This window comes from Hymenobacter daeguensis (assembly GCF_054780555.1).
In genome coordinates, this window is sequence record NZ_BAAGWC010000002.1 from 56,840 (window position 1) to 114,510 (window position 57,671).

A 57,671-nucleotide genomic window follows, 5' to 3' on the forward strand; every position below is an offset into this window, starting at 1 on the left:
CATCCCCAATGCAGCCATCTAAACCGGTGTTGAAATTGAAAAGGGCTGACTGCCGCGAAGTTGTTGGGACGCTGCTTCTTCAGATGCAGCCAATGGAGGAGAAAATTGAACCAGATGAGGTTCACCGCCCACACCCACACGCTTCCGCCCAGAAAGCCCGTGTACTCGTACCACTGCACCCATTGCGGCGCGGCCGCGAAGCCGTTGCCCAGCGTGAGCCAGGGCCAGGTGATGTCCCAGTGCAGGTGCAGCTGCTCGAACGCAATCCAGTACACCGGCAGCGAGAGGTAGCCCCAGCGGTTGCCCAGCCGCTTCTTGGTTTGGCGGAAGGCCATGAGCGGCAGGCACATGAGCAGGGCATTGAGCACCACGGCAGCAATGCCGGCCGCCAAATCAGCATAGCTTACCCACCAGGTAGTGAGGGCGTTCCAGAGCACCAGCAGCAGGTAGGTGCTGGCGAATACCCGGCCCTTGCGGGCCCCCGTCAGCGTAAGCTGCCGCTCCATAACCAGATACGGCACCCAGCCGATGAACAGCAGCGGCACCAGCCACGCCGTGGGCCACGGCGCCCAGCCGCCGCTGAGCAGCAGCGCGCCCAGCACGGCCAGCAGCAACGGGCGCTGGTGCCAGCTAGTCGTCGCCGTCGAGGTCATCGTCGTCGGCAGGGCGGCGGTATCGGTCTTCGCGGCCGGGGCGGGGCTCGCGGGCGGGCGGGGCAAGGTTTCCTTCGACGACAACGACAATTTCTCCTTTAATAGCGGGCCGGGCGGCGAAGTCAGCCTCCAGGCTGGCCAGCGTGCCGGTCACGGTTTCTTCAAATAGCTTGGTGAGCTCGCGGCTGACGGAGGCCGGCCGCTGCGGGCCCAGCACCTCGGCCAGCTGGCCCAGGGTTTTCACAATGCGGTGCGGCGACTCGTAGAAAATCATGGTCCGGGTTTCCGCAGCCAGCTGCTGCAAACGGGTCTGCCGGCCTTTCTTCACCGGCAAAAACCCTTCGAACGTGAACCGCTCGGCCCCGAAGCCCGATTTCAGCAGCGCTGGCACAAACGCCGTAGCCCCTGGCAAACATTCTACGCCCAAGCCCCGCGCCAGGCACTCGCGCACCAACAGAAAGCCGGGGTCGGAGATTCCCGGCGTGCCGGCATCGGACACCAGCGCCATGGTTTCGCCGGTTGCAAGCCGGTCGAGCAGGCGGGGCACCTGCTGGTGCTCGTTGTGCAGGTGGTAGGAGAGCAGCGGCTTCTTGATGCCCAGGTGCTGCATCAGCCGGCCGCTGGTGCGGGTGTCTTCGCAGAGCACGGTGCTCACCTCGCCCAGCACGCGGATGGCCCGCAGGGTAATATCTTCCAGATTGCCGATGGGCGTGGGCACGAGGTACAGAACCGTGTTGGGCATAAGGCAAAGGTAGGTTTTCGGTGAACAGCAATCGGTGTACCGCTGCTAACCGCGTACCGATAACTATTCACTGCTTTTCATGCCGCGCCGCCACGGCATCAATGGCCACGGCCAGCCGGTGGTCGCGCACGGTCACGGTGTTGCCGGCGTCGTGGGTACGCAGGCGGAATTCCACCACGTTGTACTCGTTGCTGAACCAGGGGTGATGGTCGAGGCGCTCGGCTTCGGCGGCCACGTCGGTAAGGAAGGCAAAGGCCGTCTTGAAGTCGGCGAAGCGGAAGCTGCGGCAGAGGCTGTTGTCGGTTTCAATCCACATGGTTTTCACTATATTTAACAACGCTGACTGGCCGCGCTGGTAGCGCGCCGGTAAAACCCAAACGGGAAATCCAAAGTACACCTTTTCCCAACACTGCTTTCCCCCATCCAGACCCTTTACCCGTAGCAAAATGGCCATCGACCCCAACAACCGCCCCATTCGCGTCATCAACGACGACACCACCAACGAAGAAATGGAGGCCGGCCACCACATCCCGAACGCCGACCCGCCCAAGAACGATGCCGCCCGCGGCGGCTTCGGCAACCGCGATGGCAAGGAAGGCTTCGGCTCCGACACGTCGGGCGGCGAAACGGCCCTGGGCGTGAACGAAACCGCCGACAACATGAGCCCGCCCGCCGACAACATGCGCTCCAGCGACGAAGGCCGCGACGACCGCGCCAATCAGGACCTGCCGCCCCTCGACGAGTATACCGACACCATTATCCCCAGCGGCCGCCCCGTCGATGAGCTCGATGCCCACGACCTGCGCCCCGGCGTGGACGAGATGCTGAACCCCAACTCCCGCGTGGGCATGGGCCAGATGGAGCCCCGCCCCCTCCCGCCCATTACCGGCACCGATACCAACGCCGAGCTGACCGACCCCAACGCGTCCGATTCGGCCATCGACCAATAAGCTTTTGGCCGGCTACCACCGGCCTTTCTTTCCACGTTTTTAATCCCTTTCGCCATGTCCACGCACCACAATGCCCAGAAAACCGGAGAGCATCCCAACGAGCGCAGCCTCGAAGGCCAACCCAAAGCCGATGCCCTGCCGGTGAGCGAAACCACCGACCAAACCGAGGACCAGCTCGAACAGGATGCCCTTGATGCCGGCCTGCGCCACCCCAACCGCAGCTACGACAAGGCCGACCTGGACAAGCCGGCCTACGGGGGCGGCCACTAAAGCCGAGCGGGCTGCTTTACTCAAGCCACCAGAACGTCATGCCTAACGAAGCCGAAGCAGCTCTACTGCGCAAGTAATCCTTTTTACTTCTCCGGTAGAGCTGCTTCGGCTTCGCTCGGCATGACGTTCTGTTTACCGTCTCTTAATAGTCAATCCTCCTCGCTTCGTGAGCCGCTACGCCACCACCGACCTGCACGGCTGCCTGCACACTTTCCGTCGGCTGGTAGAGGAAACGCTTCAGCTCACCCGCCACGATGAGCTGTACCTGCTGGGCGACTACGTGAACAAAGGCCCGGACAGCCGTGGCGTACTCGACTACCTGATGCAGCTGCAAGCGGCTGGCTACCGGGTGCAGTGCCTGCGCGGCAACCACGACCAGGCCCTGCTCGATGCCGCCCGGCACCGCTGGCGCTGGGACTGGCTGGGGCCGCGCGGCCGGCTGCCCACCCTGCGCAGCTTCGGCGTGGCGCGCCTCTCCGATATTCCCGGCCATTACCTCGACTGGCTGGCCGCGCTGCCCTACGAGATTGAACTGCCCGATTTCATGCTGGTGCACGCCGGCTACAACTTCGCCCTGCCACCCGCCGAGATGCGCCAGGACTATTCCACCATGCTCAATACCAGGAAGTACGTGTATGACCCCTCGCGCCTGGGCGGGCGGCGCCTGCTGCACGGCCACGTGCCCACCCCCACCGCGCAGGTGCGCGCCAAAGCGGCCACGCACCCCGGCGCGCTGGGGCTTGATACCGGCTGCGTGTACCGCCACAACCCTGAGATGGCCCACCTCACCGCCCTCAACCTCGATACCTGGGAGCTGACACTGGTGCCCAACTGCGAGCCGCCCTACACCATCGGCAAGCGCTGATTGCCATCGGCCGTATTACTTAGCCAATGCCTGTCGCTTACACGAAGCGGCAGGCATTTTGCATTATTTGTGTGTTAATAATGTGTTTTGGTTTTCAACAGACAGCCACACGGTGCAATTTATCAAGACAATATTATTGAAATAATTATAAAACATTCCCATTCCGAATAGGAGGCAGTGTACGTTATAAGGTGACTGACCGGATTTAAGCTTAGGTAGCAATTTTTCATAAAAATTGAAAATATTATGGCACAATTGCTTGATTATCGTATGAATGTGAATAGAAAATGCAATGCAAATAGGACTATGACCGCGAGAAATTGATTGGCGCATTGCGAAACGACTTATACAGGCATAAGTTTGAACAACGCTATTAAATCCATTTTCACTATCCATCAGCTAGTACACTACCAGTTCGACATATACCGCGTGCGATTATAACTATCCGGGGCCAGCACTTGCCGGCCTCCCGTTAGAGCGGAGTCCTGACCAGCAGGACGACTTTCTGCCGGCTCCCACCGGGGGCCGGCAGAATCCTTCGGAATTCTTCTTACCCATCTTTTTTCCTACTATTATGAAACACTTCTCCTCTGTACAGTCCGACGGTTTCGATGCGGTACCCGTCCAATCGTGGCGGGTGCGTCGTAACCAACTAATGGGCTTGGTGCTGGGCCTGGTGCTGCTGGGCGGGCGGGCCGAAGCAGCCGTTATTCTCACGGTGGGCACCACGGGCGGGGCCACCTATCCCACTATTACGGCGGCGCTGGCGGCAGTGCCCTCGCCCCTCACGCAGCCCTACGAGCTGCGCTTGCTCGACGCGGCCTATGCGGAAGATGTGGTGCTGGCCAAAACCGGCTCGGCCATCAATACGCTCACCATCAAGCCGGCGGCGGGCGTGAGCCCGGTCATTACCGGCACGCTCACGTTCGGCACGGGCAGCGCCTACACCACCCTGGATGGCAACAACGGCACGCTGTCGCGGGCGCTCACGCTGCGGCAGGCCAGCGTTTCGGCTCCGACGCTGATATTCAGTGGTGACGCCTCGGACAACCAGGTGCGCGAGGCGGTGGTGCTGGGCTCCAACACGCTGCTCACCAGTGGCGTGGTGGTGGTGGGCGACGGCCTGACGACCGGCAACGACCGCAACGCCATCACCCGGAGCTTTGTGGGCAATGCCGACCCGGCCCTGCTGCCCGCCAACCTGGTGTACGCAGCCAATGCCGGCAGCGGCACCAATGATGGTTTCGCGCTGACCAACAGCGAGCTGTTCAACTTCAACCGCACGGGCGTGCTGGTGGCCGCCGGCAACGGCGACCAGTGGACCATCAGCGGCAATAGCTTTTATTATAACATCATTGCCGTGCCCACCACGGCCCAGACGGCCATCGATTTCCGCCCCGGCAGCGGGGCCAACGATGCCACCATCAGCGATAACGCCATTGGCGGGCGGGCGGCTGGTGCCACGGGCGGCATCTGGGAAAATGCCGGCACGCAGAACTTTCGGGGCATCGTGATGAGCTGCGGCAACAGCGCCACGCTCACCAATGATGTGATGAACAACACCGTGAGCCAGGTAAGCCTGACCGGGGTGAGCAGCGCCGCCCTCACGGCCCTGGGCGTGGCCGCCGGCCGCGCCGAGCTGACCGGCAACGCCGTAACCAACGTGACGAGTACCGGCACCAGCGGCGTGAACAGCCTCGTGAGCCAGGCCACCACCATCCTGAACTCCTTCACGGTGAGCAGCGGCCAGCTGATGGTGGTGGAAAGCGGCCTGACCGTGGTGCTGGGCGACCTCACCAACGCGGGCATCCTCAACCATACGGGCGGCGACATTCTCATCAACGGCAACTTCACTAACTCGGGCACCTTTGCCCAGACGTTGGGCGATGTCGAAATCAAGGGCGACATGATTAACAGCGGGCAGTTTACCTGCTCTACGGGCAAGGTGAAGCTCACCGGCCCTACTGACCAGACCGTGAGCGGCGGCCTCTACTTTAACCTGGAGGTGAACGGCGGCGGCACCAAAACCTTCACCGACGACGCCACGGTGTACAACGGCGTGCAGATGTTGAGCGGGGTGCTGGCCACCGGCCCTTTCCGCCTCAAGCTCGACAACCTGGCCAACCTGGTGGAAACCGAAACCAGCTACGTGCTGGGCCGCGTGGACGTGCGCCGCACCCCGGCCATCGGCGCCACCGAAACCTTCGGCGGCATTGGGCTGAGCATGCAGCCCGTGGCCGGCTCGCTGCTGCCGGGTGCCACCTCGGTGAGCCGCTATACGGGCGTGGCCGCTACCGGCGTGGCCGGCCGCCAGAGCATTCTGCGCTACTTCGACATTACCCCGACCATCAACAACAACAGCCTGAACATGGGCCTGAGCATCGATTACTTTGTGCACGAGCTAAACGGCATTGCGCCCGCCAACCTGCGCTTTTATAAATCGACGAACAGCGGCGCTACCTGGCAGAACAAGGGCATCACCACTTCTGGCACCAACACGGCTTTCCTGGCCAATGTGAACGGCTTCTCGCGCTGGACCTTGGGCGACCTCACCAACCCGCTGCCCGTGGGCCTCACCGCCTTCCAGGCCGAGCGCCAGGGCCAGAACGCCCTCCTGACCTGGACCACGGCTTCGGAGCACAACAACCGCGGCTTCGGCCTCGAAGTATCGCTCGATGGCAAGGCCTACCGCCAAATCGGTTTCGTGGGAGCCGAGGGCAGCGGCACCAGCAGCACTGCCCGCACCTACCGCTTCGTGGATGCTGCCGAGGGCAAAACCGGCGTGCGCTACTACCGCCTGCGCCAGGACGACCGCGACGGCGGCAGCCAGTACTTCGCGCCCCAGCAGCTGCGTTTCGATGGTGTTCCGGTCAGCTTCGCGGCCTACCCCACGCAGTTTGCCCAGGCCCTGACCGTGGCCCTGAGCCATCCCACTGCCACCTCGGCCACCCTGCGCCTGCTCGATGGCATGGGCCGCACGGTGTGGCAGCAGGAGCAGCCCCTCACGACTGGCACGCCCCTGCAGGTGCAGCCGGCCTGTGCTGCCGGCGTGTACACGCTCACGGCCACCGTGGGTGGCCAGGTACTGCGTCAGCGCGTGGTGCGCGAGTAAGGTTTTTTGCCAGGCTAGCGCATTCCTCATGGAGGCATGCATCTATGGCTATCCATTTCCCGGCTATAATTATCTAGGCTATTATTCGTGAACAATAGAATCCCCGGCCAGGCAACTGACCGGGGATTTTTATTGAACGCAAGACCTGAAAATCAAGTACGTGCCCCCCTGTCTGCCTGCCGCTACAGCTTCACGCACACGTTCTGGGCCTCGGTGAAGAAGCGCAGCGCCTCCAGCCCGCCCTCGCGGCCAACGCCGGAATTCTTCATGCCGCCGAAGGGCGTGCGCAGGTCGCGGTGCAGCCAGGTGTTTATCCACACGATGCCGCTGTGCAGCTGGTGCGCCACGCGGTGGGCGCGCTGCAGGTCGCGCGTCCAGATGGTGGCCGACAAGCCGTAGTCGGTGCTGTTGGCCATCATCAGGGCTTCTTCGTCGGTGTCGAAGGGTGTGAGGGTGACCACCGGGCCAAAGATTTCTTCCTGGTTGGTGCGGCAGTTGTAAGGCAGGTTTTCGAACACGGTGGGTTCGAGGAAGTAGCCGTTTGCGCAGCGGCCGGGCACGGTGGCGCGGTGGCCGCCGGCCAGCAGCACGCCCCCCTCTTCATGCGCCAGCTCGATGTAAGCCAGCACCTTATTCAGATGCGCCTCGCTCACCAACGCGCCTTGTTTGGTATCGGCTTCGAGCGGGTCACCAATTTTCTGGTCCTTGAGCTGCTTGAGAAACTCCGTTTTGAAAGCTTCGTAAATCGGGCGCTCGATGAGGAGGCGCGAGCCGCAGAGGCAAATCTGCCCCTGGTTGGCGAAGCTGCTGCGGATGCTGGTGGCCACGGCGGCGGCCAGGTCGCAGTCGGCAAAAACGAGGTTGGGGTTCTTGCCGCCCAGCTCCAGGCTCAGCTTTTTGAACATGGGGGCCGCCGTGCGCGCCAGGTGCCGCCCCGTAGCCGTGCCCCCCGTGAAGCTGATGGCCTTGATGCCCGGATGCTCCACAATGGCCTGCCCGCAGTTCGGCCCGTTGCCGTGGATGATGTTGAGCACCCCCGCCGGCAGCCCGGCTTCGATGCACAGCTCACTCAGCAAAAAAGCCGTGGCCGGCGTGATTTCCGACGGCTTGGCCACCACGCAGCAGCCCACGGCCAGGGCCGGCGCAATCTTCCAGGTGAAGAGGTAGAGCGGCAGGTTCCAGGGCGAGATGCAGCCCACCACGCCCACCGGATGGCGCACCGTGTAGTTCACGGCCACGCCTTCCTGCACGTGGGCCTCGGTGGCAAAATGCCCGGCGGCGGTGCCGAAAAAGTGGAAGTTGGAAGCCGCCCGTGGAATATCCATCACGCGGGCCAGGGCCAGGGGCTTGCCGTTGTCCTGGCTTTCGGCGCGGGCCAGGCGCTCCAGGCTGGCATCAATCAGGTCAGCAATTCGGACCAGCAGGCGGCCCCGGTCCTCGGCGGGCAGGGCGCGCCAGGCCGGCAGGGCGGCCTCGGCAGCGGCCACGGCGGCGGCTACGTCTTCGGGGCCGGAATCGGGAATCTGGCCGTACACCTGGCCGGTGGCGGGCTCCACGTTGTCGAGGTAGCGGCCGGCCTGGGGCGGCACGAGCTGGCCATTGAGGTAATTCTGAATGCGAAGCATGGGCGGGGGCGAGTGGGAGCAGGCAAAAATAACGGCCCCGGCCTTGCGCGCGCCATCCGGCGCGGCGCCGGCGGCGCTACGCTGGCTTTTGCACCACCGCCAGCACCGATTTGCCCAGCGCAAAGCCGGTGAGGCGGTCGGCCAGCCGCGAAACGGGCACGATGTTGTTGTCCCAGAACTTTATCTGGGCCAGCGTGGGGTAGCTCTGTTTCAGAAACAGCTTATTGGCGGCCGAAGCCAGCAGGCCCACGCTGTCGAGGTACACCAGCTGCTGAATGCGGCAGCCGGCGGGCAGGGCACGCCGCACCATGTCGCGGGTGTAGCGCCGGAAGTGGCCGATGGCCTTATCGAATGGGCTGAACAGCCACTGGTGCGCCGGCACAATAATCAGAATGCTGCCGCCCGGCACCAGGCGGGCGTAGGCACGGCGCAGCTCGGCGGCGTCGTCCTCAATGTGCTCAATGACATCGATGTACAGGATGGCATCGAACTGGCCTTCGCTGGCAGGCAGGTCCTCCAGCGTGCCCACGTGCAGGCGGCAAATGTCGGGCAGCTGGCCCTGGCTCTTCAGCTCGGTGATGTGGCTGGCAAGGGCCGCATCGGGCTCCACGCAAAGCCAGTCGGCCTGGCTGCCGTCGCACAGCGAGCGGGTGGTGCCCCCGATGCCCGCGCCCACTTCCAGCACCCGGCCGTGCAGAAAAGGCTTCAGGCGGCCCCCGTAGTAGGCCTTCCAGTGCGTAGCGTGTTCAAACAGCGCCAGCTCATTGCCAATGTAGTTGGTAACGTCGGGGGTGGGGGCGGCCATGGAAAGGAATCGGGTTGATGAGAAGAAAAGCCGCGTGCGAAAGCCGGGGCCGGGCCAACAAATATAATTGGCCGCGCCCCGGCCGGTGCCGAAGGGCATAAGTCTGGCAACCGATACCTTTGCTACCATGTCCGCTCCTCTCCTATCCGTTGTTATTCCGGTTTATAACGAAGAAGCGCTGGTTGACACGCTGGTCGGCCGGTGCGTAGCCGCGCTGGCCACCATCAGCCCCGACTTCGAGATTATCTGCGTGGACGATGGCAGCCGCGACCAGACCCTGCCCCGCCTGCTGGCCCTGCGCACCGCCGAGCCCCGCCTGAAGGTGCTGGCCCTGTCGCGCAACTTCGGCCACCAGTCGGCCTACACCGCCGGCCTGCACGCCGCCCGGGGCGAATACGTGGCCATGATGGACGGCGACCTGCAGGACCCGCCCGAGGTGCTGCCCCGCATGTACGAACTGCTGCGCCACGACGCCCACGACGTGGCCTACGGCCACCGCACCGACCGCGCCGAAGGCTTCTTCAAGCAATTGCTTATCAAGAGCTTTCACGGCATTTTTCGCAATTTCTCCAAGCTTCAGGAAGCCGATAATGTGGGCAATTTCTCCATGCTCAACCGCCGGGCGCTCACGTCGTTTCTGAGCTTGCAGGAGAAAAACCGCTACCTGCCCGGCCTGCGCTCCTTCATCGGCTACCGGCAGGTGAGCGTGCCCTACTCCCGCGATGCCCGCCCCGACGGCACCCTGCCCAAGATGTCGTACAAGCGGCTGTTTGCGCTGGCGCTCGATGCCCTGTTTTCCTTCTCCAACCTGCCCATCAAAATCTGCCTCTACACGGGGCTGTTTGGGATGCTGGTCTTCTTCGCGGCCGGCATCTACGTCCTCATCAGCAAGGCCGAAGGCGTGGCCGTGCTGGGCTGGACCTCGCTGGGGCTGAGCCTGTATTTTCTGGGGTCCATTCAGCTGCTCTTTCTGGGCATCATGGGCGAGTACGTGTTCCGCATCTACCGCGAAAACCAGAACCGGCCGCTCTATTTCGTGCAGCAATACTACCACGAGGATTAGGCCGGCCGCCGGTGGCGCAACTGCAAGGCACTTTTCGGCTTATCGGCCGCCGCAACCGGTCTAATTCGGAAAAGCCGTGCCTATTTTTGCAGGAATTTTACTTTTCGATTCGCAATTGGCCTTCCCTTTCTCCTTCTCCAAGGCGCCTGTTCGCGTGCTCCGGACGCACCCGTTCCACGTAGCGGCGGCCGTGCTCCTGGCCATTGCGGCGGCCGTTTTCTACCTGCCCTACCTCAGCGAGCTGCCTACCAGCATCCATACCTGGGCGCAGTCCGACCGGCTTTCGCTGGCCATCAATTTCTACGATTACGGCTTTCACCTGTTCACGCCGCGCACCTCGTCGCTGGTTTCCATCGGCGGTGTCACGGGGGTTGAGTTTCCCATTCAGGCCTACCTGGCGGCGCTGGGCGGCCTACTTTTCGGGCGGGGCAGCATTGTCACGCTCTACCGACTGCTGAACGTGGTGACGGTGACGGTGGGCTTCTACTACATGTTCCGGCTGATATACGAGCGCACCGGCAACTTTGCGGCCGGGCTGGTGCCGGGCGCCTTCCTGCTGGCCTCGCCGTTTTTTGCGTTCTACGCCGGCAGTTTCATGCCCGACCCGTTCAGCCTGAGCCTGAGCTTTATCGGCTACTACTACTGGCTGCGCTTCTTCGACGACCGCCGCTTTGCCGACCTGCGCCGGATGGTGCTGCTGCTCACGCTGGCGGGCCTGGTCAAAACCACCACCGCGCTGCACTTTGGCACGGTGGTGGGCTTCACGGTGCTGTGGTCGTTTTTGCAGCCCGAGTTGCTGCTGCCCAAGGAGCGCCGTCAGTTCCTGCTGTTGGCCGGCCTGGGCTTTGGGGCCATCATCGGCATGTTCCTGCGCAACCAGTACCTGAACGAAACCTATTCCTCCTGGCAGTTCATCTCCACGGCCAACCCCATTCAGGACGACGAGGGGCTGCACACGGTGCTGCAGGCAGCCTGGCGCAATCTGGTGCACGAATACGCTACGGTAGCTCAGTACCGTACGCTGGTGGTTTGCATGGTGTTGTTCGTGGTTTTTCTGCGGGCCAACCTGCGCCAGTACCGGCCGCTGGTGCTGCTGCTTGGCGCGTCCATGGTCATTGCCTACGTGTTTGTGAAAATAATGGGCGCCGGGCTGGGCGTACACGACTACCACATGATTTGTGCGTTTGTACCGCCCGCGCTGTTGTTGCTCATTCTGGCGCTGCTCAATCTGGGGCGCTTTGGCGGACCGGTTCGGTACGCCACGGGCCTGGGATTCAGCATAATGGTGTTCTTTCTGGTGGCCAACGGCTACAAACGGCTGCATAAACGCATGAGCGATGATTACCCACCTTTCACCCCCTGGAGCCACGTGTGGATGCGGGGTGGGGCCGAAGAAATGAAGCAAGCCAAGGTGCCTGATACGGCGACTATTCTCGTGGTTAATGAAATGGCCATAAACGTGGGGCAGGTGTATTTCGACCGGCGCGGCGTTGCCTGGCACCCCGAGAACCTGCAAGTGATAACAGCCGACGACCTGCTGAACCACATGGCCCCCGATAAGCTCGAATACGCCGTAATGTCGCAGGCAGACTACGCCACTCTGGCCCCGCAGCACGCTGCGCTGGAGGCCGCTTTCGAAACCGTGGCCCAGCAGCCCGCCGTGATACTTCGCCGCCGCGACTTGTCCCGCCCGTGGTAGCCCCTTTCCCCTCTGCCTGCATGCCTCCGACAATGACGTCTTTTATCCGGCCCCTATCCCTGCTGTCTTTGCTTGCTTTTCTGGGCTGCTCGCCCCGTGGTGGCCGACAAGAAGTTCAGGAACGGGTGGTGATGCACACCAGCTTCGAAGATATTGAGGCATGCTCCGGCATACCCCAGCCCAGCCTGACTACCCAAAAGGCTCACACCGGCGCGGTCAGTATGTTTGTGGATGGGGCGCATCCTTACTCAGCTACCTACCGCAAGGATTTGGGGGCCCTGTTCGACCACCGGCCCCGAAGGCTCACGCTGAGTGCGTGGGTGTGGGTGACTAGCCCCGACGATGATGCCGTGATTGTCGTGGCCATTACCAACCCCAGCGACCCCGACCATCCCACCTTTCGCAAGTCCCTCTACATGACCCCGCTCGGGGGGTCGGGCAAATGGAAGCAAATACGCCAGAGCTTCGAAATGCCTGCCGAAATTCACGCTAACAGCCAGCTCGTTTTATACCTTTGGTATGCTAATGCCCTGTCTCCGGTATATACCGATGACTGGCAGCTTACAGAGCTCTGGTAGCCGTGTCCTTCCCCGTCATAATCCGTCACCACCGCTTTGTTTAAATGAATACCCCCTCAATTATTTTATGAAAAAAATCTTCCTCTTTTCTGCATGTGCACTGGCCCTGGCCTCGTGTGGTGGCAGCGGCTCAGATGCCGAATCGGACCCCAACGTACTCATGCACACCGATTTCGAAAGTGTCGACGGTTGGCTACCCGCTGACCTCAACAGCACCCTGACCCACGAGAAGGCGCACTCGGGCAAAACGTCCATCAAAGTAGATGGCGCACACGAATACAGCCTGGCTTTCTCGAAACCATTTGGACAGCTACACGAGTCGCGTCCGAAAAAAATCAAGGTTTCGGCCTGGACTTTCGTGCCCGATGCACAAGCGGCAGCTTCGCTGGTGATTTCCATCAACGACCCGGCCACGCCCGACAAGCCCGTACTGTGGCAGGCCCTGGAGTTGGGCAAAGAAAGTAAGCCCTACGGCGAGTGGAAAGAAGTGAGCCAGACCATTACTGTACCTGCCAATGTAGGCCCGAACAACAAGCTCGGCTTTTACCTGTGGCGCACTAGTGGCAGCCGTCCGGTTTATGCCGACGACTTCAAGGTGACTTTGGTTGAATAGCTCATAGCCGCCCGGCGGCAAACAGCGGGGCCCCGCACGCTACTAAGCTTGGTAGCGTGCGGGGCCCCGCTGTCTGCCGCCGGGCGGCTAGGGCTGAAACGTGGACCGGGGCCGCGGCAGGCCGTCGTCGGTTTCGCGCACCAGGTAGGGCGGGCGCTGCTTCGACTGCACAAACAGGCGACCCAGGTACTCGCCCATGATGCCCAGCACCAGCAGCTGAATGCCGCCGATAAACAGTACGCTGACCAGCACCGACGACCAGCCCGCCACCGCCCGGTTGGTGAAAAAGGTCACGTATAAGGCGTAGAGGGCATACAAAAAGGCCAGCATCGACACTACCGCCCCGGCCAGCGTGGCGAAGTGCAGCGGCCGCACGCTGAAGGAGGTGATGCCGCTCAGGGCCAGCTTCACCATTTTGCGCACCGTGTACTTGGTGGTGCCCCGGAAGCGGGGCTCGGGTGTGTACTCCACCCGCTTCTGCCGGAAGCCGACCCAGTGAATGAAGCCCCGCAGAAACAGCTCCACGTCGGGGCTGGCCTTCACCACATCGGCCACGCGCCGGTCGATGAGGCGGTAGTCGGCCGTGCCGGGCTCGAAGTTGACACTCGACAGCTTGTTCATCAGCCCATAGAACGCGGCCGAGGTGCGGCGCTTGAGCCAGGGCAGCTTCTCGTCGTCGCGCCGCTGGGTGTACACGATGTCGTAGCCAGCCAGCCAATGGCCCAGCAGCTCCGGGATGAGCTTGGGCGGGTGCTGCAGGTCGGCATCGAGCGAGATGATGCAGTCGCCGGTGGCGTAGTCGATGCCGGCGCGCAGGGCGCTCTGGTGGCCAAAGTTGCGGGCCAGCAGCACGTAATGAATCTCGGGGTCACGCTCGCGCAGCTCGCGCAGCACACGCTGGGTATCGTCGCGCGAGCCATCGTCCACGAAGATGAGTTCGCGCTCGTAGCGGCCGGTCAGGTTTTCCTTTACCCGGGCCGCCACTTCGGGCAGGTTTTCCTCTTCGTTGTAGGCCGGGATGACGACGGAAATTTTCAAGCGAATTGCAGGGCTGTGGGCCAGAAAAGGAGTTCCGGCGGTGGTGGCGGAAGGTAATTCAAAGCTACTGCTTATCTGCTACAACGGGCAGCCCAATGCACCCGGCATAGCCGGTCAGGCCGGGTATTTTTCAAAAAACCTACCGCCCCCTCCTATCTTTGCTTACCCACGATGGCAAAGCAGAGGCCTTTTCATTTTATAACGGGAGCCCTCTTTGCCAGCGGTCTATGCTAGTTTCCCGTATGGTTGATTCGATAATTGCGGCCCCGACGGCCAGTAAGTGGCAGCGTCCTGCCGTATGGGGATTTTTCATTGGGTTATTGCTGCTGGGTGCATGGCTGGTGCGCGACTACGGCATCTCGGTGGACGAAAGCACCAGCCGGGAAAACGGCATGGTTTCGCTGAAATATGTGCTCCAGCGCTTTGCCCCCGCTCTGCTGGAGCAGCCCGGCAATGCCAAGGCCTTTGAGCCCTTCAAACACTCGCTGCACGAGTATAAGGACCGTGACTACGGGGTAGCTTTCGAATTGCCCGTGTCTGTTGCTGAGCGCGCATTAGGGCTTGAAAACCCGCGCGAAATTTATTGGCTGCGGCATTTCTGCACGTTTCTGGTATGCTGGGGCGGGGTGCTGGCAGTGTATCAGCTGAGCCGTCGGCGTTTTGCCGACTGGCGCTGGGGCCTGTTTGGGGCGCTGCTGCTCGTGCTCAGCCCTCGCTTATTTGCCGAGTCGTTTTACAACGATAAGGACGCGGTATTTATGGCCCTATGCGCCATCGCAACTAATACAGCTGTTCGGTTCCTGCAGCGCCCCACCTGGGGCCGGGGCCTTGTTCATGCCTTTGCGTGTGCCCTGGCCATCGATGTTCGCATCATGGCTGTGCTGTGGCCGCTGGCGACGGTTGCCATGCTGGTGCTGCGCAGCCTGCGCGGCGAATACCAGGGGCAGCGGCTGGTGGCCGCGCTGGGCCTGGGCTACCTCGTGCTGATGGGATGCTTTGTGGTGGCCATGTGGCCGTTTCTATGGGAAGCCCCAGTGGCCAACTTCCTGTTCGCGTTTCAGAACATGATGCACTTCCGCTGGGGCAACGTCCTGCTATTCAATGGCAACTACATCGATGGCACGGCCATTCCCTGGACCTACGCGCCGGTTTGGATAGGCATTACCACGCCGCTGCCGCACTTGGTGCTGCTGCTGCTGGGCCTGGGGGCTGTGCTATGGCAGGTAGGGCAGCGGCGCCTACGACTCTACGCCACCGAGGGCGAATGGCAGGACCTGTTTTTTGTGGGCCTGGGCGTGCTGCCAGTAGTAGCTGTCATTGCGCTGCATTCTGTGCTTTACGACGGCTGGCGGCAGCTCTACTTCGTGTACCCGGCGCTGGTGCTGCTGGCCGTGCGCGGAGCCGTGCTGCTGGCCGGCTGGCGGCCGACGCTGGCCAGCAGCCGGCGCTGGTGGCCACTGCTCTATGCGGGAGTCCTTGTCGTCAGCCTCGCCACAGTAGCCGTACGCATGGGGCGCATGCATCCTTACCAGAATACTTATTTTAATGCGCTGGCGGGCAAGGACATTGCCCACCGCTACGAAATGGACTACTGGGGCCTGAGCCAGCTAGGCGGACTGCAATGGATAGTGGCGCATTCCGATGGCGAGGCCCGGGTGTACATCCCCTCCGGTATGGACTGGAACGGCATCTGTTCCCGCGAAATGCTGCCGGATTTTTCGCAACCCCGCATCCGCATTGTTGAGAAGCTAGAAGACGCCGACTACTTCATGACCACCTACCGCTGGCACCCCGAGGACCAGCCATACGAAGAAGTGTACCGGATACAGCCCGATGGGCTGCGCATTCTTTCGGTTTTCCGACTACACTAATTTTCAGCGGAAGCGTTACAAGGGCGTAGGCCGTCAGTTGCGGCGTTGCTTTTTTCTTCCAAAAACGCTCAATAAAAATGCCATGATGAGTGCTTGCCCAAAGCGCTTAGGGTGGGTGCTTGTGCTGCTACTGGCCTACCTAAGCACCAGTGCCCAAGGCCGAATAAACTATGCCGACTGGCACCTGGAATGGGCAGAGGAGTTCAATACCCCACTCGACACCGTGGTTTTAGCGGCGCGGTGGGGCTTTGCATATCCGTGGGGGCGCGTTCGGAGTTCGTTCATCGAAACGAGCTTCTACACGGCCGAAGAACTGCAAACGGCCAACGGAACCCTGCAGATGACGGCACACCGCCTGGCCGAGCCCCGGAACTACGGTGGCCTGCCGGTACGCTACACCACCCCAATGCTCTTCAGCCACCATCCGAGCGATTCGTTGCAGTCGGCCAGTTGCAGCATGGATAATGGCTTCAGCTACGGATTGTTTGAAGTGCGGGCCCGGCTGCCTCATTCCTCCGATATAACGCCGGGGTTCTGGCTATGGGGTGGGGTGCCCGATGAGATTGACGTGTTTGAAGGCAATGCCACCACCATCACCAATAATTTCCACATAGCAGGGGGAGGGTTCTGGCGGCCTACCCGGCAACAGCAGCAGGAGTGTCAATGCTTGTTCTATAATGCCGACCCGGCCGGCGACCTTAGCCAGCAATACCACACGTACGGCATGAGCTGGCTGCCCAATGAAGTCGTCTTCTACTTCGATGGCTTGCCTATCCGGCGCGAAACCCGCCTCGTGCCCGCCGGTTGCCCCATGAATGTCATCGTGAACCTGACCGCCTACGCCTGGGCTAAGGTGGCGACCGATACGCTGGCAGTGGACTATGTGCGGGTGTATCGGCCCCGCAAGCTGCCCTACGTGTCCCCGGTGCTACGGCCGGGCGGCGACGGGCCTCATGTAGAACTAACGTGGCTGCCCGCCGAAGTGCAGCCCGGCCATCTCGACCAGGGCACCCATCAGACCTGGGCACTGAGTCCCCAACGCCGGGATTCAACACGCCTGCAGTTGTTGCTTACCGATAATTACAACCCGCCCTGCAACCAGCTCATTTGCCTGCCCCTGGCCGGCGCCTGGGCTCCTACCTGGACGCAAACTGCCGGCACGCCAGAGCTACGCGTAGAAATCGCCGCAACCGATTCACTGCACTGGGCCGTGTATTCGCCGGTACACCGCCAGCCGCTGGCCCGAGGTGCCACGGCGGGCGGCACCACTTGGCTCCCCCGCTGGCCGGCTCTACCGCCGGGCACCTACAGCCTGCACCTGCAACAAGGCTGCGCGGCCGTTACCCAGCCCCTCACCATCATTGGGCGGCCAGCGGGCTCGGGCCCAACAGCCGAATGGCTGTTGCCGCAGCCCGAAGCGCCGGACCCGGAGTAAGCTGGGGCAGGGCATCATACTGATTATTTCCCCTTCCACCCACCACCAGCAGGCGGCTCTGCGGTCAGGGTCTTACCTTTATTGCTTCATTTGTTATTGCTTCATCTAATGCGTTTTTCTGCTTTTCTGGTCGTTTTGGGTTGCCTTTCGGCCTGTCATTCTAACTCAGGCAGCCAAGCCACCAGCGACCCTGCCGTACTCACCTCTGCCGACTTTGAGCAGAGCATTGGCTGGGGCGATGCCGACCCGGCCTCGTTGACGACTGAAAAAGCCCATAGCGGCCGCTGGAGCGTGCGCGTGAAACCCGAAGTGCCGTTTGGCTACACGTACTCCCGTACACTCGGCGATTTGAGCCCCACTCCGCTCACCCGCCTGGTGCTCGAGGGCCAGGTACTGCGCGTGGCGGCCGGTAGCACGGCCAAGCTGGTAGTGCAGGTGAATACCAGTCCCACCGATGACACGAAAGTTTTCTACACGGCCTTCCCGGTGGAGCAGGCCGTGCCCAAATTTGGTGAGTGGACGGCCGTGAGCGTGCCCATTTCCCTGCCCACCAGCGCAACAGGCACTAATAAGATGAAGGTATATCTGTGGAACGACCAGGCCACCACCCCCACTTACCTGGACGACGTGACGCTCCGCAAAGCCCAATAGCCTTTTGGCAGCCGTCGCTGTTCGAAGCTGTTTACCGTTTCCTGCCCCGCCTTCCATGAAGCCCCGCTTTCCGCACCCGTACTCGCTGCTGGCCATCCTGCTGTTGTTTCTGCTGATGGTGCAGGCCCGCCTCTGGGCCCCGTATTGGGACACGCACAACGTGCAGGCCATCCTGACCTGGGATGCCATGGGCTACTACATCTACCTGCCGGCCCACTTCATCTACCACGACCTCGGGCACATGGCATTCGTGCCCGACATCATGCGCGAGTACAACCCCAGCAGCTCGTTCTACCAGGCCTTTCAGGTGCCCGACGGCCCGGCGGGAATGCTCGTGACCAAGTACACCTGCGGCCTGGCCCTGCTCTGGACTCCCTTCTTCTTTCTGGGCCATTGGGCAGCCGACTGGCTGGGCTACCCGCAGGATGGTTTCTCGCCCCCTTACCAGATTGCCATTGCCTTTGGCGGCCTGCTGTTTGCGCTGCTGGGCCTGGGCTTGCTGCGCCGGGTGCTGCTCCGCTACTTCACAGACGTGGTGACCACGCTGGTACTGGTGCTGTTGGTGCTGGGTTCCAACTACTTCCAATACGCCGTGTTCGACGCGGCCATGGCGCACAACTACCTGTTCACCGGCTACGCGCTGCTGCTGTGGCTCACCGTTCGGTGGCACGCCCGGCCCACGCGGCCGGGCGCCTTCTTCATCGGCCTCACGCTGGGCCTGCTGGTGCTGATTCGGCCTTCGGAAGCCGTGGCGGCCGTGATACCGCTGCTGTGGGGCGTGGGCTCTGTGGCAGCCGGGCGGGCCAAGCTGGCCCTGCTGCGCGAGCGTTGGCTTGATGTGCTGCTGCTGGTGCTGGGCGGGGTGCTGGGGGTGCTGCCGCAGCCGCTGTACTGGCACTGGGCCACCGGACATTTCATCTTCTACAGCTACGGCGACCAGCACTTCAGCTTCTTCAAGCCGCACTTGTGGGAAGTGCTGTTCAGCTTCCGCAAGGGCTGGCTGATTTACTCGCCGCTGCTGCTGCTGCCGCTGGCGGGCCTGGTGGTGCTGTGGCGCACGCACCGGGGCGTGGCCGTGCCGGTGCTGGCCTTTTTCCTGCTGAATTTGTGGGTGGTATCGGCCTGGGACATCTGGTGGTACGGCGGCAGCATTGGGCAGCGGGCGCTGGTGCAGAGCTACGCGGTGCTGGCGCTGCCCTGGGGCGCGGTGGTGGCCTGGCTGCTGCTGCCCGAGCGCCGGCCGGCCCTGCGCGTGGCCGCCGTGGTGCTGGCCGTGCTGCTGGTCGATTTAAACCTGTTTCAGCACTGGCAGTACATGCGCTCCATCATCAACCCGGAGGAGATGAACCGGCGCTATTACTTCGCGGTGTTCAACAAAACCATGCCCACGCAGTCGGACTATGCCCTGCTGGACACCAAAACCCACCTGCCCGAAGCCGAGCGCCACTACCAGGCCCAGACGCTGGGCAAGCTCGATTTCGAAAACCAGCCCGTCGATGCCGCCACCGGCATTTCGGCCGACATGGGCTACTACAGTAAGCAGTCGTTCCACGCCGACGCGGCCCACGCCTACGGCCCGGCCCTGATTATCAGGCTTCAGGATGCCAACCTCCAGCCGGGCCAGTACGTGCGGGCCTCTTGCCGGGTGTTTTCGGACTACGGCGCCTGGGGCAACAAGCTGGTGCTGAGTGTGGAGCGCGACGGCAAGAGCATCGCCTGGGAAGGCGTGCGCCTGCAAAACAATCTCAGCCTCAACCGCGCCTGGAACCAGGTGTATTTCGACGTGCCCCTGCCCGCCGATGCCCTGCCCACCGACCAGCTCAAGGTGTACGTGCTGAGCGAAAACGGCTCGGCCTGCTACGTCGATGACGTGCAGGCCGAGCGCATGCAGCCCAAAGCCGGCGGGTGAGACGCTGCACTTAATGAGGAATGAAGAATGAGGAATTATCGCCAGGGTAATTCCTCATTCTTCATTCTTCATTAAGCGAGAGGCGTTACTGGCCCAGCAAGCCGTATTTCAGGATGCAGTAGATGGCCCGGAAGCCGTCGCGCCAGCCGATTTTCTTGCCCTCGGCGTAGGTGCGGCCGTAGTAGCTGATGCCCACTTCGTAGATGCGGACGTCTTTCACGCGGGCAACTTTGGCGGTCACTTCGGGCTCGAAGCCGAAGCGGTTTTCTTCCAGCTTCAGGCCCTGAATGATGTCGCGGCGGAACATCTTGTAGCAGGTTTCCATGTCGGTCAGGTTCAGGTCGGTCATCATGTTCGACAGGAACGTGAGCAGATTGTTGCCGATGCTGTGCCAGAAAAACAGAATGCGGTGCGGGTTGCCGCCCATGAAGCGCGAGCCAAAAACCACGTCGGCAAAGCCTTTCAACACCGGCTTTATCAGCAGGTTATATTCCTCGGGGTCGTATTCCAGGTCGGCATCCTGAATGATGACGTAGTCGCCGGTGGCCTCGCGGATGCCCGTGTGCAGCGCGGCGCCTTTGCCCTGGTTCACGGCGTGCTCCAGCAGGCGCAGGCCCATGTCGGGGTAGCGCGCGGCGTAGGCCCGGATGGTATCGGCCGAGGCATCGGTAGAGCAGTCGTTGACGAGGATAATTTCCTTGCCGATGTTGTTTACCAGCTTCAGCTCGCGCAGCAAATCCAGGATTTGATGGATGGTGCGGGCCTCGTTATAAACCGGGATAACAATGGAGAGGGTGTCGAATTTTACCACAGGAAAGGAATTAGGCGCAGCCGAAAGCAACAAAGGTAAACGCTTCGCTTAATGAGGAATGAAGAATGGGCAATGAAGAATTGGTTATCAACACCAAAATTCTTCATTGCCCATTCTTCATTCCTCATTAAGCGAAGCGTCATAGTGCGCCCGTGCGGCCGCCATCGACCGGCGTGCTGGTGCCCGTGATGTAGCCGGCCGCCGGCGAAGCCAGGAACGCGACGGCCGCTGCCACTTCCTCGGCCTGCCCGAAGCGGCGGGCCGGAATGGTTTTCAGCATATCGGCCTCGATGGCTTCGGTGGACTGGCCGGTTTGGCTGGCTTTCTTCTCAATGAGGGAGGTGTGGCGTTGGGTGACGGTGGCCCCGGGCAGCACGTTGTTTACCGTGATGCCGGCGGCGGCCAGCTCGTTGGCCAGGGTTTTGGCCCAGCTGGCCACGGCCCCGCGCGTGGTGTTGCTCACGCCCAGGCCCGCAATGGGCACCTTCACCGAGGTGCTGATGACGTTGATGATGCGCCCAAATCCCGCTGCTTTCATGCCCGGCACCACGGCCTGCGCCAGCAGGTGGTTGGCCACGAGGTGCTGCTCGAACGCGGCCCGGAAATCGGCCGGGGTAGCGTCCAGAATGGGCCCGCCGGCCGGTCCGCCGGTGTTGTTCACCAGAATATGAAAGGCCGCATCCGTAGCGCTGAGGTACTGCCGCACGGTAGTGCCCAGGGCTTCGGGGTCGGAGAAATCGGCCACCAGGAAATCGTGGGGCTGGCCGGCGGGCGTGGGCAGGGCGGCGGCTACTTCGGCCAGCCGGACGGCATCGCGGGCCAGCAGCGTAACGGTGGCACCCTGGGCGGCCAGGGCTTCGGCCACGGCCCGGCCAATGCCTTGCGTGGAGCCGCCCACGAGGGCGCGGCGGGAGGATAGGGGAAGGTGCATATCAGGGAATGAGTGCTGGGGGGTGAGGCGAAGGAAACGAAGGCGTTAGTTTTGCAGGATGCCGGGCAAACAGGCGGAGCCTGATGCGCCCGGCATGAACTCCGTTTTAATCTGACGAATTTAGACCGTGTTGTTATCGCAGGCAAAGCTACCTACCCGGCGCGTGGCGCTGGTGCTCGCCCTTTTCGGCGTGGCCTACGGGCTGCTGTCGCTGGTGAACCACTACCTGTTCCGCACCTCGGCCTTCGACCTGGGCATCTACAACCAGGCCGTGTGGGACTACGCGCACTTCCGCCGGGAGGCCAGCTCCGTCATTCGCTACAACGACATGTTTGGCGACCATTTCACGCTGTTTCAGCCGCTGTGGGGGCCGCTGTACTGGGTGTTTGGCTCCTACACCCTGCTGCTGGTGCAAATTGCGGTGCTGCTGCTGGGCGGCTACGGCTCGTTTCGGCTGCACTGGCAGCGCACGCAGGGCACCCAGCCGGCCGCCGCGCTGTGGCTGCTGGTGCTGTTTCTGAGCACCTGGGGCATTTACTCGGCCCTGGCCTTCGACTACCACGACAACGTGATTGCGGCCATGCTGCTGCCTTGGCTCTTCTATTATTTTGAAGCCGACCGGCGCGGCCGGGCCACCATTGTTGCCGTGCTGATGGCCGTGACCAAGGAAAACATGGCCCTCTGGCTGGTGTTCATCGCCCTCGGGCTGGCCCTGTTGCACTGGCGCGAGCCGGCGCGGCGGCGCTGGGCGCTGGCCGTGGTGGCGGGCGCGGCCGTGTACTTCGTGGTGATATCCGGCGTGGTGATTCCGGCCCTGAGCGGTGGCCTGGTGTACCGCTACCAAACCGTGTACGCCGCCCTCGGCTCCTCGCCCGGCGAGATGGTGAAAACGCTGTTCACGCGCCCGTTCTACGTCATCGGACTGCTGTTTAAAAACCACCTGGCCTCTGCTGATGGCAACTTTGTGAAGCTGGAGCTGCACACCATGGTGCTGCTTTCGGGCGGGCTGGCGCTGCTGCGCCGGCCGGCTTATCTGCTGATGCTGGCTCCCATCTACGGGCAGAAACTATTGTCCGACAACGTGATGTACTGGGGCCTCAACTACCAGTATTCCATCGAGTTTGTGCCGGTGCTGCACGCGGCCGTAAGCCAGTGGCTGGCCCGGCTGGCCCCGCCGCGCGCCACCAAATGGGCGGCCGGGGCGGCCGTGCTCTGCCTGGCGGCCACCGTGGTATCGATGCAGGTGCGCAAGTCGCCGTACTACGACAAAGCCGCTTCGCAATTCTTCAAGAGCCGGCACTACCAGCGCGAGTTCGATGCGGCAGCGGTGCACAAGGGCTTGCAGCTGATTCCGGCCGATGCCCGCGTGAGCGCCACCACGCAGTTGGTGCCGCACCTGGCCGCGCGGCCGTTCATCTTTCAGTTTCCCTACGTGGCCGATGTGGACTACATCGCCGCCCTGCGCAGCCCCAACACCTACCCCCTCACCGAGGCCGAGCTGGACGCCCAGCTGGCCGAGTACCGGGCCAGCGGCCGCTGGCGCGTGGTGCTGGAAGATGGCCCGCTCCTGATATTGCAGCGCCTGCACCCGCTGCCCACCGGCCCGCGCTTCTATCCCAAACGGGCGCTGGTCGAAGACGATAGCACGCGCGGGCCCGGTGCCCGGCAGTAGATTCGCATTCCCATAACCCAACCCCTCTGCGCCCATGGTAGCCCGCCCGTTCAACTTTCAGAAATGGATTGACGAACACCGTCATTTGCTGAAGCCCCCGGTGGGCAACCAGCAGGTGTTCAAGGACAACAAGGATTTTATTGTGATGGTGGTGGGCGGCCCCAACGCCCGCAAAGACTACCACGTGGACGCCGGCGAGGAACTGTTCTGGCAAATCGAAGGCACGATGACCGTCAAGATTATCGAGGATGGCAAGCCAGTGGACATCACCATCGGGCCCGGCGAGATGTTTCTGCTGCCGCCCTACGTGCCGCACTCGCCGCGCCGCCCGGCCGGCACCGTGGGCCTGGTGCTGGAGCGCTACCGCACCACCGACGAGCTGGACGGCTTCCAGTGGTACTGCGAAAACTGCGGCCACAAGCTCTACGAGGAGTTTGCCCTCATCACCGACATCGTGACCCAGCTGCCGCCCATCATGAACGCCTTCTGGCTGGACGACGACAAGCGCACCTGCTCAACCTGCGGCACCTACATGGAAGCGCCTGCGCCCGTAGCCGCCAGCGAATAATTCCGATACTTTCAGAACCAGCCGCCGGCCCTTCCCCGACCGATTCAGTCCCGAATTTCATGACCCAACCCTCCACCGCTCGGCGCGGGCTGCTACACTTTTCTCACACGGGCTACGTCTGGCTTTTCGTTTCGCTGCTGCTGATTGGTTTCACGCAGCTGTCGCCGCGCTGGCGGGACAATCAGGTATTCGTCAGCGACATGGGCGGCTACTACCTCTACTTGCCGTCGGCGTTTACCACCCACGACCTGGGCAATGCCGAATGGGTGAAAGCGGCCCGTCAGGCTTACCAGCCCAACATTGACCCCCAGCAAAATCTGGTTGTGTTGCCCAACGGCAATACCGTCTTTAAGTACCCCATGGGCATGGCAGTAACGTGGTCGCCGTTCTTTTTTCTGGCACGGGCCGTTTATTTCGTGCAGGGCGAACGGGCGACGCTTGGGTACGAAAACCAGTACGAATACCTGGTGACCTGGGGCTGCGTGGCGTATGTGCTGCTGGGCCTGTGGGTGTTAGGCAGGGAGCTGCGCCGCTACTTTGCCGACCATGTGGCGGCACTCACCCTGCTGATTATCGGCTTGGGCACCAACCTGCTATCCTACGCCTCGCACGAGGTGCTGATGTCGCATGGGGTGCTGTTCACGGCCAACGTTCTGCTGCTGCGCTACACGCGGCGCTGGTACGAAGGCGGACGCACTGCTGATGCGCTTTGCCTGGGCCTGGTGGCCGGCCTCATGGTGCTGATTCGCCCTTCGGAGGCCATGCTGCTGGGCGTGCCTGTGTTGTGGGGACTCACCAGCCGGGCGGCCGTGGCCGGACGGCTGCGGTTTTGGCAGCAGCATTGGGGCCAGACGCTGCTGGTGCCGGCCCTGGTGGTGCTGGTGGGCGGCCTGCAATTTTTGTTCTGGCGCTTGGCCGGCGATGTGTGGGTAGTGCCTTTTTACAAAGGTGAAACGTTCAATTTTAAGGACCCGCACGTCTGGGAGGGCATCTTCAGCATTCGCAAAGGTTGGCTGGTGTACTCGCCGCTGATGGTCTTTTCGGTGCTCGGCATTTTGTGGCTGCGACGCTGGGCAGCCCCGGTGCTGCCCGCGCTGCTGGTGCTGGTGCCCATCTATTTCTACGTCACGTTTTGCTGGTGGGACTGGGGCTACGGCGGCAGCTACGGCGGCCGGGCGCTCATCAGCCTGTATCCGATGCTGGCCTTTGGCATGGCCGCGTTCTGGCAGCGCTGGCTGCGGCCGCTGCGCTGGGCCTGGGGGCCATTGATAGCCACGCTTTTGGTGCTCAGCTTGTTCCAGAATCGACAGTATGCCATTGGGCTGATTGACTGCTGCGAAATGACCTGGAAAATGTATAAGGAGCGGTTTTGGATGCTGGACTGGCAGACCGATGTTGCGGTTGAATGGCACAAGCTCTTTGGCTCTGAATAACCTCGTTTAACCCCACCCCGCCCCGTGCTCTCCATCGACATTCACACCCACATTCTGCCCGAGCGCTGGCCCGATTTGAAGGAGCGCTACGGCTACGGCGGCTTCATCCGGCTGGAGCACCACAAGCCCTGCTGCGCCCGCATGATGCAGGACGACAAGTTCTTCCGCGAAGTGCAGGACAACTGCTGGGACCCCGCCGTGCGCCTGCGCGAGTACGACCAGTTTGGCGTGCAGGTGCAGGTGCTGAGCACCGTGCCCGTGATGTTCAGCTACTGGGCGCAGCCGCTGGACTGCCTGGACCTCAGCCAATTGCTAAATGACCACATTGCCGACGTGGTGCGCCGCTACCCCACCCGCTTCGTGGGCCTGGGCACCATCCCGATGCAGGCGCCCGACCTGGCCATCCGGGAGCTGGAGCGCTGCATGAAAATTGGGCTGGCCGGCGTGCAGATTGGCTCGCACGTCAACGACTGGAACCTCGACGCGCCCGAGCTGTTCGAGGTTTTCGCGGCGGCCGAGGAGTTGGGGGCCTGCGTGTTCGTGCATCCCTGGGACATGATGGCCCAGGGGAAAATGCCCAAATACTGGCTGCCCTGGCTGGTGGGCATGCCCGCCGAAAGCACGCTGGCGCTCTGCTCATTGATATTCGGCGGCGTGCTGGAGCGCCTGCCCAACCTGCGCGTGGCCGTGGCCCACGGCGGCGGCTCGTTTGCCAGCACCATCGGGCGCATCGAGCACGGCTGGCAGGTGCGCCCCGACCTGTGCGCCATCGACAACCCGCACAACCCGCGCAAGTACCTGGGCAGGTTCTGGGTCGATTCGCTGGTGCACGACCCGCTGATGCTGGATTACCTGGTGAAAACCCTCGGCGCCGATAAAATCACGCTCGGCACCGACTACCCCTTCCCGCTGGGCGAACTGGAGCCGGGCCAGCTCATCAAGTCCATGCCGTTTTCGGACGATATCAAGGCCCGCATGCTGGGCCAGAACGCGCTGGACTGGCTGGGCCTCACGCCCGAACGCTTTGGCCACGCGCTGCTGGATGCCGGGGCGGGGTCGCTGCTGAGGCCATAACCTTTTGTTAGCATCGGCAGGGCCTTTTCCCCGACCTTTGCGGCCATGACTGCCACCGCTACTTCCGCCACCGCCGCCCACCTCGACGCTACTGACCCGCTGGCTGCTTTCCGCCAAGAGTTTCACCTGCCGCCCGGCCCCGATGGCCGCCCGGTGGCCTACTTCTGCGGCAACTCGCTGGGCCTGATGCCCAAAGCGGCCCGCGCCGCCGCCGAGCAGGAATTCGACACCTGGGAGCGGCTGGGCGTGGAAGGCCATTTCCACGCGCCCTCGTTCTGGATGCACTTCCACGACACCCTCACCGAGGCCACGGCCCGGCTGGTGGGCGCCCGGCCGCTGGAAGTGGTGGTGATGAACAACCTGACCGTGAACCTGCACCTGCTGCTGGTGTCGTTTTACCGGCCCACGGCCACGCGCTACAAGATTCTGATGGAAGGCGGCGCGTTCCCGTCGGACCAGTACGCCATCGAAAGCCAGGCCCGCCTGCACAACCTCGACCCCGACGACGCCATTGTGGAGCTGGTGCCGCGCCCCGGCGAGCACACCCTGCGCACCGAGGACATTCTGGCTAAAATCGCCGAGCTGGGCGACTCGCTCGCCACCATCCTCATCGGCGGGGTGAACTACTACACCGGGCAGGCCTTCGACATGGCGGCCATTGCCAAAGCCGGCCACGCCGTGGGCGCCTACGTGGGCTTCGACCTGGCCCACGCGGCCGGCAACCTTCACCTGCAGCTGCACGACTGGGACGTGGACTTTGCCTGCTGGTGCACTTATAAATACCTGAACTCCGGCCCCGGCGGCACGTCGGGCGTGTTTGTGCACGAGCGGTTTGCCAACCGGCCCGACCTCGTGCGGCTGGCCGGCTGGTGGGGCCACGATGCCTCGGTGCGCTTCCAGATGAAGAAAGGCTTCCGGCCCATGCCCGGCGCGGCCGGCTGGCAGCTCTCCAACGCCCAGATTTTCCCGATGGCCATTCACCGCGCCAGCCTCGACATCGTGGACCGCGCCGGCGGCATGGCTGCGCTGCGCCGCAAGAGCGAGCAGCTCACCGCCCACCTCGAAGGCCTGATTCGCGGCCTCGGCCTGCCGGCTGACAAGCTCGAAATCATCACGCCCGCCGACCCGGCCCAGCGCGGCTGTCAGCTCTCGGTGCTGGTGCACGAGCGCGGGCGCGAGCTGTTCGATTTCCTGGCCGCCCAGGGCATCATCGCCGACTGGCGCGAGCCCAACGTCATCCGTCTGGCACCCGTGCCGCTCTATAATTCGTTTGAGGACGTGGAGCGCGTGGGGGCCGCGTTGCGGCAATGGGTGAATGAGCGAATGGGTGAATAACCGTCATTTGCGCCCTCGCCATTCATTCACCCATTCGCTCATTCACTCATTCGCTCATTCACCCATTCACCCATTGAAAATGGAAGATTACGCCGCCAAGATGCTGCTCAAGACCGACGCGGCCCTGCGCGAATACGTGACCGGCCATGTCCAATACCGCGAGGCCGCCGTGCTCGCGGCCCTCGACGAGCTGCGCCGCCGGGGCCAGCCCGCCCCCGAAGAAGCGGCCCTGCGCCCCGGCCTGGAAGCCGGAGCCGCCGCCCAGCGCACCCTCGACGAAGCTGCCGAGGCCGAGCGCCGCGAAACCGCCACCGAGGCGGCCATCGAAACCGACCCGGAAGCGGCGGAGGCCGCTGGCCCGGCTTTGTATTCGCCCATCAGCATCGTGCTGTTTTCCATTCCGACCCTGCTGGTGGGCGGCGTGCTGATGTGCATGAACCTGTACCGCCTGGGCCGGAAGCAGGCGGTGCTGGGCCTCGGCCTGTTCATCATCGTCTATGGGTTTATGGGCTCCTTCTTTGTGAATATGCTGGTGATGGGCCTGGGGCTGAGCATTGTGTGGGGCACCTTGCTGCTCAATGTTTCGGCGGCGCTCATCTACGTGCTGTGGTTTTGGCCGCGCTACGTGGGCAACATTCCTTTCCGCAGCCGCAGCATTCTGGGGCCGGTGGTGGTGTGCATGCTGCTGATGTGGAGTGCCCCCAAAATTGCCTCCTACATCATTCGGCAACAGCCCAAAGAAGTGCAGCAGCAGTTTGAAAAGATGATGCCCAAACAGTAGCCCGCCGCGTTTTACCGGCATTCCGACATGGCACTCGTCCCTTTGCCGCTGCCCCAGGCCGATTTGCTGTACGATGCGTCCTTTCTCTCAGCCACCGAGGCCACAGCCCTGCTCGCCCAGCTTACCGCTGAAACCGCCTGGGAGCAGCGCGCCATTCGCATCTTCGGCCAGCAAATGCCGCAGCCGCGCCTCACCGCCTGGTACGGCGATGCCGAGGCGCGCTACGCCTACTCCGGCCTGCGCTGGGAGCCCCGCCCCTGGTCGCCCGCGCTATCAGCCCTGCGCCAGCGCGTAGAGGCCGCCACCGGCGCGCGCTTCAACAGCGTGCTGCTGAACCTCTACCGCACCGGCCAGGACAGCATGGGCTGGCACGCCGACGACGAGCCTGAGCTGGGCCCCGCGCCGGCCATTGCCTCGCTCAGCCTCGGGGCCACGCGGCGCTTCCGCCTGCGGCCCCGCGCCGGGCTGCCGCACGCGCCCCTCAGCCTCGACCTGCCCACTGGCAGCCTGCTGCTCATGCGCGGCCCCACCCAGCAGCACTGGCAGCACGCGCTGCCCAAAACGGCCCGCCCGGTGGGCCCGCGCCTCAACCTCACCTTCCGGTGGGTGACGCCCGCCGCCCATTAATAGCGAATGTCCGGGTGGCCGCACAGATGCGGGCAGAACACCTCGCCTATCTGGTACTCGCCCACGCGCAGGACCGGGACTGGGGCTGGCACCGCGGGTGCGGTGGCAGCGGCACGGGCAGCCGGAGGTTCCTCAACGGGCAGGGGCGCATCGGGCTGGGGGGCAAACGACGCAGGGCGGCACGGTTTGACGGAACGAGGCATAAACGAGCAGATTAGCAGGTGAATTGATAAACTCAACCGTAGTCAGCTGGTCGGAGCTGCGGTGCCCGGCCATTTACAAGGAGCGTACCACCTTGTCCGCTAAGCTCATCCGTTAAATTCACCGGACACCCGCGGCTTATAAAAAAAAGCCCCTGCCGGAAACCGACAGGGGCTTTTTCCAACCGGAATATTTTTTCTCTATTTAATATCAAACAGCAGCCCGACGTAGCCGATGCGGCCGTAGCTGGGCGCGCCGTACACCTGCAGGTTGGGAGCGTCGAAGACGTTGGTGGCGCCCACCTGCAGGGTGGTGTGCAGGCTCTTCACGGTGTAGCCCACCTGCGCGTCCACGGTCTGGGCCATGGGCACGGTGCCGGTGGCAAAGGTCGACTCATACAGGAAGCTGTCGACCCAGCGGTAGTTCACGTTGTAGCTCAGGGCCCGGTCCAGGGCCTGGCCGTCGAGGCCGAGGTTGAACTTGTGGCGCGGCGTGTTGAAGAACGACTGCGTGCCCTCCTTGAAGGTCTTCGTCAGCAGGACGTTGTAGCTGTAGTTGCCGTTCACGGTCAGGGCCGGCGCGAAGGCGTAGCTGAGCGTGAGGCCGGCGCCCTGGCTTTCCACCTGCTGGTCCACGTTGGCCGCAATCTGGATGATGCGGGTGTTGTTGGCCGTGCCGTTGGCCAGCACCGGGCTCTGGAAGCGCACCCCGGCGCCGGCGCCCAGCTGGGCGGCCGTGGGCCGGCTGCCATCCAGGTTGCCGATGAAGTTCTGCGTGGCAATGAAGTTGTTGTAGCGGTTGTAGAAGTAGTCCACGTCCACGTACAGCTTCTTGAAGAACTGGGCGCGGTAGCCGGCTTCGTAGCTGTTCACTTCTTCCAGCTTGAGGGCGGGGCCGCTGTATTCGTAGGCGGCCAGCTCGGCGGCCCGGGTGGGCGCGAGGATGGTGGGGTCGACGGCCAGGCGGCTGCCCAGCGCGGGCGTGTAGCCCAGGAAGCCGCCGCGCACGTTGCCCAGCAGCACCGCCCGGCCCACATCGAGCTTGATGTACTGGTCGTTCTGCGTGGGCGCCCGGAAGGCGCGGCTGAAGCTCACGCGGAAGTTCTGCAGCTTATCAGCCCCCAGCGAGTACACCGCCGATGCCCGGGGCGAAAACGCCGTGCCAAAGTTCTGAAACCGGTCGACGCGGCCGGCAGCGGCCAGCTTCAGGTGGCTGTCGAGCAGGGTTTTGCTGGCCTGGGCATACGCGCCGTACTCGTAGTTTTTGATGCGGTCGCCGTCGCGGGTGTCTTCAAACAGGCTGCCATCGGAGCCCAGCAGAAACTGGCGGTAGGCCCCGCCCACGGTCACATCGGCAAAGCTGTTGTTGAACGTGTACTGCCCGCTGCCTTCGTTCAGCACCGAGCGCAGCACCAGGCGCGCGCCCTGGCCCGGCGTGGGGTTGTGAATAATCTGGTTGCGGGCCGCGTCGAAGTCGGGCGTGCCGGGCTTCAGAAAGGGCGCGTTGGCGTTGGCAAAGTTGCGGGCGGCCAGCGCTGCGGCGTCGGCATTGCTGCCGTTGGCGGCATAAGCCTGGTTGTAGGCCGCCGCGTAGGTGCCGAAGTAGCGCTCGGCGTAGCTGCCGGGATGCACCCCGCTGCCGCTGCTGTTGGGCACGAAGAAATTCGGCACAATCTGCGTTTGCAGGTAAGCACCCAGAAAGCCCAGGTTGTACGACCCATCGGTGAGCGGGTCGCGCCCGCCGGAATAGTCGTGGGTAGTAAAGCCCCGCACAAACCAGTTGCGGCCTTCCAGCTGCACCCGGCCCTGGTGCGCCCCGCCGTTGACGAAGCGGTAGCGGCTGGCGCTCTGGTAGGTGGTATTGGCCTGCGTAAACTTGTAGTCGAGCGTGGCTTTGATGCTGTTGGTGAGCAGCACCGCCAGGCTGGGCGCAATCTTGTAGGAGCGGGTTTTGTTGTCGCCCGCAATCAGCTCGCCCTCCGTGTAGCCGGGCAGAAACACGGTTTTGCCAGCCAGCGCGCCCGTGGTAAACGTGTTGCCGAGGTCGCCGTAGCGGCTCACCGCGTCGTAGCCCAGGTTCGAGCCGGCGGCGTTGTTGCCGGCCTCAATCAGCGTCGAAGTCGCGTCCTGGTTGTCGGCAATAAAATCGTCGGCCACGGTCGCCCCGCCCGCGATTTTGAAGGCCACCCGCTCGCCCAGCTTCACGGCGTAGCGCAGCTGGCCGTCCAGCAGGTCGCGGGTGCCGCCGCGCAGGCGCACCGTCAGGCCCGGGTCTTTAAAAGGGTCTTTCGAGTTGGTGAGCAGCACGCCGTTGAAGGCGTTGGCACCGTAGAGGGCCGAAGCCGGGCCGTGCACAATCTCCACGCTGGCCACGTCGAGCACCGGCGTGCCCAACAGGTTGCCGAAGTAGCTGCTCAGGCTGGGCAGCTGGGTGTCCATGTAATCGGAGAGCTGAATAACCCGCTCCGAGCGCGACGAGTTGAAGCCCCGCGTGCTGAAGCTGGTGGTGAGCAAGCTGGAGCTGCTCACGTCGATGCCCTTGAAACGGCCCAGCCCGGCCACCAAATCGGGAGTGGTAATCTGCTCTACCTGCCGCTGGCTGAGCTTTTCCACCGTCACGGGCACCTGCCCGATGTTTTCTTCCACGCGGGAAGCGGCCACCACCACCTGGTCGAGCACGGCGCTGGGCCGCAGCGTCACCATCAGCGCATTATCGGGCTGGTTGAGGGTCAGCACCTGCGTCTCGTAGCCGATAAACGACACCGAAAGCACGAGTGGCCCCTTGGAAAAATCCGCTTTTACCTGAAACTGGCCTTCCTCGTTGGTGCTGCCCCCGGTGTAGGTGCCTTTGAAGAAGATGGTGGCCCCTGGCAGGGCCATTCCGGCCTCCGTCTGCACGGTGCCGCTGATGGTTTGGGGTACCTGCGCCTGGCTGCTAAAGGGCAGCAGCAGGCACCACATAATTAAAAAGTAATACTGGCGCATTGAGGGAATTTTTAAAAATAGTATGCAAACCTACTATTTTTTTCTTTTCCCAGCGTGCTCAATATTCAGTCATTACAATTTTTTCATTTTTTATTTAATTTCCCTGACCAATAGCCACTTAATATCGAATGTTTGGATGGCCGCTCAACTGCGGGTCGCCTTCTTCGCCTACCACAAAATCTCCAATTCTTAATACGGAGTGCGGGATGGGCATGGGCACAAACTTAGGAATGGTGCGCCGCCAGGAGGCCGTGGCCGGCGCGTACTGCGCGGCCATTGTCAGGGGCAACACCAGCAGTGCGGCCCGCCGGCTGGCCGAGCGGCAGCGCCACCGCATGTACCCTACGCGCTTGTACCGAAAACGAAAATGAGTCATAGCCAAAAGCATTTTAGTTATAATTCGTCAAAGGTCCGGCACCGGTTGCCCATAGTATGAATTTTACGACAAACTGGATTCTTTACGCGACGAGTTATTCTCCTTAGCCAGTCAGTCCCATTGCACAATAGCCTTGTCGGGTTGAACGCTCGCCGGGTAGTAGTTTCGCCGTTCCACACCCAACTCCCCCTGCTTATGCTTGCCCCCGCCCCGCCCGCTCCCACCGCCGAATCGCTCACCGTAATGGGGGCCGGCCTGGTTGGCTCCCTGCTGTCGCTGTACCTGGCCCGTCGGGGCCACCCCGTCGAGGTATTTGAGCGGAGGGCCGACCCGCGCCGCGCGGGGTTTCAGGAGGGGCGCTCCATCAACCTGGCGCTCTCGGACCGGGGCTGGCGGGCCCTGGAGGGCGTGGGCGTGGGCGACGACATCCGCCAGGTGGGCATCCCGATGACCGGCCGCGTGATGCACGACGTGCACGGCAACCTCACCCGCCAGCCCTACGGCGTGGCCGACCAGGCCATCTACTCCGTGAACCGGGGCCACCTCAACCGCCGCCTGCTCGACCTGGCCGAGGCCCAGCCCAACGTGCGCCTGCACTTCGGCCAGCAGTGCCTGGGCATCGACCTGAAGCAGCAGGAGCTGCACCTGCTCGACACGGCCACCCGCCAGGAGCACACGGCAACGTACACCCGCCTGTTCGGCACCGACGGCGCGTTCTCGGCCGTGCGCGGGGCGCTGCAAAAGACTGACCGCTACGACTATTCGCAGGACTACCTCGAATACGGCTACAAGGAGCTGACCATTGCGGCCGGCCCCGATGGCGCGTGGCAGATTGAGAAAAACGCGCTGCACATCTGGCCGCGCGGGCAGTACCTCATGATTGCGCTGCCCAACCTCGACGGTTCCTTCAACTGCACGCTCTTCTTCCCCTACGAGGGGCCCGAAAGCTTTGCCGCGCTGCAAACCCCGGCCGACGTGACGGCCTTTTTCACCCGCGTCTTCCCCGATGCCGTGCCGCTGATGCCGGCGCTGGAAGAAGAGTTTTTCGCGCATCCCACGGGCTCGCTGGTCACCATTCGCTGCTTCCCGTGGAAGTTCGGCGACGACGTGCTGCTGCTCGGCGATGCCTCGCACGCCATTGTGCCCTTCTACGGGCAGGGCATGAACGCCGGCTTCGAGGACTGCAGCGTGCTCAACGAGCTGCTCGACCAGCACGGCGATGCCGACTGGCCCGTCATTTTAAGCGAATTTCAGCAGCAGCGCAAGCCCAACACCGACGCCATGGCCGACCTGGCCGTGTACAACTTCGTGGAGATGCGCGACCGCGTGGCCGACCCGCGCTTCCTGCTCCAGAAAAAGATTGAGGCCAGAATCTCGGCCCAGTACCCCGGCCGCTGGACGCCCCTCTACTCCCAGGTCACGTTCTCGCACACGCCTTACGCCGAGGCCTGGGCCGCCGGCCAGCGCCAGGATGCCATCATGGCCCGCCTCATGCCCCACATTCAGGCCGAAGCCGACTTTGACCGGCCCGAAGTGCAGGCCCTGGTGCAACAGGAAATGACTGCGAAGCCGTAGCCAAGGGCAGGGCCACCCCAAAAAACCATGGGCGAAAAAAGGGCGCAGCCCTTACGGGAACGGTAAGCAGAAGCGCTAAACCCGTCCAGGCGCTAGTAATGTGCCCTTTACGAAAACTATAGCCGCCCGTGCTTTTCCGGCCGGGATTCAGCAATTGGATTATTGTCGTGTTTCGCCCATTGAGTGGTTACTTTATACCGGCGAACGACCTGGTGCTCCCGGTCGTTGGCTCTGCTACTCTGCCTCTTCCCTTTTTCTATGATGACTTGCGCCATTATCGACGACGACGAAATTAACCGTCTGACTCTTGAACATTACGTTGAGCTCACGCCGAACCTGACGCTGACGGCCTCGCTGGCCGATGGCATTGCCGGCCTTACTTTTTTCCGCGAGGGCAATAAGGTTGACATCCTGTTTCTGGACATCGAAATGCCGCACCTGAACGGCCTGGAGCTGCTGCGCGTGCTGACGGACCCGCCGGCGGTTATCATCACCACCGCCCGGCAGGATTTTGCCGTCGATGCCTTCGAGCTGCGCGTGACCGACTACCTGGTGAAGCCGTTCGATTTTGCCCGCTTCACGCAGGCCGTGCAGCGCGTGAAGCCCGCGCAAGCTGCCGCCGCCGCTGTGGCCCCGGCCGCCGAAAGCCCCGCCAACGCCGACCTTTTCGTGAAGGTGAACAGCCGCATGGTCCGCATCAACTTCGACGAAGTGCTGTACGTGGAAGCGTTGTCCGACTACGTCAACATTGTGACGCCCAAGCACAAGTACATTGTGTACACCACGCTCAAGGCCCTGGAAACCCGGCTCAGCCAGTTCCCCAACTTCACGCGGGTGCACCGCAGCTACCTGCTGAACACCCAGCACATCGAGTCCATCGAGGACAACACGGCCAACCTGCACGGCGGGCACTTTGTGCCCATCGGCAAGTCGTATCAGGAGAGTTTCTATAAGAGCCTGCAGCGGATTTAGGCCCCGGGCGCAGCAGACTCCACCTGCTTATATACCGGCAGCTCGTAGAACGGGCGGAGCAGGCGCACCACGTCCAGTGCATCGGCCAAGGCTACGTGGGCTACGTCGCGGCCGTGGCCGGCGCGGGCCTTGCAGATGCTCATGCTGGGCAGGCGCGAGTCTTTGTGCCAGTTGAGGTAGAACACGGCCGGGTCGAGCATGGCGGGCTCGGCCTGCACCAGGGTGCCGTAGCCGGGCAGCTCCCGGAGAAAGCCCAGGTCGAAGACGGCAATGTTCTTGCCGGCCATGGTCACGCGCACGCAGTCGTTCTTATCGGGCCGGAAGCCGTGGAGCAGCAGGAACTCGCGCAGCTGCGGCAGCAGCTCGGCGGGCGTGCACAGTTCGGGGTTGGGCTCCTTGCGGGCCAGCTCTTCAAACAGGCGGGCGTTGAGGGCAATGGCGCCGGCGGTGCCCACGTATTCGGGGTGGCGCACCACGCGGCGGAAGGCGGGCAGCTCGGCCAGCGGCAGCGGGCGGCGGCTGTCTTCAAGCACGGCGGCCAGCTCCAGCACCTGATGGCGGGCGGGGTTCGAGCCGGAGGTTTCGAGGTCGAGGGAAACGTAGCGCATAGCGCAAGTGTACGGCTCCGCGCCCATAGCCGCCACCTTCACGCCCTGGCTCAGCTGCCAAACACCTTTTTGAGCAGCGCCGTGGTGCGGGCCACGGGGTTTTCGCGAATGTTGGCTTCCTCCTGGGCGATGAGCGTGAACAGGCCGTCGATGGCCTTGCCGGTGGCGTACTGGTTGAGGTCGGTTTGCACGGGCTGCACCAGCGGCAGCTTGTTGTAGGTGGTGCTCAGTTGGGTGTAGTATTTGGTGGCCCCCACCTGGTCGAGGCTTTGCTGCATGATGGGCTGGAAAGCCGTGCTGAGCTGGCTGCTGGTGGTGCGCTTGAGGTACTGCGTGGCCGCGTCTTTCTGGCCGGTCAGAATATTCCACACATCCGTGAAGGTCAGGCTCTTGATGGCATTCAGAAAAATGGGCTTGGCGCTTTGGGCGGCGGCTTCGGCCCCCCGGTTCAGGCTCAGCTCAAACTTATCGACCTGGCTGCCCAGCCCGATGCTGCGCAGGGTGGTGGCCACGCGCTGGGCATCGGGCGGGAAGGGAATGTGAATGAAGGAGTTCAGGTTGAAGCCGTCCTTCTGCGACGCCTGGTCGGCGCCTTTGGTGATGCCCTGGATAAGGGCTTCCTTGAGGCCGCTGGCAGCCTCGGTGTTGCTCACGCCGCCGGGGGCGGTGGCAGTGCCGGCTTTGGGCAGCGTGGGCAGCTTGATGTTGCCGATTTTGGGCAGCGTGAACTGGGCCGAGGCGGAGAAGGAAACCGCCGACAATGCCAGCAGCAGGAATAGAAAAAGCTTATTCATCACGACGAAGCAGGATTTAGGTAGCACACAAGCGGCCCGGCCAGGGCTTTTGCTTTCACTTTCAATAGACAAACACGGGGCCAGGCCCTGCAAACCTAGCCGTAGCCCCCCGGCAGTGGGCCGGGTTATCGACCACCCGCTGCCTCCCGCGACCAGGCGGCCACATCTATCGGTCGAATCCGAACCGGTTTTAGGCTACTTGTGCCCCTGCTCCTTCCTGCTCAGGTCGCAACTGCTCAGCTTACCGTTCCAGCCCAAAGACAGCGTTTTCAACGCTTGCTCTATATATAAAACGAATGATACTGTGTTGAATTTGGGCTTAAGTCATAGCTTAGCATATTGGCATGTGCTGCCAGGTCCTTCCTCCTATGAAAACCTTTCCTGTTACCTTCCTGCTATTGCCGGGTCTGCTTGCGTTTGCCCGGCCCGCCACGGCGCAGCCGGCCGCCCCGCCGGTTGATGTGGCGGCCACGACGGCCGTGGCCCGGCAGCAGTATCCCGGCGCCTTTGCGAACCATCCGGAGCTGTACAGCGGCCCCGAATACCTCGACTACTCCAAGCCGTACCATGCCCGCACGGGCCACCAGTTTTTCCTTTCGACCGAGAAGGAAGCCGGCAGCGTGGCGTATAATCAGCACACCTTCAGCAACGTACCGCTGAACTACGATGTGGTGCTCGACCAGGTGGTGCTTTCCCCGCCGCAGAGCCCGCTTACGCTGCGCCTCATCAACGAAAAAGTGACGGGATTTACCATTGGCAGCCACCGCTTTACGCGGCTGGTGGCCGACAGCGCCTCGCGCAGCGTCATCCGGACGGGCTACTACGAGGTGCTGCTCGACAGCACGGTGCAGGTGCTGGCCCGGCGCAGCAAGCGCCTGCAGGAGCACATCAACCAAACGTTTATCGACGTGGAGTTTACGTCGGCCGACAAGCTCTTTATTGAAAAGGCCGGCCGCTACTACCCGGTGGCCAGCAAGTCGGCGGCCATGCACCTGTTTGCCGACCGCAGCAAGGACATGCAGAAGTATTTACAGGAGCACAAGCTGCGCTTCAGCAAGGCGCAGCGCGAGGCTTCCATTGTGGCGCTGGCGGCTTACTACTGCAGCCTGCCCAAGCAGTAGCCGCCGGCTTTCTGCCCGCCCGGGTTTCCTTTCCGCCAATTTTTTGCCGTTGCAATGAAGCACGCTTACCCTGCGCTTTTGGCGCTGTTTTTCCTGTTTTGCGGCCTTCGCAGCCACGGACAGCAAGCCGAGAAAACCGTGACCGGCACGTTCACGCGCCTGCCCTTCGAGCAGCTGGCGCGGCAGGTAGAATCCCAGACCGACTACAAGGTGTATTTCGACCCGGCCGTGGTCGACAGCCTGTTCGTGACCATCGATGCCCGCGCCTGGCCGGTGCAGGCCGTGTTTTACCAGGCCCTGCAAAACACGGTGTTCAAGTTCGCCATCGACGACGAGCACCGCGTGTTTGTGACCAGGGACGTGGCCATCAACCCGGCACTGGCCGACGATTTTTACCAGGCCCGCACCACCGGCGCAGTGGCCGTCGAGGAAGAAACCGCGCCCACCGGGCCGGCGGGCCGCTCGCACCTGGTGAGCGCCTCGGAGTATAAGGTGTACACCATTGGCACGGGCGGCAGCGGGGCCAGCCGCGTGACGCTGGCCGGCCACATCCGCGAGCAGAAGTCGGGCGAGCCGGTGATTGGGGCTTCGATTTACTCGGAATCGCCCAACATCGGGGCCAGCACCGACCAGTTTGGCTACTTCTCCCTGACCATGCCGCCCGGCCGCTACGACCTCAAAATCCGGGGCGTGGGCATCAAAAACACCAGGCGCCAGGTGGTGCTGCAAGGCAACGGCAAGCTGGAGATTGAGGTGGAGGAAGACATTGTGACCCTGAAGGAAGTGGTGGTGGAAGCTGAGAAGGACAAGAACGTATCGGGGATGCAGATGGGCGTGGAAAAGCTCGACATCAAGACCATGCGCCAGGTGCCCACGGCCTTTGGCGAAACCGACATTCTGCGGGTGGTGATGACGCTGCCCGGCGTGAAAACGGTGGGCGAGGGCAGCACCGGCCTCAACGTGCGCGGCGGCGCCACCGACCAGAACCTGATTCTGTTCAACGACGCGACCATCTACAACCCATCGCACCTGTTCGGCTTTTTCTCGGCCTTCAACCCCGACATTCTGCAGGGCGTGGAGCTGTACAAAAGCGCCATCCCGGCCAAGTACGGCGGGCGGCTGTCGTCGGTGCTGGACATTACGACGCGTGAGGGCAACAAGAAAAAGATTGGCGGCTCGGGCGGCATCGGGCCGCTCACCAGCCGCCTCACGCTGGAAGGCCCGCTGGTGAAGGACAAAAGCTCGTTCATCGTCAGCGGCCGGGCCAGCTACTCCGACTGGATTCTGAAGCAGCTGAGCGATAAGAACTTTTCGCAAAGCTCGGCCGCGTTCTACGACATCACGGCCCACGTCAGCCACGAAATCAACGACAGGAACTCCATCTACGCCACCGGCTACTTTAGCTCCGACCGGTTCCGGCTGGCCAGCGACACCACCTACCACTACACCAACCAGACCGGGACGCTGAAGTGGCGACACAGCTTCACCAACCAGTTTTACGGGGTGCTGACGGGCACCTACAGCCACTACGACTACGACGTGACGAGCCAGAAAAACCCCGTCACGGCCTCGCAGCTCAAATACGCCATCAACCAGGGCGGCCTGAAAGCTGATTTCAGCTACTTCCCCAACTCCCGTCACACGGTGGACTTCGGGGTAAGCTCGCAGCTTTACGTCATCGACCCCGGCAGCCTGCAGCCGCGCGGCGATGCCTCGCTGATAAAGCCCGACGTGCTGGGCCAGGAGCGCGGCCTGGAAAGCGCCCTCTACCTGTCGGACCGGTTCGACATCACGCCGCGCTTTTCGGTGTCGGCGGGCCTGCGCTACTCGCTGTTTCAGGCGCTGGGGCCGCGCTCGGTGTACCAGTACGCGCCGGGCGAGTCGCGCTCCGAAGCCTCTATTACCGACACGGTCAGCTACGGCTCCAACAAGGTGCTGGCCACCTACCACGGGCCGGAATACCGCCTCTCGGCCCGCTACTCGCTCAACGACCATTCGTCGGTGAAGGCCAGCTACACCCGCACCCGCCAGTACATCCACCAGCTCTCGAATACGGCTTCGGTATCGCCCACGGACGTGTGGAAGCTGAGCGACAACAACATCCGGCCGCAGGTGGGCGACCAGTATTCGGTGGGCTACTACCGCAACTTCAAGAATAACACCATCGAAACGTCCATCGAGGGCTATTACAAGAAGCTGAACGACTTCGTGGACTACAAGAGCGGAGCCACGCTGGTGCTCAACCACCACATCGAAACCGACATCATCAACGCCCAGGGCAAGGCCTACGGTGTGGAGGTGTTCGTGAAGAAGCTCACCGGCAAGCTCAACGGCTGGGTGGGCTATACCTACTCCCGCTCACTGGTGCAGGTGAACGCCGCTACCACCGAAGACATGGTGAACGGCGGCCAGTACTACCCCAGCAACTTCGACAAGCCGCACGACTTCAACCTGGTCGGCAACTACCGCTTCAGCCGCCGCTTCAGCACCTCGCTGAACTTCAACTACAGCACCGGCCGGCCCATCACGCTGCCGCTGGCCAAGTACTACCTCGGCAATTCGCTGCGCGTGCTCTACTCCGACCGCAATGCCTACCGCGTGCCCGACTACCTGCGCATCGACCTGGCTGTTAACATCGAAGGCAGCCACAAGGTGAAGAAGCTGGCCCACAGCTCCTGGACGGTGGGCGTGTACAACCTCACCGGCCGGCGCAATCCGTACTCGGTCTATTTCAAATCGGTGAACGGGCAAATCAAAGGCTACCAGCTGTCGATTTTCGGCAATCCGATTCCGACGATTTCCTATAATTTCAAGTTTTAAGCTATGCGCACGTTCTCTTTTACCGGCCGGTGGGCATTGCTGAGCAGCTTGCTGGCGCTGGCCGGCTGCACCGACCCGTACATGCCCGATGTCATTTCCACGCCGCCCAGCTACCTGGTGGTCGATGGATTTCTCAACAGCCAGGGCATTACCACGCTCCGGCTCTCGCGCACGTATGCCGTGGCGGCGAAAACCGCGCCGCCCGTAGAAACCCGCGCCACGGTGTATATTGAAGACGAGGCGGGCACCCGCCAGCTGCTGACGGAGAGCAGCACGGTGAAGGGCACGTACACTTCGAGTTTTCTCACCCTGAGTCCAGCCCGCAGATACCGCCTGCACCTCAACACGCTGGCTGGCAAGGAGTACGCATCGGACTACGTGCCGGTGAAAACCACGCCGCCCATTGATGCCGTGACCTGGCGGACTGACAATGACGGGCTCAACATTTACGTCAATACCCACGACCCCAGCGGCACCACGCAATACTACCGCTGGGAAACCGACGAAACCTGGGAAATTCTTCCCATCTACTCGCCCATCGTGGAGTATGTGGGTGGCCGGATGCGCGACATTGTGGTGCCGTTTCCGAGCATTTGCTGGGGCAATGCCCATTCCTCCATTGTGCAGATTGATAAGACCACGGCCCTAAGCCAGGACGTGGTGTCTGACTTCCGGGTGCGGCAGCTGCCGTCCACCACGGAGCGCTTGTTTTCGCAATACAGCATTCTGGTGCAGCAGCACGCCCTCACCAAGGAGGAATACGCTTATTGGGAGCTGCTGCGCAAGAATACGGAAAGCATTGGCTCACTTTTCGACCCGCAGCCCGCCCAGCTTACCGGCAACATTCACTGCCTCAATGGCACGGATGTCGCCGTGGGCTTCATCGGGGCGCACTCGCTCACGGAGCGCCGCATTTTTATCCGGCGCTCGGCCCTTCCCACCGCCTGGCGGGTTTCCAACGGCTACGAAAGCTGCCTACCGCCCGACACGGTGTTTCTCGACCGGCCCAGTCCGCCCACGCCCAACCCGGTGCTGATACTACAGTCGGCTTTTGCCGCAGGCAGCAACTTGCCCATCTACCCGCTATATAAAAACGGTGTTATAAATGCCTACACGGCCAAGTCCCGCGACTGCATCGACTGCCGCACGCGGGGGGCTTCCGTGAAGCCCAGCTACTGGCCTTGATGATGGCCGGCGAATTGGCAACCTCTTACGAACCTGCATCTTCTGCTATGAAATCAACTGCTCGCAAATCGTCATCGGGCGCTGGGGCTTGCCTCGGGCTGCTGCTGAGCCTGACGGCCGCCGGCCCCGCCCTGGGCCAGGTTGCGCCGCTCGATTCGCTGGGCGGCATCACCGGCAAGGTGCTGCGCTACCAGCGGCGGGGGCCGCAGGAAAAGCTGTTTCTGCACCTCGACCGGCCGCTGTACCTCAGCGGCGAAACCATGTGGTTTAAGGTCTATGCCGTGGATGCCACTTATTCCAGACCGCTGGCGCTGAGCAGCGTGGCTTACGTGGAAGTGCTCGATGCCAGCCAGCACCCCGTGTTGCAGGGCAAGGTGGCGCTGGCCCAGGCCACCGGGCAGGGCTCGTTTGCGCTGCCGGCCGCGCTGCCAGCGGGCAGCTACACCGTGCGCGCCTACACCAGCTGGATGAAAAACTTCAGCCCCGAGGCCTATTTCCACGCGCCCATAACGGTCATTAACGCTTCGGCCGCCTCCGGGGCTGGCAGCAAAGACTCGGCCACGGCCGAGGCCCGGTTTTTTCCCGAGGGCGGCAACCTGGTGCGCGGCCTCCGCAGCCGGGTAGCCTTCAAAATCACCGACAAAGCCGGGCACGGTGTGCCGGCCGAGGGCAAGGTGCTCAATCAGAGCGGGGCAGTGGTGGCCACGTTCCGCACGGCGCGGCTGGGCATGGGCAGCTTTGCCTTGGTGCCGGCGGCGGGGCCGGAGGTGTACACGGCCGTGGTCACGCTCAGCAACCGTCAGACCATCAGCCGCAAGCTGCCCGCTCCTTTTGAGCAAGGCTACGTGCTGCGCCTGGAAGATGCCGGCCCCGACCAGCTGGCCCTGACGGTGAGTGCCAGCAGTCCGCAGCCGGCCACGGTGTACGTGCTGGCGCATTCGCGGCAGCAGGTGGCGCTGGCTACGCGCCTGCAGCTGACCGATGGCCAGGGCCGGCTGCTGGTGAGTAAGCGGGCGCTGCTGGATGGGGTTTCGCACTTCACGCTGTTCGATGCCGGGCAGCGGCCGGTGTGCGAGCGGCTGTACTTCCGGCCCGCAGCGCAGGCCCTCGCCATCACGGCCCGCGCCGACAAGCCGCAGTACAGCCCCCGCAGCAAGGTGAGCGTGCAGGTGAGCACCGCCGCCGCCGCGCAAACGCCGCTGGCGGCCCAGCTGTCGATGGCCGTGTACCGGCTCGATTCGCTCAACCGGGTGGCTCCGGTGACCATCGACCGCTACCTGGGCCTGACCTCCGAGCTGCAGGGCACCGTCGAAAACCCGGACTACTACTTCGCCGCAACGGGCCCGGAAGCCGCCGAGGCGGCCGACAACCTGATGCTGACGCAGGGCTGGAGCCGCTTTCGGTGGGAAGAGGTGCTGGCGGCTGCGCCCAGGCCGTTTGAATTCCTGCCCGAGCCCTACGGCCCGGTGCTGCAGGCGCAGCTGACGCGGGCCGGCACCAACGAGCCGCGCACCAATGTCACGGCTTACCTGGCCTCGCCCAGTCGCCTCACCCGCCTCACCAACGCCACGGCCAATGAGCGGGGCCTGGCGCTGTTTGAGCTGGCCCCCCTTGCCGGTCCCCGGGAAATTATGCTCCAAACCGACCCCGGCCAGGACAGTACCGTGCAGATAAAGGTGCTCAGCCCCTACTCTGGTCGGTTTTCGGCGGCGGCCTCTCCGGTCTTCGGCCTCACGCCGCGCTTCCAGGCCGACTACGCCAAGCGGCATTTCCAGGCGCAGGTGCAGCAGGTATTTGCCGGCAACCTGCGCAACCGCTACGCCGCGCCGGCCCCCGTGGACAGCATGGCCTTCTACGGCAAGCCCGACGAAACTTACCTGCTGGACAAGTACACCCGCTTCAAGGTGCTGGAGGAAGTGCTGCGGGAATACGTGCCCGGCGTGGTGGTGCGCATCCGCAAAGACGGCTTCCACCTGCTGGTGGTGGACAAGGTGAACAAAACAGTGCTTCAGGAAAACCCCATGGTGCTGCTCGACGGCGTGCCGGTGTTCAATATCAACAAGATAATGGCCATGAACCCGCTGAAAATCCGCAAGCTGGAGGTTATCGACAGCCGCTTTTTTCACGGGTCGGCTATCTACAACGGCATCGTGGCCTTCACCACCTACAAGGGCGACCTGGAGGACTTCCCGCTCGACCCGCGCGTGCTGGTGGAGCGCTACGAGGGCGTGCAGCGCCAGCGCGAGTTCTACGCCCCGCGCTACGACACGCCCCAGCAGCAGCAAAGCCGCCTGCCCGACCTGCGCAACCTGCTCTACTGGAACCCCGCGCTTGCCACCACCGGCTCCGAAGCCCGCACCGTGGATTTCTACACCGGCGACCAGGCCGGGCGCTACCTGGTGGTAGTGCAGGGCCTGGCGGCCAATGGCCTTTCGGGCAGCCACAGCTTTGTGCTGGAGGTGAAGCCGGCGCTGTAGCGCCGGTTTTTCACAGTTGCCCAACGGCCCTGACGATGCTTTTCGGCAAAGTCAAGGCCGTTTTTGTTCGCTGGCATTGGCCCAAACCATCCCCGCCTTTCTCCCGCCCTCTTACCTTCGCCCTATGACCGACACCGCCGCCGCCACCCCCAAAAAGCTCTTCCTGCTCGACGCCTTTGCCCTCATCTACCGCTCGCATTTCGCGTTCAGCAAAAACCCGCGCATCAACTCCAAGGGCATGAACACGGGGGCCGTGCTGGGCTTTACCAACACGCTGGTGGAGGTGCTGCAAAAGGAAAAGCCCACGCACATCGGCGTGTGCTTCGACGGGCCGAAAAAGACGTTCCGCCACGAGCAGTTTGCCGCCTACAAGGCCCAGCGCCAGGCCATGCCCGAGGACATCGGCATTGCCCTGCCCTACATCAAGAAAATTATCCAGGGCTTCCACATCCCCATTCTGATGATGGAGGGCTACGAGGCCGACGACGTGATTGGCACGCTGGCCCAGAAGGCCGAAAAGGAAGGCTTTGAGGTGTTTATGATGACGCCCGACAAGGACTACTGCCAGCTGGTGACGGAGCATATCAAGATTTACCGCCCCGCCTTCATGGGCAACGCGGCCGAAATCCTGGACGTGCCCCACGTGCTGGCCCGCTTCGAGATTGAGCGCGTGGAGCAGGTGATTGACATTCTGGGCCTGCAAGGCGACGCTTCCGATAACATTCCCGGCATTCCCGGCATCGGCGAGAAGACGGCCAAGACGCTGATTCAGAAGTATGGCTCGGTCGAAAACCTGCTGGCCAACGTGGACGAGCTGAAGGGCAAGCAGCAGGAAAACGTGCGCAACTTCGCCGAGCAGGGCCTGATGAGCAAGGAGCTGGCCACCATCCACGTGAATGTGCCGCTGGACTTCGAGCCCGACAAGCTGGTGCTCGATGCGCCCGACGAAGCGGTGCTGCGCGAGCTGTTCGACGAGCTGGAATTCCGCCAGCTGGCGGCCCGCATCCTGAGCGGCGGCCCCGAGCGTGCGCCGGCCGGCGTGGCCGCGCCCGGCTCCAAGCCCGTGCGCCGGCCCCGGCTGGTGCCCGGCGGCCAGGCTTCGCTCTTCGGCAACCCCGGCGATGAAGCGGTGGCCATTGGCGCCGAGGAGGGCGAAACGGCCGGCTTCGGCGCGCCCGCCGGCCCGCGCAAGCGCCTGGAAGACGTGCCCTATCAGTACCACCTGATGGACACGCCCGCGCTGCGGAAGTCGCTGCTGGATTTCCTGTTGCAGCAAACGGAGGTCAGCTTCGACACCGAAACCACCGGGCTCGACACCATGACGGCGCGGCTGGTGGGCCTGAGCTTCTGCTGGCTGCCGGGCGAGGCCTACTACGTGCCCGTGCCGGCCGACGACCAGGCCGCCACCCAGGCCATCGTGGACGAGTTCTGCCCGTTTTTCTCGGCCTCAACCATCCTGAAAATCGGCCAGAACATCAAGTACGACCTCACCATTCTGCGCCACTACGGCGTGGAAATCAGCGGGCCGCTCTTCGATACCATGCTGGCCCACTACCTCATCGAGCCCGACATGCGCCACAACATGGACGTGCTGGCCGAAACCTACCTGCACTACTCGCCCATCTCCATCATCGAGCTCATCGGCCCCAAGGGCAAGAAGCAGATTACGATGGCCGACGTGCCGCCCGCCCAGGTGAAGGACTACGCCTGCGAAGACGCCGACGTGACCCTGCAGCTCAAGCACGTGTTCGAGCCGATGCTAAAAGAGCTGGGCCTGCTGGGCCTGCTCAACGACGTGGAGAACCCGCTGGTGCCGGTGCTCAGCAGCATCGAGTACGAGGGCATTCGGATTGACTCGGGGGCCATGAACGAGTATTCGGCCGAGCTGCAGGGCTACATCAAGGAGCTGGAAACCCAGATTTTCCGCGAGGCCGGGCAGGAGTTCAACATCGGCTCGCCGAAGCAGCTGGGCGAGGTGCTGTTCGACAAGATGGACATCGGCAAGGGCAAAATCAAGAAGACCAAAACCGGCCAGTACGCCACCGGCGAGGAAGTGCTGAGCCTGCTCGCGGCCGACAACCCCATTGCCGCCCTCATCCTCGAATACCGCCAGCTCACCAAGCTGCGCAGCACCTACGTGGAGGCCCTGCCCCAGCTGGTGAGCCCCGTGGATGGCCGCGTGCACACCAACTTCAACCAGGCCGTGGCCGCCACCGGCCGCCTGAGCAGCACCAACCCCAACTTGCAGAACATTCCCATTCGTACGGAAAAGGGCCGCGAAATCCGCAAAGCCTTCGTGCCGCGCGACGACCAGCACGTGCTGCTGGCCGCCGACTACTCGCAGGTGGAGCTGCGCATCATGGCCGACTTCTCGGGCGATGCCACCATGATTGAGGCCTTCCGCCAGGGCCTCGACGTGCACGCCAGCACGGCCAGCAAGGTGTTTAAAGTGCCCATCGGGGAAGTGGACAGCGAGATGCGCCGCAAGGCCAAAACGGTCAATTTCGGCATCATCTACGGCATTTCGGCCTTCGGGCTAGCCCAGCGCATCGGCATCAGCCGCAAGGAGGCCACCGACATCATCGAGACGTATTTTCAGGAATTCCCCTCGGTGAAGGCCTTCATGGACGGCAGCATCAACCGCGCCCGCGAGCTGGAATATGCCGAAACCCTGCTCAAGCGCCGCCGCTACCTGCGCGACATCAACTCCCGCAACGCCACCCTGCGCGGCTACACCGAGCGCAACGCTATCAACGCTCCCATCCAGGGCACGGCCGCCGATATCATCAAGATGGCCATGATAAACATCTACCACTGGCTGCGCGAAGAGAAGCTCCAGACCCGCATGATTCTGCAGGTGCACGACGAACTGGTCTTCGACGCCGTGCAGGAGGAAGTGGCCTACATCACCCCTAAAATCAAGGAGCTGATGACCACCGCCCTACTCCTGCCCCACGGCGTGCCGCTGGAAGTGGAAGTGGGCACGGGCCGGAACTGGCTGGAGGCGCACTAACCGCTTGGTGGATTACGTTGTGAACCCATGCGTTTTTTCCGGATGCTCTGGCGGTTACTGGTTGCTTTTCTGCTGCCAGGCCTGTGTATTTCTTGTGGAGTTGATGAGCCAGCACCGCCGGCCAAATCCTATCCCGCTGATTTCATCGGCTTGCAGCAGCAATGGAAGCGAACCGAAAAGTGCAATAGTCCTTTGCTAGCTCCCCCGGTTATTTTTCGGGATAGGAGCCGCGATGATAATGGGAAAGTCACGCTGAATTTTGAGCTCCGATTGGCTGCCAAGCCTTTGGGATTGCGCCACCAGCTAGTGCGCTTGCCCAATCCCTTTGCAGCCAAAGCTCGTCCGCTTGGCACTTCCATTATCTACCAGCACCACTTGGTTGCGCTGTTTGCGCCAGGAAGCTTTGCGTGCTTTCGCCTTACGGACTTCAGCCGTAACAAACAGCTGGAAGGCCAATTGAACACGCTGTCGTTTGAGCAGCACTGGACCCTGAACCAGCAGCTTATCGGCTGGCACCAGGGCGCAGCCTACCGCTTCGATACGCTAAGCCGCAACTGGCAGCCCTACCACGGCCCGATGCCTTTTGCCCGAAAGGCGAAGCTATTTGAAGACGAGCGGTTTGTCTGCACCACCGATTGTCAGGGCGAGTTTGGCGGTCACGTTTACTTCTTCGACAAACGTACCGGCCGGACTCATTATACAACCGCTACCTGTGCCACTGCTATTTGGAAGCAGAACGGCAAATATCATTTGCTGGCATCGTTGCCGAGCAATACGAAAAGCGGCATTGTGCTGGCGCCGGAACAGTTGCCGCTTATTTCTCAGAAGCTTAATCCGGCGCACTCCTGGGAATATTCCGATTTGCCAAGTTTGGAGCCTGACCCATTCATGCAGCGGAGATTTTTCTACTGGCTCACGATGCTCGGCTGCTTTCAGTGGCACCAGCAACAACTGTATCTGGTAACTTGGCGTGAAACCACCTTTTTGGCCACTATCGACCACGATATTATCACGGTTGTGGACCCATTGTTTGTCCACTCGTTGGAAAACTTTAGTCCCAGTTCCGTAAAATACGGCTCTGACTTAACCTTTATTAGTCTTCCTCACTACGAAAAAGGCACTTATGAGGAATCTTCTTGCTTGCTGGCACAGGGTAATATCGTTACGATGATAGAGTGGGGTAAGCAGCCCGCTCGATATTCATATTGCAATTATTAGCACATGATTATCACTAGCTACTAAATCGAATCTGCTTGCATGTCGTATAGCATTTCGACCAATTCATTCGAAAGCTATGCCGCACCACCCCCACACCACAACCCTCCAAAACGTAGCCCGCGGGGTGCTGGGCACGTTTATGGTCTTTGCCGGCACCGGCCACCTCACCTTTGCGCGGCAGGATTTCCAGGCCCAGGTGCCCGATTTTGTGCCCGGCGACAAGGACACGACCGTGCTGGCCTCGGGCGTGGTGGAAATTGCGCTGGGCCTGGCCCTGCTGCTGCTCAAGGGCAAAAACCGGCGGCGCATGGGCGTGGGACTGGCCGCGTTCTACGCGGCGGTATTTCCCGGCAACGTGCACCAGTACACCGAGCACATTTCTGCCTTCGGCCTCAACACCGATGCCAAGCGCCTGGGGCGGCTGTTCTTCCAGCCCGTGCTGATGGGCGCGGCGCTGTGGAGCACCGGGGCCCTGAACAAGCATTCAACGAAAAAGTAGCCGCCTCATGGACAATCCCACTCGCCAGGGCATCGTTGCTGAGCTTATCAGCCTCATTACCAAAGGCAACGCCCACGCCACCTTCGAGGAAGCCACGGCTGGCCTCACGCCCGAAACCTGGAACCGGCACGTGCCGGACGTGCCCTACACCATCTGGCAGCTGGCCGAGCACGTTCGCATTGCGCAGTGGGACATCGTGGAGTTCTCGCTGGGCGAGGCGCACAAGTCGCCGGAGTGGCCGGCCGGCTACTGGCCCGCCAAAGACGCCACCGCCGACGAAAAGCTGTGGCAGGCCACGCTCGACCAAATCCAGGCCGACCGCCAGCGCTTCATCGACCTGCTGCACGATGAAAAAACCGACCTGCTGGCCAAAATTCCCCACGGCGACGGCCAGACCATCCTGCGCGAGGCCATGCTCATTGGCGACCACAACGCCTACCATACCGGCGAAATTATCCTGATTCGGCGGCTGCTGAAGGCGTGGAAATAGGTATCCACAACGATTTTCCCAACTTTTCCAGCACAAAAAAAGCCGCCCATTCAGAGCGGCTTTTTTGTGCTGGAAAGCAGCGGCTAATTCGCGGTGAAGGTGGCCGTGACTACGGTGGTCACGGCCCCGTCGATGACCGTGCCGCGCAGCACCATGCGCGTGGCGCTCAGCTCCACAATGTCGGTATTGGCGGCGAAGGAGCCGAACAGGGTGGTCGTGACCAGGAGCTGCGACTCGTTGTTTATCAGTTCCCACCGGCCGGCATAGGTTTGCGGGTCGTTGAGGCTGCATTTCAGGGCGCCTTCGTTGGCCTCGGTGGTGTGGCTGTCGTTGAAGCGGATGTAATTATCTTTTTCGCAGGGCAGTAAGCTGGCGTAGCGGTCCTGGCTCAGCGCCCCCTGCTGCGCGGTCACAGCCGTCATTTTCCAGTTTTTATTGACCAGAGCAGTGGTCCTGGCGCTGGGCTCGGTGGTGGGAGTGGTCGAATCTTTTTTGCAGCCCGCCAGCAAAGCCAGGCCCGTTAACGTCCAGAGAAAAAGGTTTTTCATGAAATGTGGAATGGGTGTGAAGGGCCAAAGTTAAGGCCGCCCACTACACCAGCCGGCACCACGTTCCGGCTTCGGGGCTACTTTTTAGCGTAGGCCACGCGGTAAATCACGCCGTTGTCGTCGTCCGACATCAGCAGCGCGCCATCGGTGGCCTGGATTAATCCGCAGGGGCGGCCGAACTCCGACTTGTCATTTTCCACCAGGAAGCCGGTGATGAAGTCCTCGAACTTCTCGGGTTTGCCCTGGGCGTCGAAATGCACGCGCACCACCTTATAGCCCGAGGGCTGCGTGCGGTTCCAGGAACCGTGCATGGTCACGAAGGCATCGTTTTTATAGGCGGCCGGAAACTGGGTGCCCTTGTTGAAAACCATCCCCAGCGGGGCCGAATGGGCTTTGTAGAGCAGCAGCGGGCGCTGGTTTTTGGCATCGAACTGCTCGTAGCTTTCGCCGCTCTTGGGCTTGTTGGCGGGGTAGTGCTTGCCGTCGGCAATGATGGACGGCCAGCCGTAGCCGGCCCCCTGCTTCAGCTGGTTCAGCTCCTCCATCTGGTCCTCGTCGCCGAGCCAGTCGATGCCGTGGTCCATGCCGAACAGCTGGCCCGTGGCGGGGTGCCAGTCGAAGCCGATGGTGTTGCGCAGGCCGTGGGCATACACGCTGCGGCCCGAGCCGTCGGTTTTCAGCACCAGCAGGGTGGCGTTTTCGGGGTTGTCTTCGTCGCAGGCGTTGCAGGTGCTGCCCACCGACAGGTAGAGCTGGCCATCGGGGCCGAAGCGCAGGACGCGGTTGGCGTGCTGGCCGGCATCGGGCAGGTCGCTGTAGAGAATTTTGGGCTCGCTCAGGCCACCGTCGGGCAGCACATCGGCCACGTAGATTTCCCGGATGGCACTCAGGTACATTTTGCCGTCTTTCAGCGCCAGGCCGTGCAAGTGCGGCTTTTGGGCCACCTGGCGCACCATTTCGGCCTTGCCGTCCCGGTTGGCATCGCGCAGCAGCGTGATGGTGCCTTTCACGCGGTTGCTCACGTAGAGGTCGCCGTTGGGGGCCTGGGCCAGCATGCGGGGCATGTCGAGCCCCTCAGCGTATTTGGTGATGGTGAAGCCGGCCGGCACTTTCAGGGCAGCCACGCGGGCATCGGTGGCGGGCAGCTTGCTGGGCAGGTAAATATTGCCCGTCATGTGAAAGGGCGTGGCGGCCGGCGGCACGTTTTGGGCGGCGGCCGCCAGAGTAGTCAGGGCCGTGCTGGCCGTTAGCAATAGTTGGCGTAAACGCATGGTCGAAAGGCAAAAGGATTCAGCCATTCAACTGCTATTTCCATCCGGGAGTTACGTTTTTAGTAAGGGTGGGGCTTGCCCTCGGCAGGCCGTTTGCACCGAAACAACGATTCCGTTCAACGACGGGTGGGAGCAGCCCCACCCCTACCGCACATAGCCTTGCACCGGAAATTCCGCATCTTCATACGGCGCCGCAACGGGTTCCATCCGGCTGTTGTCATCGAAAATCATCGCCTGTTTTTCGGGCAAGATATAAGCCGGCCACGCCGGGCCGGGCTGCCCGGCTTTAATGAAACGCGCCCAGTACGCGTGCATGGCCGCAGCCAGTGCCGGGTCGGCCGCCCGGCTGGGGGCTCCGGGCGCGGCGGCGTTGGTCGCGGCGGCCGAGGCCCCTTTGGGCGCGTTCCACACAAAGGCCAGCTCCTGCGAATGCACTGGCCGGGCCGTGGCGTTGTGCCAGTCGAAGCGGTAGAGCCAGGTGGGCACCTGCTGAGCCGCCAGCGCATTGGCCAGCCGGTAGGTGGTCATGCGGTAGAGGTAGTCGGTGAGGGTGGTGCTCCAGGCCGATGGGCCGGGCTGGGTTTGGCGCAGCTGCTGGTAGGCACGCCAAACGTAAGGCGCATTTTTGGCCCCGAATACCGGTTGCAGCGCACTTTCGCCGGGCTCGTGCAGCACCGAGCCGGGGCCAATGAACGCCTCGGCTTCTTCCTGATTGCTGCCCAGCAGCACGCGCAGCGGGGCCGCCGGCCGGCGCAGATACTCCAGCGGCGGCGCGGGAATGGTGGCCCCGTCCAGCACCGGCCCAAAAGCCTGCAGGCCCCGGGTATTGCTCGTGAAACGGTCCTGCGCCCGGATAATGTCCGCCGCCGGCAGCGTGAGCAGGGCGCGGGCATCGGGCTGGTGCAGCTCCTGCAGCAGCTGGCGCAGCACGGCGCCGGCGGTGGCCGTGTCGCGCACGGCCTGCACCGCGCCGCTTTCCAGAATGGCCTGCTGAAACAGTGGCCGGGCGGCGGGCGTCGCCAGCAGGCCGCCCACCAGCTTGGCCCCGGCCGACTGGCCCATGACCGTTACCCGGTCGGGGTCGCCGCCGAAGGCGTCGATGTTATTGTGCACCCAGCGCAGGGCCGCCACCGCATCGAGCAGGCCACAGTTGCCGGCCTGCGCATAGTCGGGGCCCAGCAGCTGGCCCAGCGGCAGAAAGCCCAGCGCCCCCAGCCGGTAGTTGATGCTCACGGCCACGATGGTGTCCTGCGCGGCGAAGGTCCAGGTATCGTTTTCCTGCCCCGAGCCGCCGGTGAAAGCCCCGCCGTGCACCCACACCACCACCGGCCTGCGCGCTTTGCTGGGCAGGGCCGGGGCCCACACGTTCAGGTAGAGGCAGTCTTCGCTGCCCTGCACGCCCGTGGGGCCGCCCGCCTGCGTCGCCTTCGGGCCCCAGGCGGCAGTGGTGAGAATGCCCCGATGCTTCTTCAGCGGCTGCGGCGGGCGGAAGCGCAGCGGCCCCACCGGTGCCTGCGCATACGGAATGCCCCGAAACACCCGCAGCGGGCCTTCCTGCACGCCCTGCACTTTGCCATCGTGGGTTTTCACGAGGGGGCCGGGCGCGGGCTGGGCCCTGCTGAAAAGCGGAACAAAGCCGAGCGGCAGCAGTGCCAGCAGCGTGAAGCGGCAACGGGCCCGGCGCTTCGACGGCCCCCCAGGGGCGGGTAATTGGTTATCCATCATCCGTTACGCTTGCACGCCCACCGTGCGTCGGATGCCCAGCTTTTTCATGCGGGCCTCCAGGGTTTTGGGGTTGATATCCAGTAGCGTGGCCGCGCCCTGCGCGCCGCTTACCCGGCCGCCGGTGCGCTGCAAAGCGGCCAGAATATGGTCCCGCTCCTGCTCTTTCAGTGTTTTGATGGGTGCCGGCAGCAAAGCCGTCGGCGCTGCGGTGGCCGCCATCATGAGCGGCGCGCCCGCAAAGCCCGCAAACTCCAGAAACGACCCCTGGCTCACGATGATGGCCTGCTCCAGCACGTGCTCCAGCTCGCGGATGTTGCCGGGCCAGCTATAGGCCTGCAGGGCCGCCAAATCGGCCGGGCGCACCTGGCGGATGGGCTTGCCCAGGCGCTTGCTCAGGCGCTGCACAAAGTGGCGCAGCAGCGGCTCAATGTCTTCGCGGCGCTCGCGCAGGGGGGCCAGCTCGATGGGGAACACGTTGAGGCGGTAGTACAAGTCGGCCCGGAAGCGGCCGGCGGCCACCTCATCGGCCAGCACGCGGTTGGTGGCAGCTATCACGCGGGCATCGGAGTGCAGCACCTTGGTGCCGCCCAGGCGCTCAAACTCCCGCTCCTGCAGCACGCGCAGCAGCTTGGCCTGCAGGTCCAGCGGCAATTCCCCGATTTCATCCAGAAAAATACTGCCGCCGTTGGCCAGCTCAAACTTGCCGATGCGCCGCTCTACCGCCCCGGTGAAGGCCCCTTTCTCGTGGCCAAACAGCTCGCTTTCAATGAGCTGCGCCGGCAGCGCGGCACAGTTGAGCTTGATGAGGGCGCGGGCGTGGCGGGGCGAGGCGTTGTGCAGCTCGCGGGCCACCAGTTCCTTTCCGGTCCCGGTTTCGCCCGAAATCAGCACCGTGGTATCGGTGGGGGCCACCAGGCCAATGCGGCGCTCTACCAGGTGCAGGGCCGGACTGCTCCCGATGAAGGCCCCGGCATCGGACCCGAACCGGGCCGAGGTGTTGATTTCATCGACGAGGTAGGTACGCTCCTGCTCCACCTGCGATTTCAGCTCCTCAATCTGCTCGAAGGCAAAGAGGTTCTCCAGGGCCAGCGCAATCTGGGGCGTGAGCGCCAGCACGGTGGCCAGGTCCTCGGGGCGAAAGGCCGTGGGGTTGGGCGAGGCCAGCATGAGCACGGCCGCGCCATCGGGCCGCTGCCAGATGGGCACAATGAGCATGGCCCGCGTGCCGTACTCCTCATACACGTGCCGCAGCAGCGGGTAGCGCTGGGCCTGGGCCCGGAAGTCATCGGCGGCGTAGAGGCCGGGCACCTTCAGCAACTCTCTCAGCTGCTGGTACATGGCCGACGCATCCAGCCGGTTCAGGCCGTTCTGGCGGTTTGGGTCGAGGGCCAGCAGCGGCGCATCCTGGCCTTCGCCCACGCGCGAAAACTCAGCAAAGCCCTCAAAAGGCTCCTGCCGCCCGGCCCGCTGCACCCGCAGCCCAAAATAATCGAAATGAACCACCTGGCTCAGTGCCTCGGCCACGGCCCGGAACAGGGGCTCGCGCTGCTTGATGCTGAGCAGGGCGTTGGTGATGTTGAGCTGCAGGGTGCGCTCCTTCTCGCGGCGCGCTACTTCCTCGAATGCCAGCGTGTTGGACACGGCCACGGCTATCAGCGAGCCGATTTTTTCCAGCAGCTTTTCGTCGGCTTCGGTGAGGTGGGGCGTGCGGCGCGACGCCAGCGTCATGAACCCGGTGAGGCGGCCGCCAATGTGCAGCGGCACGGCCGTGAGGTGCGTCACGCCCAGGTGCGTCATTTTTTTGTAGGCCGCATACTCCGGATAATCAGCCAGGTACTGTTGCGGCGTGAACTGCTGCACCCGCGGGTCGGCCACCAGCTTTTCGATGGGCGAACCGGCAATGGGCGAGAAATAGTCGGCTCCCGGCGGCAACGGCGGCGCTTCGTCGGTGCCGTAGTAGTCGCGCAGAAACAGGCGCTTCTGCTTCACCTCTTCATCAAAGATGTTGATGCCGATGAGGTCGAACGGGAAAATGAGCCGCAGCTTGGTCGTGACGGCTTTGAACAGCTTGTCCTTTTCGCGGATGGTGGCAATGGCCTCGTTGAGGTGCAGCAGCAGGGTTTCGTCGTTCGTTGGCATAGGCAGTGGCGCAGGCTTCGGCTGGTACAACAATAAACGATTTAAGCAGGCGCTTACTTTAAGCGCCCCGCATTTTTCCCGAAATATCAGGAGTAAAAATAGGGAAATTCCTGCTATTTCAGGAATCGGGATTAAAATTTTTAATCCCGGCACTGTGGCAAAAATAAATTTAAATTTTTTAATCGGTTAAAAATCAATACGTAGAGCTAAAATTAAAGCCGGCCCCTATGGCTGGCATGGCTTTCGGTAAGGGCGGGGCACACCCTATGCCACTTGGCCTTATGTTTTCTTCTCAATCACTGAAAGGTTTTGCCGGTTTGTCGCTGTTTGGCGGCCTGGTGCTGGCCCAGCCGGCGCTGGCGCAAAACCAACCCAGCGTGCCAGCTGCGGCCCAGGCCATTGGCCTGGCCAGCGACTCCCTGACCCTCGGCGCGACCGTGCAAGCCGTCCTCGATGCCAACCCCGGCATCACCAACCTGACTGAGCTGGCCGCGGCATCGTCCAGCCGCCTGAGCCAGACGCGGGCCGGCTTCCTGCCGCAGGTGACCGGCACGGCCACCTACACCCGCATCGACCCGGTGGTGAAGCTGCCCTTCAACGGCGAAACGCTGCAGTTTGCCCCCAACAACAACTACGACTTCCACGTCACGGCGCAGTACCTGCTGCTCGATTTCGGCAAGAACGACGCGACCGTGAAAGTGGCCGAATCGCAGGTGCAGACGGCGCAGGACAACATCATGGTGGCCCGCCGCGACCTGTCGTTCAACGCCGCGCAGGTGTATTACAACATCCTGTTCATGCGCGAGAGCATTCGGGTGCAGGACCAGCAGATTGCCTCGCTGCAAGCCCACCGCAACGAAATGCAGAAGCGCGTGGAAGGCGGCGTGAGCACCAAGTTCGACGTGACGACCACCGATGTCCGCATCACGCAGGCCGAAAACACCAAGCTCGACCTGCAAAACCAGCTTCGCAACCAGCAGGTGCAGCTGGCCCGCCTGCTGCACAAGCCCAGCACGGCCGACATTCCGGTGAAGGGCCGCCTGGCCTACGAGCCGCAGCCCGTGAACATGGAAGCTGAGCTGACCAAGGCCAGCAACAACCGCCCCGAGGTGAAGCTGGCCCGCGATGCCGAAAACACGGCCGCGCTGCAGGCCCGCCTCATCGAGCGCAGCAACATGCCCAGCCTGGGCGCGGGCGTGCAGGCCGGTGGCAAGAATGGCTACATTCTGCCCGACATCAACCGGATTCGCTTCAACACGGTGGGCGTGATTCAGCTGTCGGTGCCGATTTATGACGGCAACAAGAACAAGAAGCAGCGCGTGGAAGCTGCCGCCAACTCCCGCGCCGCCGTGGCCCGCACCGCCGACACGCAGGAGCAAATCCGCGCCGACGTGCGCCAGGCCATCAACAACATGGAATTCAGCCAGGCCCGCTACAACAATGCCGAGCAGCAGGTGGCCCAGGCCAGCGACGCCCTCACCCGCGCCCAGGGTCGCTACCGCTACGGCGTGGGCCAGAACCTCGACGTGCTCGACGCCGAAACCCAGCTGGCCCAGGCCCGCCTGGCCCGCGCCCAGGCCATGTACAACTACACCCTCGGCCAATACCAGCTGAAGCGCGCCACCGGCGAGCAGATTTGGCAATAAATCTTAATTAGTGGACAATGATTAGCGGTTAGTGACTAATAATCAATGTGTCGTTACCATTCCAGTTGTGCGTTTTAATTCCAGCTATCAATCATTAACCGCTAATCATTATCCACTAAAAAATGAACCTCACCACCATCCTTTGTCCGCTCGATTTCTCGGCCGCGTCGGCGGGGCTGGTGGCCTACGCGGCGGCCCTGGCCGTGGCTACCGGCGCCGAGCTGCGGCTGCTGCACGTGTGCGAGCCGCAGGAGGACCCCACCGGCCAGCAGCCCGATGCCAAAGTGTTTGGCTCGTGCAAAGGCCGGATGCAGGCCCTGCAGGCGTCGGCTGAGCAGGCCGGCGTGGTGCGGGTGCACACCGGCATGGTGCGCGGCGAAGCCGCCTCGGAAATTGTGGCCGAGGCCGACCGCCAACAGGCTGATTTAATTGTTATTGGCGCGCACGGCCAAACCGGCCTCACCCGCTTTCTGATGGGGACTACGGCCGAAATCGTGCTGCGCACCGCCCGGTGCGCCACGCTGCTGGTGCGTGCCCCGCTCCAACCCGAAACGGCTGCTACTCAGCGCTAGTCTGACCGCCGTACTTCTCCTTTTTTCGTAAAACACCGCCCCCGAATACTTACTAAGATGGCTCAGACCGAAACTTCCCCCGCCGTTCAAAACGCTCCTGCTCCTTACCCCAACGCGGCCGCTGAAGGTACCGCGCCCGTGGAGGAGCCCAAAAAGCGCAACCCGCTTGTGCTCATCATTCTGGCCCTGGTGCTGCTGGCCGGCGGCTACTACGGCTTCACCCGCTACCAGTTTGCCCAAGCCCACGAAAGCACCGACGACGCCCAGGTAGAAGGCGACATCTACCCCGTGCTGCCCCGCGTGGGCGGCCCCGTGCTCGAAGTGAA

At 62.8% G+C, this 57,671-nt stretch carries 48 protein-coding genes (2 of these 48 running past the window's edge); 32 read left to right on the forward strand and 16 right to left on the reverse strand.

Features of this window, described 5'->3' with window-relative positions; translation table 11 throughout:
* The 3 genes from lnt to ACYVHT_RS03925 form a co-directional block, all read right to left on the reverse strand.
* Nucleotides 1-719 carry the beginning of an apolipoprotein N-acyltransferase gene (gene lnt / locus ACYVHT_RS03915; protein ID WP_460548172.1) on the reverse strand. It extends 1,033 nt beyond the left edge of the window, so the window shows 719 of its 1,752 coding nt (coding positions 1-719); it begins with the start codon at nt 717-719; its stop codon lies off the left edge, out of view.
* The gene (gene rsmI / locus ACYVHT_RS03920) at nt 631-1,395 is read right to left on the reverse strand and encodes a 16S rRNA (cytidine(1402)-2'-O)-methyltransferase (protein ID WP_460548174.1); all 765 of its coding nucleotides are present in this window, start codon (nt 1,393-1,395) and stop codon (nt 631-633) included. Before rsmI ends, lnt begins: the two co-directional genes overlap by 89 nt.
* Nucleotides 1,396-1,462: 67 nt before the next feature.
* Nucleotides 1,463-1,711, reverse strand: a complete 249-nt coding sequence (locus ACYVHT_RS03925; protein ID WP_460548176.1) for a 4a-hydroxytetrahydrobiopterin dehydratase — start codon at nt 1,709-1,711, stop codon at nt 1,463-1,465.
* Between the two features lie 130 nt (nt 1,712-1,841).
* On the opposite strand from ACYVHT_RS03925, the gene ACYVHT_RS03930 reads away from it, so the two are divergent.
* The 4 genes from ACYVHT_RS03930 (at nt 1,842) to ACYVHT_RS03945 (ending at nt 6,592) form a co-directional block, all read left to right on the forward strand.
* Nucleotides 1,842-2,345: a hypothetical protein gene (locus ACYVHT_RS03930; protein ID WP_460548178.1), complete on the forward strand. Its 504-nt coding sequence runs from the start codon at nt 1,842-1,844 to the stop codon at nt 2,343-2,345.
* A gap of 54 nt (nt 2,346-2,399) precedes the next feature.
* Nucleotides 2,400-2,615 (forward strand): hypothetical protein, encoded by a 216-nt coding sequence (locus ACYVHT_RS03935; protein ID WP_460548181.1) that lies wholly within the window; start codon nt 2,400-2,402, stop codon nt 2,613-2,615.
* 166 nt (nt 2,616-2,781) lie between these two features.
* Nucleotides 2,782-3,480, forward strand: a complete 699-nt coding sequence (locus tag ACYVHT_RS03940; RefSeq protein ID WP_460548183.1) for a metallophosphoesterase family protein — start codon at nt 2,782-2,784, stop codon at nt 3,478-3,480.
* Between the two features lie 574 nt (nt 3,481-4,054).
* A complete protein-coding gene (locus ACYVHT_RS03945; protein WP_460548185.1) occupies nt 4,055-6,592 on the forward strand; it encodes an autotransporter outer membrane beta-barrel domain-containing protein in 2,538 nt (845 codons plus the stop codon).
* 182 nt (nt 6,593-6,774) lie between these two features.
* Here ACYVHT_RS03945 and ACYVHT_RS03950 read toward each other — a convergent pair whose 3' ends face one another.
* Together ACYVHT_RS03950 and ACYVHT_RS03955 are read right to left on the reverse strand one after the other, a co-directional pair.
* Complete coding sequence (locus ACYVHT_RS03950) at nt 6,775-8,217, reverse strand: aldehyde dehydrogenase (RefSeq protein WP_460548187.1); 1,443 nt, start codon at nt 8,215-8,217, stop codon at nt 6,775-6,777.
* Between the two features lie 76 nt (nt 8,218-8,293).
* Nucleotides 8,294-9,022: a class I SAM-dependent methyltransferase gene (locus ACYVHT_RS03955; RefSeq protein WP_460548189.1), complete on the reverse strand. Its 729-nt coding sequence runs from the start codon at nt 9,020-9,022 to the stop codon at nt 8,294-8,296.
* 127 nt (nt 9,023-9,149) lie between these two features.
* On the opposite strand from ACYVHT_RS03955, the gene ACYVHT_RS03960 reads away from it, so the two are divergent.
* From ACYVHT_RS03960 to ACYVHT_RS03975, 4 genes are all read left to right on the forward strand, one after another.
* On the forward strand, nt 9,150-10,085 hold the full coding sequence (locus ACYVHT_RS03960; protein ID WP_460548191.1) for a glycosyltransferase family 2 protein: 936 nt from the start codon (nt 9,150-9,152) through the stop codon (nt 10,083-10,085).
* A 154-nt stretch (nt 10,086-10,239) separates the two neighbouring features.
* Nucleotides 10,240-11,784, forward strand: coding sequence for a glycosyltransferase family 39 protein (locus ACYVHT_RS03965; protein ID WP_460548193.1), 1,545 nt, complete (start codon nt 10,240-10,242; stop codon nt 11,782-11,784).
* 68 nt (nt 11,785-11,852) lie between these two features.
* Nucleotides 11,853-12,362 carry a hypothetical protein gene (locus ACYVHT_RS03970; RefSeq protein ID WP_460548195.1) on the forward strand — a complete coding sequence of 170 codons (510 nt, stop codon included), beginning with the start codon at nt 11,853-11,855 and terminating at the stop codon, nt 12,360-12,362.
* A 67-nt stretch (nt 12,363-12,429) separates the two neighbouring features.
* Nucleotides 12,430-12,975: a carbohydrate binding domain-containing protein gene (locus ACYVHT_RS03975; protein ID WP_460548197.1), complete on the forward strand. Its 546-nt coding sequence runs from the start codon at nt 12,430-12,432 to the stop codon at nt 12,973-12,975.
* 87 nt (nt 12,976-13,062) lie between these two features.
* Here ACYVHT_RS03975 and ACYVHT_RS03980 read toward each other — a convergent pair whose 3' ends face one another.
* Nucleotides 13,063-14,013 (reverse strand): glycosyltransferase family 2 protein, encoded by a 951-nt coding sequence (locus ACYVHT_RS03980; RefSeq protein WP_460548199.1) that lies wholly within the window; start codon nt 14,011-14,013, stop codon nt 13,063-13,065.
* A gap of 227 nt (nt 14,014-14,240) precedes the next feature.
* Here ACYVHT_RS03980 and ACYVHT_RS03985 point away from each other — a divergent pair, with 227 nt between their 5' ends.
* The 4 genes from ACYVHT_RS03985 (at nt 14,241) to ACYVHT_RS04000 (ending at nt 19,879) form a co-directional block, all read left to right on the forward strand.
* Nucleotides 14,241-15,884 (forward strand): glycosyltransferase family 39 protein, encoded by a 1,644-nt coding sequence (locus tag ACYVHT_RS03985; protein WP_460548201.1) that lies wholly within the window; start codon nt 14,241-14,243, stop codon nt 15,882-15,884.
* A gap of 115 nt (nt 15,885-15,999) precedes the next feature.
* Entirely contained in the window at nt 16,000-17,319 is a 1,320-nt protein-coding gene (locus ACYVHT_RS03990; RefSeq protein ID WP_460548203.1) for a glycoside hydrolase family 16 protein, read from the forward strand.
* Between the two features lie 108 nt (nt 17,320-17,427).
* Nucleotides 17,428-17,970 (forward strand): hypothetical protein, encoded by a 543-nt coding sequence (locus ACYVHT_RS03995; protein WP_460548205.1) that lies wholly within the window; start codon nt 17,428-17,430, stop codon nt 17,968-17,970.
* Between the two features lie 55 nt (nt 17,971-18,025).
* Nucleotides 18,026-19,879 (forward strand): hypothetical protein, encoded by a 1,854-nt coding sequence (locus ACYVHT_RS04000; protein WP_460548207.1) that lies wholly within the window; start codon nt 18,026-18,028, stop codon nt 19,877-19,879.
* Nucleotides 19,880-19,964: 85 nt separating this feature from the next.
* On the opposite strand, the gene ACYVHT_RS04005 is transcribed toward ACYVHT_RS04000, so the two are convergent.
* A complete protein-coding gene (locus ACYVHT_RS04005; protein ID WP_460548209.1) occupies nt 19,965-20,690 on the reverse strand; it encodes a glycosyltransferase family 2 protein in 726 nt (241 codons plus the stop codon).
* A gap of 139 nt (nt 20,691-20,829) precedes the next feature.
* A complete protein-coding gene (locus ACYVHT_RS04010; RefSeq protein ID WP_460548210.1) occupies nt 20,830-21,621 on the reverse strand; it encodes a Rossmann-fold NAD(P)-binding domain-containing protein in 792 nt (263 codons plus the stop codon).
* A gap of 127 nt (nt 21,622-21,748) precedes the next feature.
* Between ACYVHT_RS04010 and ACYVHT_RS04015 the strand changes: the two genes are divergently transcribed.
* The 7 genes from ACYVHT_RS04015 (at nt 21,749) to ACYVHT_RS04045 (ending at nt 29,111) form a co-directional block, all read left to right on the forward strand.
* Nucleotides 21,749-23,293 (forward strand): DUF2079 domain-containing protein, encoded by a 1,545-nt coding sequence (locus ACYVHT_RS04015; protein WP_460548212.1) that lies wholly within the window; start codon nt 21,749-21,751, stop codon nt 23,291-23,293.
* Nucleotides 23,294-23,327: 34 nt separating this feature from the next.
* Nucleotides 23,328-23,861, forward strand: a complete 534-nt coding sequence (locus tag ACYVHT_RS04020; protein WP_460548214.1) for a 3-hydroxyanthranilate 3,4-dioxygenase — start codon at nt 23,328-23,330, stop codon at nt 23,859-23,861.
* A gap of 59 nt (nt 23,862-23,920) precedes the next feature.
* Nucleotides 23,921-25,294 carry a hypothetical protein gene (locus tag ACYVHT_RS04025; protein ID WP_460548216.1) on the forward strand — a complete coding sequence of 458 codons (1,374 nt, stop codon included), beginning with the start codon at nt 23,921-23,923 and terminating at the stop codon, nt 25,292-25,294.
* A 24-nt stretch (nt 25,295-25,318) separates the two neighbouring features.
* Entirely contained in the window at nt 25,319-26,368 is a 1,050-nt protein-coding gene (locus tag ACYVHT_RS04030) for an amidohydrolase family protein (RefSeq protein WP_460548218.1), read from the forward strand.
* A 45-nt stretch (nt 26,369-26,413) separates the two neighbouring features.
* The gene (kynU, locus tag ACYVHT_RS04035; RefSeq protein WP_460548220.1) at nt 26,414-27,703 is read left to right on the forward strand and encodes a kynureninase; all 1,290 of its coding nucleotides are present in this window, start codon (nt 26,414-26,416) and stop codon (nt 27,701-27,703) included.
* A 79-nt stretch (nt 27,704-27,782) separates the two neighbouring features.
* Complete coding sequence (locus ACYVHT_RS04040; protein ID WP_460548222.1) at nt 27,783-28,484, forward strand: eL24 family ribosomal protein; 702 nt, start codon at nt 27,783-27,785, stop codon at nt 28,482-28,484.
* Between the two features lie 27 nt (nt 28,485-28,511).
* Nucleotides 28,512-29,111, forward strand: coding sequence for an alpha-ketoglutarate-dependent dioxygenase AlkB family protein (locus tag ACYVHT_RS04045; RefSeq protein ID WP_460548224.1), 600 nt, complete (start codon nt 28,512-28,514; stop codon nt 29,109-29,111).
* Between the two features lie 401 nt (nt 29,112-29,512).
* Here ACYVHT_RS04045 and ACYVHT_RS04050 read toward each other — a convergent pair whose 3' ends face one another.
* Together ACYVHT_RS04050 and ACYVHT_RS04055 are read right to left on the reverse strand one after the other, a co-directional pair.
* Nucleotides 29,513-32,272, reverse strand: a complete 2,760-nt coding sequence (locus ACYVHT_RS04050) for a TonB-dependent receptor (protein WP_460548226.1) — start codon at nt 32,270-32,272, stop codon at nt 29,513-29,515.
* Nucleotides 32,273-32,414: 142 nt separating this feature from the next.
* Entirely contained in the window at nt 32,415-32,672 is a 258-nt protein-coding gene (locus ACYVHT_RS04055) for a hypothetical protein (RefSeq protein WP_460548228.1), read from the reverse strand.
* 195 nt (nt 32,673-32,867) lie between these two features.
* Between ACYVHT_RS04055 and ACYVHT_RS04060 the strand changes: the two genes are divergently transcribed.
* Together ACYVHT_RS04060 and ACYVHT_RS04065 are read left to right on the forward strand one after the other, a co-directional pair.
* A complete protein-coding gene (locus ACYVHT_RS04060) occupies nt 32,868-34,247 on the forward strand; it encodes an FAD-dependent oxidoreductase (RefSeq protein WP_460548229.1) in 1,380 nt (459 codons plus the stop codon).
* Between the two features lie 258 nt (nt 34,248-34,505).
* Nucleotides 34,506-35,219, forward strand: a complete 714-nt coding sequence (locus ACYVHT_RS04065; protein WP_460548231.1) for a LytR/AlgR family response regulator transcription factor — start codon at nt 34,506-34,508, stop codon at nt 35,217-35,219.
* Here ACYVHT_RS04065 and ACYVHT_RS04070 read toward each other — a convergent pair.
* Both ACYVHT_RS04070 and ACYVHT_RS04075 read right to left on the reverse strand, forming a co-directional pair.
* Nucleotides 35,216-35,827 carry a 3'-5' exonuclease gene (locus tag ACYVHT_RS04070; protein WP_460548233.1) on the reverse strand — a complete coding sequence of 204 codons (612 nt, stop codon included), beginning with the start codon at nt 35,825-35,827 and terminating at the stop codon, nt 35,216-35,218. The two genes, ACYVHT_RS04065 and ACYVHT_RS04070, sit on opposite strands and share 4 nt — an antisense overlap.
* 50 nt (nt 35,828-35,877) lie before the next feature.
* Nucleotides 35,878-36,621, reverse strand: a complete 744-nt coding sequence (locus ACYVHT_RS04075; protein ID WP_460549057.1) for a DUF4197 domain-containing protein — start codon at nt 36,619-36,621, stop codon at nt 35,878-35,880.
* A 368-nt stretch (nt 36,622-36,989) separates the two neighbouring features.
* Between ACYVHT_RS04075 and ACYVHT_RS04080 the strand changes: the two genes are divergently transcribed.
* The 8 genes from ACYVHT_RS04080 (at nt 36,990) to ACYVHT_RS04115 (ending at nt 49,444) form a co-directional block, all read left to right on the forward strand.
* Nucleotides 36,990-37,742 carry a hypothetical protein gene (locus ACYVHT_RS04080; RefSeq protein WP_460548236.1) on the forward strand — a complete coding sequence of 251 codons (753 nt, stop codon included), beginning with the start codon at nt 36,990-36,992 and terminating at the stop codon, nt 37,740-37,742.
* A 54-nt stretch (nt 37,743-37,796) separates the two neighbouring features.
* Nucleotides 37,797-40,562 carry a TonB-dependent receptor gene (locus tag ACYVHT_RS04085; protein WP_460548238.1) on the forward strand — a complete coding sequence of 922 codons (2,766 nt, stop codon included), beginning with the start codon at nt 37,797-37,799 and terminating at the stop codon, nt 40,560-40,562.
* A gap of 3 nt (nt 40,563-40,565) precedes the next feature.
* Nucleotides 40,566-41,747: a DUF4249 domain-containing protein gene (locus tag ACYVHT_RS04090; RefSeq protein ID WP_460548241.1), complete on the forward strand. Its 1,182-nt coding sequence runs from the start codon at nt 40,566-40,568 to the stop codon at nt 41,745-41,747.
* Between the two features lie 47 nt (nt 41,748-41,794).
* A complete protein-coding gene (locus ACYVHT_RS04095; RefSeq protein WP_460548243.1) occupies nt 41,795-44,224 on the forward strand; it encodes an MG2 domain-containing protein in 2,430 nt (809 codons plus the stop codon).
* 124 nt (nt 44,225-44,348) lie between these two features.
* Nucleotides 44,349-47,237, forward strand: coding sequence for a DNA polymerase I (gene polA / locus ACYVHT_RS04100; protein ID WP_460548245.1), 2,889 nt, complete (start codon nt 44,349-44,351; stop codon nt 47,235-47,237).
* A gap of 27 nt (nt 47,238-47,264) precedes the next feature.
* Complete coding sequence (locus tag ACYVHT_RS04105; RefSeq protein WP_460548247.1) at nt 47,265-48,455, forward strand: hypothetical protein; 1,191 nt, start codon at nt 47,265-47,267, stop codon at nt 48,453-48,455.
* Between the two features lie 76 nt (nt 48,456-48,531).
* Nucleotides 48,532-48,954, forward strand: a complete 423-nt coding sequence (locus ACYVHT_RS04110; protein WP_460548249.1) for a DoxX family protein — start codon at nt 48,532-48,534, stop codon at nt 48,952-48,954.
* Between the two features lie 7 nt (nt 48,955-48,961).
* Nucleotides 48,962-49,444 carry a DinB family protein gene (locus tag ACYVHT_RS04115; RefSeq protein WP_460548251.1) on the forward strand — a complete coding sequence of 161 codons (483 nt, stop codon included), beginning with the start codon at nt 48,962-48,964 and terminating at the stop codon, nt 49,442-49,444.
* A gap of 83 nt (nt 49,445-49,527) precedes the next feature.
* Here the strand turns inward: ACYVHT_RS04115 and ACYVHT_RS04120 are convergent, their stop codons facing one another.
* From ACYVHT_RS04120 to ACYVHT_RS04135, 4 genes are all read right to left on the reverse strand, one after another.
* Nucleotides 49,528-49,992, reverse strand: coding sequence for a lipocalin family protein (locus ACYVHT_RS04120; protein ID WP_460548253.1), 465 nt, complete (start codon nt 49,990-49,992; stop codon nt 49,528-49,530).
* Between the two features lie 77 nt (nt 49,993-50,069).
* Nucleotides 50,070-51,263, reverse strand: a complete 1,194-nt coding sequence (locus ACYVHT_RS04125; RefSeq protein ID WP_460548256.1) for a PQQ-dependent sugar dehydrogenase — start codon at nt 51,261-51,263, stop codon at nt 50,070-50,072.
* Nucleotides 51,264-51,407: 144 nt separating this feature from the next.
* Nucleotides 51,408-52,985: a carboxylesterase/lipase family protein gene (locus ACYVHT_RS04130; protein WP_460548258.1), complete on the reverse strand. Its 1,578-nt coding sequence runs from the start codon at nt 52,983-52,985 to the stop codon at nt 51,408-51,410.
* A 6-nt stretch (nt 52,986-52,991) separates the two neighbouring features.
* Nucleotides 52,992-55,127 (reverse strand): sigma-54-dependent Fis family transcriptional regulator, encoded by a 2,136-nt coding sequence (locus ACYVHT_RS04135; RefSeq protein WP_460548260.1) that lies wholly within the window; start codon nt 55,125-55,127, stop codon nt 52,992-52,994.
* A gap of 281 nt (nt 55,128-55,408) precedes the next feature.
* Here ACYVHT_RS04135 and ACYVHT_RS04140 point away from each other — a divergent pair, with 281 nt between their 5' ends.
* From ACYVHT_RS04140 to ACYVHT_RS04150, 3 genes are all read left to right on the forward strand, one after another.
* Complete coding sequence (locus ACYVHT_RS04140) at nt 55,409-56,773, forward strand: TolC family protein (protein WP_460548262.1); 1,365 nt, start codon at nt 55,409-55,411, stop codon at nt 56,771-56,773.
* A 122-nt stretch (nt 56,774-56,895) separates the two neighbouring features.
* On the forward strand, nt 56,896-57,345 hold the full coding sequence (locus tag ACYVHT_RS04145) for a universal stress protein (RefSeq protein WP_460548264.1): 450 nt from the start codon (nt 56,896-56,898) through the stop codon (nt 57,343-57,345).
* Between the two features lie 57 nt (nt 57,346-57,402).
* Nucleotides 57,403-57,671, forward strand: partial view of an HlyD family secretion protein gene (locus tag ACYVHT_RS04150; protein ID WP_460548266.1) — the 5' portion only. 844 nt of this gene lie beyond the right edge of the window; 269 of the gene's 1,113 nt are visible here — the first part of the coding sequence; its start codon is at nt 57,403-57,405; its stop codon lies off the right edge, out of view.

Excerpts from the sequence above, each read along its gene's own strand:
- rsmI (WP_460548174.1), bottom strand. The coding sequence starts at position 1,395 with ATGCCCAACACGGTTCTGTACCTCGTGCCCACGCCCATCGGCAATCTG.
- ACYVHT_RS03925 (WP_460548176.1), bottom strand. The coding sequence starts at position 1,711 with ATGTGGATTGAAACCGACAACAGCCTCTGCCGCAGCTTCCGCTTCGCC.
- ACYVHT_RS03930 (WP_460548178.1), top strand. The coding sequence starts at position 1,842 with ATGGCCATCGACCCCAACAACCGCCCCATTCGCGTCATCAACGACGAC.
- ACYVHT_RS03935 (WP_460548181.1), top strand. The coding sequence starts at position 2,400 with ATGTCCACGCACCACAATGCCCAGAAAACCGGAGAGCATCCCAACGAG.
- ACYVHT_RS03945 (WP_460548185.1), top strand. The coding sequence starts at position 4,055 with ATGAAACACTTCTCCTCTGTACAGTCCGACGGTTTCGATGCGGTACCC.
- ACYVHT_RS03950 (WP_460548187.1), bottom strand. The coding sequence starts at position 8,217 with ATGCTTCGCATTCAGAATTACCTCAATGGCCAGCTCGTGCCGCCCCAG.
- ACYVHT_RS03955 (WP_460548189.1), bottom strand. The coding sequence starts at position 9,022 with ATGGCCGCCCCCACCCCCGACGTTACCAACTACATTGGCAATGAGCTG.
- ACYVHT_RS03960 (WP_460548191.1), top strand. The coding sequence starts at position 9,150 with ATGTCCGCTCCTCTCCTATCCGTTGTTATTCCGGTTTATAACGAAGAA.
- ACYVHT_RS03975 (WP_460548197.1), top strand. The coding sequence starts at position 12,430 with ATGAAAAAAATCTTCCTCTTTTCTGCATGTGCACTGGCCCTGGCCTCG.
- ACYVHT_RS03985 (WP_460548201.1), top strand. The coding sequence starts at position 14,241 with ATGCTAGTTTCCCGTATGGTTGATTCGATAATTGCGGCCCCGACGGCC.
- ACYVHT_RS03995 (WP_460548205.1), top strand. The coding sequence starts at position 17,428 with ATGCGTTTTTCTGCTTTTCTGGTCGTTTTGGGTTGCCTTTCGGCCTGT.
- ACYVHT_RS04000 (WP_460548207.1), top strand. The coding sequence starts at position 18,026 with ATGAAGCCCCGCTTTCCGCACCCGTACTCGCTGCTGGCCATCCTGCTG.
- ACYVHT_RS04010 (WP_460548210.1), bottom strand. The coding sequence starts at position 21,621 with ATGCACCTTCCCCTATCCTCCCGCCGCGCCCTCGTGGGCGGCTCCACG.
- ACYVHT_RS04020 (WP_460548214.1), top strand. The coding sequence starts at position 23,328 with ATGGTAGCCCGCCCGTTCAACTTTCAGAAATGGATTGACGAACACCGT.
- ACYVHT_RS04025 (WP_460548216.1), top strand. The coding sequence starts at position 23,921 with ATGACCCAACCCTCCACCGCTCGGCGCGGGCTGCTACACTTTTCTCAC.
- kynU (WP_460548220.1), top strand. The coding sequence starts at position 26,414 with ATGACTGCCACCGCTACTTCCGCCACCGCCGCCCACCTCGACGCTACT.
- ACYVHT_RS04040 (WP_460548222.1), top strand. The coding sequence starts at position 27,783 with ATGGAAGATTACGCCGCCAAGATGCTGCTCAAGACCGACGCGGCCCTG.
- ACYVHT_RS04045 (WP_460548224.1), top strand. The coding sequence starts at position 28,512 with ATGGCACTCGTCCCTTTGCCGCTGCCCCAGGCCGATTTGCTGTACGAT.
- ACYVHT_RS04050 (WP_460548226.1), bottom strand. The coding sequence starts at position 32,272 with ATGTGGTGCCTGCTGCTGCCCTTTAGCAGCCAGGCGCAGGTACCCCAA.
- ACYVHT_RS04055 (WP_460548228.1), bottom strand. The coding sequence starts at position 32,672 with ATGACTCATTTTCGTTTTCGGTACAAGCGCGTAGGGTACATGCGGTGG.
- ACYVHT_RS04060 (WP_460548229.1), top strand. The coding sequence starts at position 32,868 with ATGCTTGCCCCCGCCCCGCCCGCTCCCACCGCCGAATCGCTCACCGTA.
- ACYVHT_RS04065 (WP_460548231.1), top strand. The coding sequence starts at position 34,506 with ATGATGACTTGCGCCATTATCGACGACGACGAAATTAACCGTCTGACT.
- ACYVHT_RS04070 (WP_460548233.1), bottom strand. The coding sequence starts at position 35,827 with ATGCGCTACGTTTCCCTCGACCTCGAAACCTCCGGCTCGAACCCCGCC.
- ACYVHT_RS04075 (WP_460549057.1), bottom strand. The coding sequence starts at position 36,621 with ATGAATAAGCTTTTTCTATTCCTGCTGCTGGCATTGTCGGCGGTTTCC.
- ACYVHT_RS04080 (WP_460548236.1), top strand. The coding sequence starts at position 36,990 with ATGAAAACCTTTCCTGTTACCTTCCTGCTATTGCCGGGTCTGCTTGCG.
- ACYVHT_RS04085 (WP_460548238.1), top strand. The coding sequence starts at position 37,797 with ATGAAGCACGCTTACCCTGCGCTTTTGGCGCTGTTTTTCCTGTTTTGC.
- ACYVHT_RS04090 (WP_460548241.1), top strand. The coding sequence starts at position 40,566 with ATGCGCACGTTCTCTTTTACCGGCCGGTGGGCATTGCTGAGCAGCTTG.
- ACYVHT_RS04095 (WP_460548243.1), top strand. The coding sequence starts at position 41,795 with ATGAAATCAACTGCTCGCAAATCGTCATCGGGCGCTGGGGCTTGCCTC.
- polA (WP_460548245.1), top strand. The coding sequence starts at position 44,349 with ATGACCGACACCGCCGCCGCCACCCCCAAAAAGCTCTTCCTGCTCGAC.
- ACYVHT_RS04105 (WP_460548247.1), top strand. The coding sequence starts at position 47,265 with ATGCGTTTTTTCCGGATGCTCTGGCGGTTACTGGTTGCTTTTCTGCTG.
- ACYVHT_RS04110 (WP_460548249.1), top strand. The coding sequence starts at position 48,532 with ATGCCGCACCACCCCCACACCACAACCCTCCAAAACGTAGCCCGCGGG.
- ACYVHT_RS04115 (WP_460548251.1), top strand. The coding sequence starts at position 48,962 with ATGGACAATCCCACTCGCCAGGGCATCGTTGCTGAGCTTATCAGCCTC.
- ACYVHT_RS04120 (WP_460548253.1), bottom strand. The coding sequence starts at position 49,992 with ATGAAAAACCTTTTTCTCTGGACGTTAACGGGCCTGGCTTTGCTGGCG.
- ACYVHT_RS04125 (WP_460548256.1), bottom strand. The coding sequence starts at position 51,263 with ATGCGTTTACGCCAACTATTGCTAACGGCCAGCACGGCCCTGACTACT.
- ACYVHT_RS04130 (WP_460548258.1), bottom strand. The coding sequence starts at position 52,985 with ATGGATAACCAATTACCCGCCCCTGGGGGGCCGTCGAAGCGCCGGGCC.
- ACYVHT_RS04135 (WP_460548260.1), bottom strand. The coding sequence starts at position 55,127 with ATGCCAACGAACGACGAAACCCTGCTGCTGCACCTCAACGAGGCCATT.
- ACYVHT_RS04140 (WP_460548262.1), top strand. The coding sequence starts at position 55,409 with ATGTTTTCTTCTCAATCACTGAAAGGTTTTGCCGGTTTGTCGCTGTTT.
- ACYVHT_RS04145 (WP_460548264.1), top strand. The coding sequence starts at position 56,896 with ATGAACCTCACCACCATCCTTTGTCCGCTCGATTTCTCGGCCGCGTCG.